Genomic DNA, 55497 nt, shown 5'->3' with positions numbered 1-55497 from the left:
CGCTCTCGAGCTACATTTCGTGAGGCCCGAAAAGGTCCGGACATTGATCGCTTCGCTGGTCGGCGGGCTTCTCTTGCTGCTTGGACCTGTTCGCGCGGGCGAGCTGGAAGACCATGGCCCGACCATGGCGGGCTTCTCGCTCGTGACGCGATCAGAAAACGCGTCGGTTCCGGAATCTACTGTCATTCTTCGGTACGAGGGGCCGATCGACCACCCGATGGCCGACGACCTCCAGGCGATTTCGCAGGAGCTCGGCGAGAGCATCGAAAGGGTGATCCTCGAACTCGACAGCGTCGGAGGCGAACTGAACGAGGCGAGCAAGGTGATTGACGTTCTGGCGGACATGCGGGCCCGTGTGACGCTCAAGACGCTCGTTCGCCAGGGCAGGCGATGCCTCTCGGCATGCGTGCTCGTCTTCATGCAGGCCGAGACCCGGGTCGCGGGCGGCGCAAGTGCTTGGATGTTCCATGGGGCGTGCCCGCCCGGCACTAACGTGCCCTCCCTGACGCTCACCGCGCGCTTCACGACCCTCCTGCGCGACGCCGGTGTCGACCCGCAGTTCATCCGCTTCCTCGTGCAGGAGGGCTGCCTCGACCGTCCGGGCGGGTACTGGGCGAGCGGCTACGAGCTGTTTCACGTTCACAAGGCGAACATCATCACCCGGCTGCTCGATCCGTGGGAGCCTCTCTCCCCTTCCCGCGGCGTCAGAGATCCGCAGATCCAGCCCCGCTAGCGGGCCGCTCGCCGCCGGCTCCGCCCCCTCACTCCCCCGCCATCTCCACCCTATCCCCCACGCGCACCGTCCCGCCTTCGACCACTTCCGCGTACACCCCGAAATCCTGGTGGCCGAAATTCTGGTCGAGGAGGCGGGGGATCTGCATGTCGCGGGCGCCGGTCTGCGGGTCGACATTCACCGCCGCACAACGCTGGATCGGCTCGATCACCTTCAGCCGCGCCTCGCCTATGCCGATCTCCTGCCCGACGAGGACGAACTCCGCCCACGGCTTCAAGCCCTCGATCAGGAGGTTCGCCCGGAACCGGTCGGGATCGACCGGCGCATGCGTCACCCGCTCGAGATCAGTCAGGCTCGCCTGGTTGATGATCGAGACGACCTTCGCCGGCACGTCGGAGAAGCTGAAATCCTCGGCCCGCAGGATCTTCGGCGCGCCGCGCAACTCGCCCGCCATGTAGCCCGCGAAGAACTGCTCGAGGATCTGCCGGCCCAGCGGGTCGTCGAGCCGGCCGCCGGCCACGCGCTTGCCGTGCCGGAAGATCGTCAGCGTCCGCGTCTCTTCCTCGAAGCGCGTCTGAAGCGCCGCCAGCCGCTCGTTCTTCATCAGCATCAGGAACTTGATCTTCGGCAGGTGCTCCGGCGCCTCGGGGTCGAAGCCCGAGCGGCCGTTCTCGATCGCCCAGCCGCGGTCGTGGGCGATCGTCTCGCCCGGCGTCAGCTCGGTTTGATCCAGCGCATCGGGGCCGAGCCCCTTCACGGGGTAACGTCGGATCCGGGTCAGGCGTCCAAGGGTCAAGGTCCGTGTCTCCGGTCGTCGAGGAAGGTGGTGCCCTCCCCTTTTGTGGCGCAAGGGCAACACCATATGAAGCGGGAAGACGGGCGTCCGCCACGCCTCAGGCAGCGGAACGCACGGCCACCTTTAGGGCGTTCCCGCCGGCGCCGCCACCAGGGCCGCGGGAACCGTGCCGAGAATGAGGGAACGAGATGAATTTCGAAAGCTACACCGAACGCGCGCGCGGCTTCGTCCAGTCCGCGCAGTCGCTGGCGCTGCGTGAGGGCCACCAGCAGTTCGCGCCCGAGCACCTTCTGAAGGTCCTGCTCGACGACGGCGAGGGCCTCGCCGCGGGGCTGATCCAGAAGGCGGGCGGCCGGCCGCAGGACGCCCTGCAGGCGACCGAGCTCGCGCTCCAGAAGATGCCGAAGGTCGAGGGCGGCAGCGGCCAGCTCTACCTCAGCCCGCAGCTCGCCCGCGTCTTCTCCACCGCCGAGGAGGCCGGCAAGAAGGCGGGCGATTCCTTCGTCACCGTCGAGCGCCTGCTCTTGGCGCTTTCGATGGAGAAGGGCGCGCCGACCGCGAAGATCCTGTCTGATGCCGGCGCCACGCCCGGCGGCCTCAACAAGGCGATCGAGGAGCTCAGGAAGGGCCGCACCGCCGATTCCGCCTCCGCCGAGGAGAGCTACGACGCGCTCAACAAATATGCCCGCGACCTCACCGAAGCCGCCCGCGAGGGCAAGCTCGACCCCGTGATCGGCCGCGACGAGGAGATCCGCCGCACGATCCAGGTCCTGTCGCGGCGCACGAAGAACAACCCCGTGCTGATCGGCGAGCCGGGCGTCGGCAAGACCGCGATCGTCGAGGGCCTCGCGCTCCGCATCATCAACGGCGACGTGCCCGAAAGCCTCAAAGAGAAGCGCCTCCTCGCCCTCGACATGGGCGCGCTGATCGCCGGCGCGAAATATCGCGGCGAGTTCGAGGAGCGGCTGAAGGCCGTGCTCTCCGAGGTCACGAGCGCGAACGGCGAGATCATCCTGTTCATCGACGAGATGCACACGCTCGTCGGCGCCGGCAAGGCCGACGGGGCGATGGACGCGTCCAACCTCCTGAAGCCCGCGCTCGCCCGCGGCGAATTGCACTGCGTCGGCGCCACCACGCTCGACGAGTACCGCAAGCATGTCGAGAAGGACGCGGCCCTCGCCCGCAGATTCCAGCCCGTCTTCGTGTCGGAGCCGACGGTCGAGGACACGGTGTCGATCCTGCGCGGCCTGAAGGAGCGCTACGAGCAGCACCACAAGGTCCGCATCGCCGACAACGCGCTCGTCGCCGCCGCGACGCTCTCGAACCGCTACATCACCGACCGCTTCCTGCCCGACAAGGCGATCGACCTCGTCGACGAGGCGGCCTCCCGCCTGCGCATGCAGGTGGACTCCAAGCCCGAGGAGCTCGACGAGCTCGACCGCCGCGTCATCCAGCTGAAGATCGAGCGCGAGGCGCTCCTGAAGGAGACCGACCAGGCCTCGAAGGACAGGCTTTCGCGCCTCGAGCGCGAGCTCGCCGACCTCGAGGAGAAGTCCTCCGCCCTCACCCAGCGCTGGATGCGCGAGAAGGAGAAGCTCGGCTCCGCCGCCGACATCAAGAAGAAGCTCGACGAGGCCCGCAACGAGCTCGCCCAGGCGCAGCGCTCGGGGCAATACCAGAGGGCGGGCGAGCTCGCCTACGGCATCATCCCCGAGCTTCAGAAGACGCTGGAAGAGCTCGAGGCCGCCGGCGACACCGCGGCAAGCGGCGAGCTGATGGTCGAGGAGGCCGTCACGGCGAACCACGTCGCGCAGGTCGTCTCGCGCTGGACGGGCGTGCCCGTCGACCGCATGCTCGAGGGCGAGCGCGAGAAGCTCCTGCGCATGGAGGATGCGCTGGCTCGTAGCGTCGTCGGCCAGGAGGAGGCGGTCCACGCCGTCTCCACCGCCGTGCGGCGCGCCCGCGCCGGCCTGCAGGATCCGAACCGGCCGATCGGCTCGTTCATGTTCCTCGGCCCCACCGGCGTCGGCAAGACGGAGCTCACGAAGGCGCTCGCGCGCTTCCTCTTCGACGACGAGTCCGCGATGGTGCGCATCGACATGTCGGAATACATGGAGAAGCACTCCGTCGCCCGGCTCATCGGCGCGCCTCCGGGCTATGTCGGCTACGAGGAGGGCGGCGCGCTGACGGAGGCGGTCCGCCGCCGGCCCTACCAGGTCATCCTGTTCGACGAGATCGAGAAGGCGCATCCGGACGTCTTCAACGTCCTCCTGCAGGTGCTCGACGACGGCCGCCTGACGGACGGCCAGGGCCGCACGGTCGACTTCCGCAACACGCTGATCGTGATGACGTCCAATCTCGGCTCGGAATATCTCGTGAACCAGGCCGAGGGCGAGGACACCGACATCGTCAAGGCCCGCGTCATGGACGTCGTCCGCTCGAGCTTCCGGCCGGAGTTCCTGAACCGGCTCGACGAGATCATCCTGTTCCACAGGCTGAAGCGCGAGCAGATGGCGGCGATCGTCGACATCCAGATGGAGCGCCTCCGGCGCCTCCTCTCCGATCGCAAGATCGAGCTGGTGCTCACCGACGACGCCCGCGAATGGCTCGCCAACCGCGGCTACGACCCGGCCTACGGCGCGCGCCCCCTGAAGCGCGTGATCCAGAAGGAGGTGCAGGATCCGCTCGCCGAGAAGATCCTCTCGGGCGAGATCCTCGACGGCACGAAGGTCGAGGCGACCCCGGAGGGGGATCGGCTGGCCTTCGCGCAGGTCACGACGGTCGAGGCCGACGAGGCGGCGTGAGGGCGGCTAGGCCGCTAAGCTGTGGCGCTGGCGGCGTCGGGCCGCCGGGCCGGATGGAGACGACAAGAGCCCGCGCGGGGGGACCGCGCGGGATTCATTCGCAAGTGGAGAGGCCGCGCCGCTGGCCGATGCGCGAGATCGTCGATGCCATCTTCTACGTGCTGCGCTCGGGGTGCCCCTGGCACATGGTGCCGGACTGTTTCCCGCCGGCGAGCACGGTCTATCGCTGGTTCATGCGGCTGCGTGAGGAGGGTGTCTTCGCGACGATGAACCACCACCTCATGATGCGCGACCGCGAGCGGACCGGCCGTGAATGCCATCGGGCTACGGATCCCGGCCTGCGCCGGGATGAGCGGCAAGCGGGGGTCCCTGCCACGCGCCCCTTCGGTCTCCCACCCGACCCATCGCGCTGCCGCAGGGGAAACGCTGGACGCGGGGGCACGCCGGCCCTAATCTTCTTCTTCAGCAGCAGCAGGTGCGGCTGCCCTGGAGGACGACCTCGTTGGAGCGCGACCGCGCGGGGTTTGACGTCGTGAAGGCCTGCCGGCGCGGCCTGGCAGCCTGCCTCGCGCTCTTCTTCGTCCTCGGCGCGCTGCAGGCCGGCGCGCCGCTGTCGAGCCTCCTGCGCGTCACGATCTCAGGTGCGCCCGAGCTCGCCCTCGCCGCGCCCGAGGCCCAGCCCGCGACGCGGACGGCCGAACTGCGCGCCGCGAGCCCGGCCAGCGGCCCCCGTTCCCCCGACGCCACCCCCGCCCTGCCCGCCGAGGCCGGCGGGGCGGCGTCCGCCGGGCGCTTCGCCTTCGCGCCGCCCGGCCACCTCCGCGCCGCGAAGCGCCCGCCCGCCGGCAGCGCGAACGCCCGCGCGCCCCCTCTCCCGCTCTCGAAGACCGCGCGCCTTCACGCCCGGCCGTCCGGCGAGGCCGCCTGACCGGACGTGCCGGCGGCACCGACTTCGTCTTCATCCGACTTCAATCGCGATTCGAGAGCGAGACCAGACCCATGACGATCGAGAACGACACCCACGAGACTCAGTCCGACACGCCCGCCTGGAAGATGTGGGCCGGCGCAGGCGCCTTCATCGCTGCGCTCTACGCGATCGGCTACATCCTGAACTGAACGCGACGCGAGGTCCGGGCGGAGGGGCTTCGAGCCCGCCGCCCGGGCCCGCGCATTCCCTCGATGTGCTCTCCCGGAGTGCCTCAGACGCCCGCCCGCTCGACGCCGATCCGGCGGTACCACGCCTCCACGAACGCATAGGCCGCGAAGGCGATGAGGCCGAGCGCGACCATCAGGAGGAGGAGCCAGCCGAAGGGCAGGTCCTGGATCCACTGCAGCGCCTCGTCGAGCCCAGGCGCGTCGTTGGCGTCGTAGATGCCGCCGCCGTAGAAGGCGAGGATGCCGATCACGATGAAGGTCACGCCGCGCGCGATGAGCCCGAAGGCGCAGACCGGCCTGATGCGCCGCAGCGTCTCGGCGTCCGCCATCATGTAGCGCTCGTAGCTGGCCTTCCACCCCTTCACGATATGGGCGATGCCGATGCCGACCGGCACGAGGGCGATGCCGAGCGCCACCCAGCGCCCCCAGTCGCGGCCGAACAGCCAGGAGAGCCAGCCCGCCGTCGGGTCGCCGCCTCCCCCGCCGCTGCCGCCGCCGATGCTGACGCTGAAGATCAGGCTCGCCGCGAAGACCGCGAGCGCGAGGTGGATGATCGCGCTGCCCAGCATGCCGGCGCGGATCACGAGCCCCTTGCCGCCCGTCCCGAGCCCGTCGGGGTCGCCGAAGGCCTGGATCAGCCGCCAGATCGCGAAGAAGACGAGGCCGAGCGCCACGATGCCGAGGAGCACGCCGCCGAGCGGCTGGTTCAGGATCTCGCGCAGCGCCCCTTGCGTGTCCTCCGCCGCGCCCGAGCCGATCGCCGCGAGCACCGCCATGGTGCCCACGACGAGATAGACGACGCCGCGCGCGGCATAGCCCCCGCGGGCGCTCCAGTTGAGCGATCGTGATACGTCCATCGCGGAACCTCAGCCTCCCTCGGGATCTTCCGGTGAACGCCGCCTTCGATCGCCCGGTTCCTGCCACACACGCCACTCGAGCCAGATGAACGAGACAACGCCCCCCGCCGCCACCGTCACTTCCCACCCCCTCGAGACCGCGCTCCTCATCGCGGGCCTCGTCGTCGCCATCCTCCTCCTGCGGGCGATCCTCTGGCGCCTCCTCCGCTTCATGCGGGTGGGCTGGCGGCACGGGCCCGCCTATCTGCGCCGCGGCGTCGTTCTCGTGCGCGGCGACAGGGTCGAGCGCTGGTTCGAGGAGCGCTTCCCCCGCGCCTCGCGCGTCCTCACGGCCCGCACCGACCCCACGGTCTTCACCGGCCTGCCGCTGACGCTCATGGTGCTCGCAGCCGTCTATGCCGCTTTCCTGTTCGCGGGCCTCGTCGAGGAGGTCCTCGAATCGGAGGAGATTCGCATGGCGGACGACGTGCTCATGAATTACGTCGCGCTCTGGCGGACGGAGATCCTCGTTGAATCCTTCACCTGGATCACGGCGCTCGGCGACCTCGAGACGCTCGCGGCCGTCGCGTTCGTCGCCTCCGCCTTCCTGTGGGCGCATGGGCCCCACCGCTACATCGCGCCGATCTGGCTGACAGTCGTCGGTTCGCAGGTCACGACCTATTTCGGCAAGTTCCTGATCGCGAGGCCGCGGCCGGACTTCGTCCTGGAGGTCACCGCCTCCTCCCCCTCCTTTCCGAGCGGCCACACGACGGGCGCCATGGCGGTCTACGGGATCATCGCCTATGCCGTCATGCGCGACGTCGCCTCGCCCCGGGCTCGCTTCGACATCGCGTTCGGCACCGCGGTGCTGATCGCGATGATCTCCTTCAGCCGCATCTTCCTCAGCGTCCACTTCCCGAGCGACGTCGCCGCGGGCCTCCTCGTCGGGCTCTTCTGGCTCCTGGCGGGCATCGCCCTCGCGGAAGCAAGGCGCGCGCATGACTGAGACGGGCAGGCATCTGTTCGGCCCAAGCGAGTTGCGCGCGCCCGAATCCGTATTGTCTTCCGCAGCTTCACCCTCTACCGATCATCCTGTTGTAGACATTCGCATTCTCCGGGGGGTTATGAATGCGTCACACCCGTATCCTGGGCCTTGCCATCACGGCTGGCCTCCTCGCCGCGTGCCAGGCCGACCCGTCGGCGACCGCCTACCGGCCAGCGCCGGCGCCGGCGGCACCGCCGGTCGTCATGCCGGCACCGGCCGCGGCGGCACCGATCTCGCGCGGCTCCTCCGACACGAGGTCCTCGACCTGGACGAGCGCCGACGGCAGCCGGTCCGTCACGCGCTCCACCACGAGATCTTCCAACGTGTCCTTCGACCCGGGCGCCATGTTCGCCGCGCTCGGCGGGGCGGCGGCCGCGCCCGCGACGAACGCCGCGACACCGGCCACTTACGCCGGCACCTGGCAGATGAGCGACCCGAGCGGGCGAGCCTGCACGATCGATCTCAAGAACACATCCGTCGGCGGTACGTATCAGGCTTGGAGCAGCATGTGCTCCGGCGAGTTGTTCGGCATCCAGAAGTGGCAGCTTCGGGGTTACGACGTCGTGCTGCTCGACCTCATGGGCAAGCCCAAGGCGACGCTGCGCGCGACGCAGCCGAACCGGCTCGACGGCACGGTCGCCGCCTCGGGCGAACGCGTCTCGATGTGGCGCTAGCCGGCGCCCTGAGCATCCGGTTCCGGGCGCCTTGCCCGTAAGGGCAGGCGCCTGTAGGGTTGCGCCCATTCGGCATATCAGCATCAGGGGCGTCGGCAGACATGCGCGCGAAGATCCTCATTGCAGTGGCAACCGCCATCGTTCTCGCCGGTTGCAGCAGCAACGCGTCGCGCATCTCGCCGCTGCCCTCCGCGCCGAGCGGACAGGTCGCGGCGCAGCAATTGCCTCCGCCGCCGAGCTACCCGCAGCAATCGCCGGGAGGGATGCAGCAGACCCCGGCGCCGCAGGGTCAGGACCTGCCGCCCCCGCCCGGCGCCCAAGACGGGGCGCAGGACTTCGCGGCGTTGCCCTCGGCGTCCTCTCCGGCTCCGTCCGGCCCGCCGACCAAGGAGAGCGTGCTCGGCCAGTGGAGCATCGCAGCCTCGGGCGAGACGTGCCAGATCGTCGTGTCGCTCACCGGCTGGCAGGGCGGTCACCGCGCCTCGACGCGAGGCTGCCAGTCGCCGGAGCTCAAGAGCATCGGCGCGTGGAACGTCGAGGGGAACTACGTCGCCCTGAAGGACAATGACGGCAACACGCTCGGCCGCCTCGCGCAGTCGGGCAACGGCTATCAGGGTCGTCTCGACCTCGCCGGCGCGGTGTCGATGACGCGCTGACGCAGCCGCAGGATGAACCGGGTGGGGCTCGCCGCAGTTTCTTGCTTCGCAGTCGCAGCACCATGCTGCGACGCCTGACAGCGGAGCACGGGACGTCATGCGCACCCCACAGAACCTGGCCGTCGAGATGACGACGCTCTGGATGTCGTCGATGCTGGTCGCCAACGCGCGGCTGGCTCAGATGTGGCTGCCGGCCTCCCCCGCGGCGCGGGCGGAGGTGTGGAACGATCTCTTCCTCGAGAAGGCGGAGGCGGTCGGCAGGGTTCAACTCGCCGCCATCACCGCCACTGTCGCCGGGCTCGGCGCCCTCGCCGTGGCCGAGGCGAGCCTCGTGCCCGTGACGCGGAAGGTCGAGAGCAATCTGCGCGCCATCACCGGGGTCAAGCGAGCCGGATCCCGGAGCGGCAGGCGGTGAGCGACGTTCGCTCGCGCTACGACGCACGCGTCGCCGCGGGCGATATCGAGCACGATACGATACAGGCAGACCTCGCCGACCGGCTCGACCGGCTGGCAGACCAGCTCGCCGACAAGCGCCTCGCGACGAAGAGCTCGAGCCTCGGCTGGCTGTTCGCCCGCAAGGCACCCCCGACGCCGAAGGGCCTCTATATCTGGGGTGGGGTGGGGCGCGGCAAGACGATGCTCGTCGACCTGTTCTTCGGCGCCGTGCCGGTGCGGCGGAAGCGGCGGACCCATTTCGCCGACTTCATGGGCGACGTGCACGAGCGGGTGCACGAGATGCGCAAGCGCCTCAAGGCCGGCGAGGTGAAGGGCGACGACCCGATCCGCCCGGTCGCGAACATCATCGCCGAGGAGACCCGCCTCCTCTGTCTCGACGAGTTCCATGTCGACGACATCGCGGACGCGATGGTGCTCGGCCGGCTCTTCACGGCGCTCTTCGAGCGCGGCCTCGTCCTGGTCGCGACCTCGAACACCGAACCCTCGGAGCTCTATCGCAACGGCCTCAACCGTCAGCTCTTCCTGCCGTTCCTCGAGCTCCTGCAGCAGAACGTCGAAGTCTACCACCTCGACGCGCCGACGGATTACCGGGTGCTCGAGCGCGAGGAGGCGAATGTCTGGTTCGCGCCTGCCGACGACCAGGCGCGCAAGGCGCTCGACCACGCCTGGTGCAATCTCACCGGCACGCGGCGCGGGACCCCGACGGAGATCCGGGCGAAGGGACGTGTCCTGCACGTGCCGGAGGCCGCGGCCGGCGCCGCGCGCTTCTCATTCCGCGACCTCTGCGAGAAGCCGCTCTCGTCGGGTGACTATCTGCGGATCGCACGCCGCTTCCACACGGTCTTCCTCGACGACATTCCGGTGCTGCCGCCGGAGAAGCGCAACGAAGCGCGTCGCTTCGTGCTCCTGATCGACACGCTCTACGACGAGGCGACGCGCCTCCTCGCCTCGGCCGAAGCACCGCCCCCCGAGCTCCATCCCGAGGGGCAGATCGCACCGGAATTCCAGCGCACGAGTTCCCGCCTCATCGAGATGGGAACCAGCGCATATCTCGAGCGCGCGCACGAGCGCCGCCACTCGAAAAATACCTCTTCCGTGGTCGACCACATACCAGATGCGTCACTTGAACGCGGCGCATATTCAGGCTAGTCACGGATCCGATCTCGTCCACCACCCCGACATTCGGGATCACCAAGGGAAACGTCACCATGGCGCGTAACAAGATTGCTTTGATCGGCGCGGGGCAGATCGGCGGCACGCTCGCCCATCTCGCCGGACTCAAGGAATTGGGCGACATCGTCCTCTTCGACATCGCGGAGGGGACGCCGCAGGGCAAGGCGCTCGACATCGCGCAGTCCTCGGCGGTGGAAGGCTTCGACGCGAAGCTGAAGGGCACCCAGTCCTATGCCGACATCGAGGGCGCCGACGTGGTGATCGTGACGGCGGGCGTGCCGCGCAAGCCCGGCATGAGCCGCGACGATCTTCTCGAGATCAATCTCAAGGTGATGAACCAGGTCGGAGCCGGCATCGCGAAATACGCGCCGGACGCCTTCGTCATCTGCATCACGAACCCGCTCGACGCGATGGTGTGGGCCCTGCAGCAGGCGTCGGGCCTGCCGAGCCGCAAGGTCGTCGGCATGGCGGGCGTGCTCGATTCCTCCCGTTTCCGGCATTTCCTCGCGGAGGAATTCGACGTCTCGATCGAGGACGTCACGGCCTTCGTGCTCGGCGGCCACGGCGACACGATGGTCCCGCTGACCCGCTACTCCACGGTCGCGGGCATCCCCCTGCCTGACCTCGTCAAGATGAAGTGGACGACCCAGGAGAAGCTCGACCAGATCGTCCAGCGCACCCGCGACGGCGGCGCCGAGATCGTCGGCCTCCTGAAGACCGGATCGGCCTTCTACGCACCCGCGGCCTCCGCGATCGAGATGGCCGACAGCTACCTCAAGGACAAGAAGCGCGTTCTGCCCGCCGCCGCGCCGCTCAACGGCGAGTACGGCCTCAAGGACATCTATGTCGGCGTGCCAATCGTCATCGGCGCGAACGGTGTCGAACGCGTCATCGAGATCGAACTCGACCAGAGCGAGAAGGCGATGTTCGACAAGTCGGTGGAGTCGGTGAAGGGCCTCGTCGAGGCGTGCCGGCGCATCGCACCCGACCTCGGAAAGAACAAGTAAAGGGGGTAACGCCAAGTGAACATACACGAATACCAGGCGAAGGCCGTGCTCAAGGAGTATGGCGCGCCGGTAGCCGCAGGTGTCGCGATCACCGATGCCGGTGAGGCGGAGAGCGCCGCCCGGCAGCTGCCCGGACCGGTCTACGTCGTCAAGAGCCAGATCCACGCCGGCGGCCGCGGCAAGGGCAAGTTCAAGGAGCTCGGCCCCGACGCGAAGGGCGGCGTGCGCGTCGTCAAGTCGATCGAGGACGTCGTCTCCAACGCGAAGGAGATGCTCGGCAACACGCTCGTCACGAAGCAGACGGGCGCCGCCGGCAAGCAGGTGAACCGCCTATACATCGAGGACGGCGCCGCGATCGCCCGCGAGCTCTACCTCTCGCTCCTCGTCGACCGCACTGTCGGCCGCGTCGCCTTCGTCGCCTCGACCGAAGGCGGCATGGACATCGAGACGGTGGCCGCGGAGACGCCCGAGAAGATCCACACCATCCCGATCGACCCAGAGACGGGCGTGACGGATGCCGACGGCAACAGGCTGGCCGAGGCGCTGAAGCTCGACGAGCCGGCCAAGGCCGAGATGGTCGCCCTCGCGAAGACCCTCTACAAGGCCTACACCGAGAAGGACATGAGCCTTCTCGAGATCAACCCGCTGATCGTCCTCGACGACGGCCACATCCGCGTCCTCGACGCGAAGGTCTCCTTCGACAACAACGCCCTCTTCCGCCATCCCGACATCGTGGAGCTCCGCGACACGACGGAGGAGGACGAGAAGGAGATCGAGGCCTCGAAGCACGACCTCGCCTACATCGCCCTCGACGGCGACATCGGCTGCATGGTCAACGGCGCAGGCCTGGCCATGGCGACGATGGACATCATCAAGCTCTACGGGGCCTCGCCGGCGAACTTCCTCGACGTCGGCGGCGGCGCGTCCAAGGAGAAGGTGACGGCCGCGTTCAAGATCATCACGGCCGATCCGAACGTGAAGGGCATCCTCGTCAACATCTTCGGCGGCATCATGCGCTGCGACGTCATCGCCGAGGGCGTGGTCGCCGCGGTGAAGGAGGTCGGCCTCAAGGTGCCGCTCGTCGTGCGCCTCGAAGGCACGAATGTCGACCTCGGCAAGAAGATCATCAACGAGAGCGGCCTCGACGTGGTAGCGGCCGACGATCTCGACGACGCCGCCCAGAAGATCGTCGCCGCCGTGAAGGGAGCCTGAACACGATGTCCGTTCTGATCGACAGGAACACGAAGGTCATCGTCCAGGGCCTCACCGGCAAGACGGGAACCTTCCACACCGAGCAGGCGCTCGCCTATCACGGCACGCAGATGGTCGCCGGCGTCCATCCGAAGAAGGGTGGCGAGAGCTGGCAGGGCAAGGACGGCCAGTCGCTGCCGATCTTCGCCACCGTGGGCGAGGCCAAGGAAGCCACGGGCGCCAACGCTTCCGTGATCTACGTGCCGCCGGCAGGCGCCGGCGCCGCGATCGAGGAGGCGATCGACGCCGAGATCCCGTTCATCGTCTGCATCACGGAAGGCGTTCCGGTGATGGACATGGTCCGGGTGAAGGCGAAGCTCGAGAAGTCGAAGTCGCGCCTGCTTGGCCCGAACTGCCCCGGCATCCTGACGCCGGATGAGTGCAAGATCGGCATCATGCCGGGCCAGATCTTCAAGAAGGGCTCGGTCGGCGTCGTCTCGCGCTCCGGCACGCTGACCTACGAGGCGGTCTTCCAGACCTCGAATGCCGGCCTCGGCCAGACGACCGCCGTCGGCATCGGCGGCGACCCGGTGAAGGGCACCGAGTTCATCGACGTGCTCGAGCTCTTCCTCGCCGATCCCGCCACCGAGTCGATCATCATGATCGGCGAGATCGGCGGCTCGGCCGAGGAGGATGCCGCGCAGTTCCTCGCAGACGAGAGGAAGAAGGGCCGCTGGAAGCCGACGGCCGGCTTCATCGCGGGCCGCACGGCCCCTCCCGGGCGCACCATGGGCCATGCCGGCGCGGTGATCTCCGGCGGCAAGGGCGGCGCCGAGGACAAGATCGCGGCGATGGAAGGGGCCGGCATCAAGGTGTCGCCCTCCCCGGCCGCGCTCGGCAAGACGCTGCTCGAGGTGCTGAAGGGCTGACGCCCGCCCTCGCGGTCCGCGACCGCACGATCTCGTGAAAGGGCGCCCTCCGGGGCGCCCTTTTTCAATGACCAGGGGTCATCGCATCATGCGCGGCGCGCATTTCTTTCATGCAGCGAAACGGTGCGGCTTCCCGACGCGGCGGCAATCTGTAAAAGGTCGCCCTGCGACATCCGATCGCCCGCCGAACGTGCCCGGAAAGGATACCGTTCGGGTTGAAAGGGTTTCGCAACTGGGCCACATCTAAATTCCGTCCCATTGTTGTCCCGTATGACGTCGCCAGCGACGACCACCAGAGGAAGAGGGCGCCCGGCGCCCTTTCGCATTCAGCATGGCTAGGCAAGAGGCGAACCAGGCTTTCGCGTCCACATCGTTCCTGTACGGTGCGAACGCGAGCTGGATCGAGGAGCTTTACGCGCGGTTCCAGGAGGATCCTCGCTCGGTCGACGAGCAGTGGCAGGCCTTCTTCAGTGAGCTGAAGGACGACAAGGATGCGGTGATCAAGGAGGCGCGGGGCGCCTCGTGGGACCGTCCGGACTGGCCGATCCCGATGAACGGCGAGCTCGTCTCCGCCCTCGACACGAACTGGCCGGCGTCCGAGAAGCGCATCGAGGAGAAGGTCGGGGCAGAGGCCCGCAAGCGCGGCGTCGAGATGTCCCGGGAGGAGATGCTCAGGACGACGCGCGACTCCGTCCGGGCCCTCATGATGATCCGCGCCTACCGGATCCGCGGCCATCTCGCCGCCGACCTCGACCCGCTGGGTCTGACGCCGCCCACCGAGCATCCCGAGCTCGACCCGGCGAGCTACGGCTTCACGGAAGCCGATTTCGACCGCAAGATCTTCCTCGACAACGTGCTCGGCCTCGAGTTCGCCACCGTCCCCGAGATGCTGGCGATCCTGAAGCGCACCTACTGCAACACGATCGGCGTCGAGTTCATGCACATCTCCGATCCCGCCGAGAAGGCGTGGATCCAGGAGCGCATCGAGGGGCCCGACAAGGAGGTGTCCTTCACCCTCGAGGGCAAGAAGGCGATCCTCAACAAGCTCGTCGAGGCGGAAGGCTTCGAGAAGTTCCTCGACGTGAAGTACACCGGCACGAAGCGCTTCGGCCTCGACGGCGCCGAGGGCATCGTCCCCGCGCTCGAGCAGGTGATCAAGCGCGGCGGCCAGCTCGGCGTGCGGGAGATCGTCTTCGGCATGGCCCACCGCGGCCGCCTGAACGTTCTGGCCCAGGTCATGGGCAAGCCGCACCGCGCGATCTTCCACGAGTTCAAGGGCGGCGCCGCCAACCCCGACGACGTCGAGGGCTCGGGCGATGTGAAGTACCATCTCGGTGCGTCCTCCGACCGCTCCTTCGACGACAACAACGTGCACCTGTCGCTCACGCCAAACCCGTCGCACCTCGAGATCGTGGATCCCGTGGTGCTCGGAAAGGTCCGCGCGAAGCAGGACCAGCACGACGATGCGCCCGAGCGCACGAAGGTCGTGCCCGTCCTGATCCACGGCGATGCCGCCTTCGCCGGCCAGGGCGTGGTCGCGGAGTGTTTCGGCCTCTCGGGCCTCAAGGGTCACCGGACGGGCGGGTCGATCCACTTCATCATCAACAACCAGATCGGCTTCACGACGAATCCGCGCCTCGCCCGCTCCTCGCCCTACCCGTCGGACGTCGCGAAGATGATCGGCGCGCCGATCCTGCACGTGAACGGCGACGACCCGGAGGCGGTGGTCTTCTGCGCGAAGATCGCCACGGAGTTCCGCCAGACCTTCCACAAGCCGGTCGTCATCGACATGTTCTGCTACCGGCGCTTCGGGCACAACGAGGGCGACGAGCCCTCCTTCACCCAGCCCATGATGTACCGGAAGATCCGGCAGCATCCGACGACGCTCGAGATCTACGCCTCGAAGCTGGTCGAGGAAGGCGTCGTCACGCAGGACGAGGTCGACACGCTCAAGAGCGAGTGGCGCCAGACGATCGACGCGGAGTTCGAGGCGGGGGGAGCTACAAGCCGAACAAGGCCGACTGGCTCGACGGCAAGTGGTCGGGCATCAAGGCTGCCACCGACGACGGCCCGCGCCGGGGCCAGACGGGCGTGGACATCGACCGCCTGAAGGAGATCGGCCTCAAGCTCACCGAGACGCCGGACGGCTTCACCACGCACCGCACCATCAAGCGCCTGCTCGACAATCGCCGCAAGATGATCGAGACCGGCGAAGGCATCGACTGGGCCATGGGCGAGGCCCTCGCCTTCGGCACGCTCCTGCGCGAGAACCTCCGCGTCCGCCTGTGCGGGCAGGACGTCGAGCGCGGCACGTTCTCGCAGCGCCATTCGGTGCTCTACGACCAGGAGAACGAGGACCGGTTCATCCCGCTCAACAGCCTCTCCGAGGACCAGGCGAAATACGAGGTCATCAACTCGATGCTCTCGGAGGCCGCGGTCCTGGGCTTCGAGTACGGCTACTCCCTCAGCGAGCCGAACGCGCTCGTGCTCTGGGAGGCGCAGTTCGGCGACTTCGCCAACGGCGCCCAGGTGGTGATCGACCAGTTCATCTCGTCCGGCGAGCGCAAGTGGCTGCGCATGTCCGGCCTCGTGATGCTCCTGCCGCACGGTTACGAGGGTCAGGGGCCCGAGCACTCCTCGGCACGTCTCGAGCGCTACCTGCAGATGTGCGCCGAGGACAATATGCAGGTCGCCAACTGCACGACGCCGGCGAACTACTTCCACATCCTGCGGCGCCAGCTCCGGCGCGACTTCCGCAAGCCGCTCATCCTGATGACGCCGAAGTCGCTGCTCCGTCACAAGCGGGCGGTCTCGAAGCTCGAGGATTTCGGCCCCGAGTCCTGCTTCCACCGCCTGCTCTGGGACGACGAGGAGAACCAGCGGGGCGGCAGGCTCGTTTCGGACGACAAGATCCGCCGCGTCGTGATGTGCTCCGGCAAGGTCTACTACGACCTGTTCGAGGAGCGGGAGAAGCGCAGGGTCGACGACGTCTACCTCCTGCGGGTCGAACAGCTCTATCCCGTGCCGGCGAAGGCGCTGGTCGCGGAGCTCGCCCGCTTCAAGAACGCCGAGATGGTGTGGTGCCAGGAGGAGCCCCGCAACATGGGCTCCTGGAGCTTCATCGAGCCGAATATCGAGTGGGCCTTGACGCAGATCGACGCCAGGCACAAACGTCCCCGCTATGCCGGCCGGCCCGCCTCGGCGGCGACCGCGACCGGCCTGATGTCGAAGCATCTCTCGCAGCTCGAGGCGCTGCTCGACGACGCCCTCTGCGAGTAACGAGCCCGTTCCGCCCCAAGAAGCCTCCGAGGACAACATCTAATGGCTACCGAGATCCGCGTTCCGACCCTTGGCGAGTCGGTGACTGAGGCCACCGTCGGCCAGTGGTTCAAGAAGGCGGGAGACACTGTCGCCGTCGATGAGCCGCTGCTCGAGCTCGAGACGGACAAGGTGACGATCGAGGTTCCCGCGCCTGCCGCCGGCACCCTCGCCGAGATCAGCGTGCAGGACGGCGAGACGGTGGAGCCGGGCGCCCTCCTCGGCTCGATCTCCGAGGGCGGTGCGGCCGCGAAGGCCAAGGATGCGCCGAAGGAGGAGAAGGCCGAGGCGAAGCCCGCTCCGAAGCAGGAGGCACCCCGGCAGGAGGCGAAGGGCGACATGCCCCCTGCCCCGTCCGCTCGCAAGTTGATGGAGGAGAAGGGGATCGACGCAGGCGAGGTCGACGGGTCGGGCAAGCGCGGCCAGGTTCTCAAGGAAGACGTTCTGAAGGCGATCGAGCAGGTGCCGAGCGCGCCGGTGTCGGCGCGGGCTCCGTCGGGCGGCGCCGACGAGGCGCGCGAGGAGCGGGTCAAGATGACCCGCCTGCGCCAGACGATCGCGAAGCGCCTGAAGGACGCGCAGAACACCGCGGCGATGCTGACGACATTCAACGACGTCGACATGACGGCCGTGATGGAGCTCCGCAAGAGCTACCGCGACCTGTTCGAGAAGAAGCACGGCGTCCGGCTCGGCTTCATGGGCTTTTTCGTGAAGGCCTGCGTGCAGGCGCTGAAGGAGATCCCCGAGGTCAACGCCGAGATCGACGGCACCGACCTCGTCTACAAGAACTACTGCCATGTCGGCATCGCGGTCGGCACCGATCGCGGCCTCGTCGTGCCGGTGGTGCGCGACGCCGACAGGATGAGCCTCGCCGAGGTCGAGAAGACCATCAACGAGTTCGGCCGCCGCGCCCGCGACGGCAAGCTCGCCATGGAAGACATGCAGGGCGGCACGTTCACGATCACCAATGGCGGCGTCTACGGGTCGATGCTCTCGACGCCGATCCTCAACGCGCCGCAGTCGGGCATTCTCGGCATGCACCGCATCGAGGAGCGCCCCGTCGCACGCAACGGCCAGGTCGTCATCCGCCCGATGATGTATCTCGCCCTCAGCTACGACCACCGCATCGTCGACGGCAAGGACGCGGTCACGTTCCTCGTCCGCGTGAAGGAATCGCTCGAGGATCCCCAGCGGCTCGTCCTCGATCTCTAGAGTACCGACAGGCGGCGCCAGGCAACTGGCGCCGCTTCTGCTTGTCCCCTCGGTCCGTGGCCGGGAAGCCGCCCGCCGCCCTTCGCCGGTCGCGCGCGTGAAGCGGCTTTCAGGGCTCGGATCGGCGGGACGGCGCGAAAGAACCGTCAGAACACGAAACACGCTTCAGCCCGACCCGAAGAGGACTTCTCCATGGCTTCCTACGACGTCATCGTCATCGGCTCCGGACCCGGCGGCTATGTCTGCGCCATCCGCGCGGCGCAGCTCGGCCTGAAGACGGCGGTCGTGGAGAAGATGAAGACCTTCGGCGGCACCTGCCTCAATGTCGGCTGCATTCCGTCGAAGGCCCTGCTCGCGGCGTCCGAGCTCTTCGAGGAAGTTTCGCATCTCGACGGCTTCGGCATCGAGGTCGGCAAGCCGACGGTCAATCTCGAGAAGATGCTCGGCCACAAGAGCGAGACGGTCGACGCGAACGTCCAGGGCGTCGCCTATCTCTTCAAGAAGAACAAGATCACCTCGCACCAGGGCACCGGCAGGATCGTCGGCAAGGGCAAGGTCGAGGTCACGGACGAGAACGGCAAGACCGAGACGATCGAGGGCAAGAACATCGTCGTCGCGACGGGCTCGGACGTCGCCCGCCTGCCCGGCATCGAGATCGACGAGGAGCGGATCGTCTCCTCGACCGGCGCCCTGTCGCTCAACAAGGTGCCGAAGAAGCTGCTCGTCGTCGGGGCCGGCGTCATCGGGCTCGAGCTCGGCTCGGTCTGGCGGCGGCTCGGCGCCGAGGTGATGGTCGTGGAGTTCCTCGACCGGATCCTGCCCGGCATGGACAACGAGGTCGCCAAGCAGTTCCAGCGCCTTTTGCAGAAGCAGGGCATCGCGTTCAAGCTCGGCTCGAAGGTCACCGGCGTCGAGACGAAGGGCGAGACCCTCAAGGCGAGCGTCGAGCCGGCGAAGGGCGGCGACGCCGAGACGATCGAGGCTGACGTCGTGCTCGTGTCGATCGGCCGCGTGCCCTACACCGAGGGCCTCGGCCTGAAGGAGGCCGGCGTCGAGACGGACGAGCGCGGCCGGGTTAAGACCGACGGCCACTACCGCACGAATGTCGACGGCATCTGGGCGATCGGCGACGTGATCACGGGGCCGATGCTCGCCCACAAGGCGGAGGACGAGGGTGTCGCCGTCGCCGAGATCATCGCCGGCCAGGCGGGCCATGTGAACTACGACGCGATCCCGAACATCATCTACACGATGCCGGAGGTCGCCTCTATCGGGAAGACCGAGGAGCAGCTGAAGGACGCGGGTGTCGAGTACAACGTGGGCAAGTTCCCGTTCTCCGCGAGCGGCCGCGCCCGCGCGATGCGCGCGACCGACGGCTTCGTGAAGGTCCTCGCCGACAAGAAGACCGACCGCGTCCTCGGCGCCCACATCGTCGGGCCCTCGGCGGGCGAGCTCATCCAGGAGTTCGCGGTGCTGATCGAGTTCGGCGGCTCGGCCGAGGATCTCGCGCGCACCTGCCACGGCCACCCGACCCTGTCCGAGGCCGTCAGGGAAGCCGCGCTCGGCGTCGCCAAGCGCTCCATCCACATCTGAGGATGACCGACCGCCCCGTCAGACCCGCCTGACGCTGCTGACGGGGCAGCCCTCCTTCGCGAGGATCCTCTCGACGACCGTCCCTGCCGGCTCGATCACCGTGTCCATGTGGTGGCCGTTCGCGTGCAGCAGCCGGCCGTCGCCGAGCGCGATCGCCACGTGCCCCTTCCAGAAGACGAGATCGCCGCGCCGCCACCCGTCCGTCGGGACAGGCTCGACCGGCGCCCCGAGCGTCCTCTCCTGCATGTCGCTGTCGCGCGGGCAGGAGAGACCGCACGCCCCCATCGCCATCTGCACGAGCGCCGAGCAGTCGAGCCCGAGGCTCGTCCGGCCGCCCCAGTAATAGGGCGTGCCGACGAAGCGCTCCGCCACGGCAACCCAGTCGCAGAGCGGATCGTCGAGCGCACGCAGGTGGCGGGCGAACACGAAACCGGCTGGGATGCGCGCGAAGTCGCCCTCGAGGTCCAGCACCGCGACCTCGGAATTCAGGCTCACGAGCATGAGCGGCGGCATCTTCAGGTCCGGGCCGGGATAGACCCAGGTCCTCAGGGCCGCCACGCGGTGGGTCGGCGCCGGGCCCGGCGTCTCGAGCGCGCCCGCCGGGCACCAGCCGACATAGCCGTCGCTCTCCGACTGCACCCACGCCCACCCTTCGGGCGTCTCCTCGAACAGCTTCACCCGCTCCCCGTGCAGAAGCTCGGTGTCCTGCCGGCTGTCCGGACGGGGCTCGCGGCGGAGAGAGGCGCTGGCCGCGCTTACCACCTTCGCCACCGGGTCGAGATAGCGTGGCCGGTCGACCTCTCCGGCGAGCGCGCGGTCGGCGGCGTCGGGCCGGATCGCATGGAGCCTCGGATCGAGCGCGGTCATCGGGACACCTGCCTTGCCTTGTCGGAGATCATGATGCCGAGCCTCTCGAGAAAGAGCGCGCCTTCCACGGTGCGCTGAACGAATACGTTGCGCCGGTCGGCGGTGTCCCGGCGACGGCTGACGAGCCCCTTCGCTCCCAGCGAATCGAGGGCGCGCGTGATGACGGGCTTCGTGACGCCGAGCTTCGCCGCGAGCCCCCTCACCGTGTGCGGCGGGGGCTCGAGATAGACGGTCAGCAGCACGGCGACCTGGCGGACCGACAGATCGTCCTCGCCACCGAGGACGAGAGCGAGCGCCACCTCGTGCCAGAGGCGGACCGCCTGGGCCGGCCGTATCGTGATCGCCATGGCGTTATGGGTCTCGGGACACGAAAATTCGTCACTTCCTTAGCGGAGCGCCGGCGCCACCGCCACCAAAACCTCAAATTCTGCTCTTCCTGAGCAACGAGAACACGGTGCGTATGGCCTGCGCCTCGCCACCCTCCGGGCAGACGGGGTTCTGCGTCGGGTTCCAGCCGTAGATGTCGAAGTGCGCCCACTGGGTGCGGGGCGACACGAAGCGCGACAGGAACAGGGCCGCGGTGATCGAGCCGGCGAAGCCGCCCTGTCCGGTGTTGTCGGTGTCGGCGACCTTGCTCTTGAGCATGCGCTCGTAAGGCGTCCACAGCGGCAGGCGCCAGATGGGATCGCCCGCCTCCTGGGCCTCACCCATCAGCGCCGCGGCGAGACCGTCGTGGCGGGTGAAGAACGGCGGGATGTCGGGCCCGAGGGCCACGCGGGCGGCGCCCGTCAGCGTCGCGAAGTCGAGGAGCAGCCCCGGCTCTTCCTCCTCCGCGAGCGTCAGCGCGTCGGCCAGGATAAGGCGCCCCTCGGCGTCGGTGTTGCCGACCTCGACCGTGATGCCGGCGCGGCTCCGGAGCACGTCTCCGGGACGGAAGGCGTTGCCGGAGATGGCGTTCTCGACGGCGGGTATGAGGACCCGCAGGCGCAGGTTGAGGCCTGTCGCCATGATCATGTGCGCGAGGCCGAGGGCGGCCGCGGCGCCACCCATGTCCTTCTTCATCAGGAGCATGCCGGCATGCGGCTTGATGTCGAGCCCGCCCGTGTCGAAGCAGACGCCCTTGCCGACGATGGTGACGGCACGCGCGTCCGGATCCCCCCACCGCAGGTCGATGAGGCGGGGCGCCCGCGTGCTCGCCCGTCCCACGGCGTGGACCATCGGCAGGTTCGCCTCGAGGAGCGCCTCCCCCGTCACCACCTCCACGGCGGCACCGTGACGTGCCGCGAGGTCGCGCGCCGCCGTTTCGAGCTCTTCGGGGCCCATGTCGCTCGAGGGGGTGTTGATCAGGTCACGCGCGAGGAAGACGCCGTCGGCGATCGCCATGACGTCCTTCGGCTCCACCCCCTCCGGCACGTGCAGCCGCACGTCCTTGCGCGTCACGCGCCTGTACCGGTCGAACACGTAGCCGCCGAGAACGAAGGCGAGCGCAGACAGCTCCGCGTGATCGCCCACATTCTCGAGCCTATAGCGGCCGGCGGGAAGTTCCGTCGCCAAACGGCCGGCGAAAAAGGCGCGCTCGCTTCCCTCGCTGGTCCCGGTCCCCAGAAGCGCGCAGACCGGACGCCCGTCGCCCCCCGGCAGCAGCGCGACGCGCCCGGCCGACGGTTCGTAGCCGATGGCGTCGAGATAGGCGGCGGCGACCCGGTCCAGGCCGCTCGTGGCCGCTTCGAGCTCGCCCTTCCCGACCAGACGGACAGGCAGGGCATCCTCACACTGCTCGCGCGGCAGCAGACTGGCTTCCACGGCGCTTTCCTCTCCACGATTGCTGCTTAACGCACCGTTAGGGTTAACGGGCTATTGCTGGATCGAGCCCTGCGACGCGCTGCGCCGGCTCGATACAGGGGAGCATATATCAAACCATGAGGATTTCCGCCTTCCTCCGCATCGCTGCCACCTCGGCAGCGCTCGGCCTGGCGCTCGCGGGCTGCAACAGCAAGGAGCTCCACACGGGCTCGATCGGAAAATCCGCGGCCGCGACGGCTGGTGCGGCGACCGCCTCCACGGCGCAGGCGGAAGACCTGTCGCGGCGCTACCGCAAGGACCAGAAAAACGCCGGCCTCGCCGTCGCCTTCGCCTCCTCGCTGCAATCCATGGGACGCAACAGCGACGCGCTGCGCGTGCTCGAGAACACGATGCAGCACAAGCCGAACGACGGCCCCCTCCTCTCCGCCTACGGCCGCGCCGTCCTGCGCGAGGGGCGGCCGAGCGACGCCCTGCCTGCGCTCGAAAAGGCGGAGCAGGCCGGCGAGCGCTCGAGCGCCCTCTACTCGGCGCGCGGCGCGGCTCTCGACCAGCTCGGCCGGCAAGACGAGGCGCGTGCGAACTACCAGCGGGCGCTGGCGCTGAAGCCGGACGACCCCGGGACGCTCGCCAATCTCGGCCTCTCCTACGCGCTCTCCCGCGACCTGAAGGAGGCGGAGGCCGTCCTGCGCAAGGCTGCGGCACAGCCGGCCGCCACGCAGCAGGTGCGCCAGAACCTCGCGCTCGTGCTCGGCCTGCAGGGCCGCTTCAAGGAGGCCGAAGAGCTCGCGCGGCAGGACCTCGCCCCGGCCCAGGCCAAGGCGAACACCGACTTTCTCAGGCAGATGGTCAGCCAGCCCGACAACTGGAAGCAGCTCAAGGCGCTCGACGGCTGAGCACGCCCCGCGCGGGCTGGTCGTCGCTCTCCACGTTCGGCATCTCCAGCCGGGCACTCGCCGCCGGCTCGCCGACGAGGACGGGCCGCAGGTTGCGCGCCCGCTTCGGCTTGATCGGGATCGCCGCCTGGACCTGCTTCGTCGCCTCGACCATCACGAGCCCCGGCGGCATCGCCAACCATGCGCCGAGCCGCTCGAGGACGCCGAGCGACCGGATCAGGAACCGGTGGCGGAAGGGGGGGAGCCACAGAGCCTCCTGCCAGCGCGCCGGCGTGAACTGCGTCTCGCGCAGGAGCCTCACGAGCTGCGAGCGGCTGTAGGGGTGGCCGTAGCCGAAGGGCGTGTGCTCGAAGCGCGACCACAGGCCGCGGCGGTAGGGTACGGCGACGATCAGGCGGCCGCCGCCGGCCAGCACCCGCCGCGCCTCGTGGAGAAGCTCCGAGGCACTGTCGCTCATCTCCAGGCAGTGGACCATGATCAGGAGGTCGACCGTTCCGTCACCCATCGGCAGGCGTGTCTCGTCGACGAGCGCCGCGCGGCATTTGCGGTCGCTCGGCCACCGCACCACGCCCTGGCGGGCCGGCATGAAGGCCAGCACCCGCTCGGCCCGGTCCCGCAGCAGGCCGAGATAGGGCGTCGCATAGCCGAGGCCGACGACGACGCCCGCATCGCGGGCCGGCAGCAGGTGCTCCATGCGCTGCTGCACCAGGCGCCGCGCGATCTGGCCCAGCATCGTTCCGTAGAACTCGCGCAGATCGATGATGTCCACGTGCATTCGCCGGCACTTCTCCCAGGACCTGTCCGCCTTGACGCTGGTCAGTGGCGGACCAAGTGAGCCATATAGCTCCCATCATCATAACAGGAGGTTCAGCACGCGATGGCCCGTCTCGACATCAGAATGTTTCCCTGTCTGAGCGACAATTATGGCGTGCTGATCAAGGAGCTCGACTCCGGCGCCGCGGCGGCGATCGACGCGCCCGACGGCACGGCCGTGATCGAGGCCGCGGAGGCGGCCGGCTGGGACCTCACGCATATCCTCGTCACCCACAGCCACGCCGATCACGTGCAGGGCATCGAGGCGGTGAAGGCGCGGTTCGGCTGCCGCGTCGTCGGCCCGAAGGGCGAGGCCGACAGCATTCCCGGCATCGACGACACCGTGGCCCACGGCGACCGCTACGCGTTCGGCGGGCTGACGGCGGAGATCATCGAGACCCCCGGCCACACCACGGCGCCGGCCACCTGGTACTTTCCGGAAGCCGACGTCGTCTTCACCGGCGACACGCTCTTCGCGCTCGGCTGCGGGCGGGTCTTCACCGGGTCCATGGAGGACATGTGGGAGTCGCTTCAGAAGCTCGCACGTCTCCCGAAGGAGACGCTCGTCTATTGCGGCCATGAGTACACCGTCGCGAACGCGAAGTTCGCGCTCACGATCGAGCCCCACAACCACCATCTGCAGGCGCGGGCCGACGAGGCGAACCGGAAGCGCTCGGAGGGAGAGCCGACCCTGCCCACGACGATCGGGGGAGAGCTCCTCGCCAACCCGTTCATGCGCGCCGACCGGCCGGAGGTCGCGGACGCCGTCGGGATGACGGGCGCCGACCCGGCGAAGGTCTTCGCCGAGATCCGCAGGCGGAAGGACGCGTTCTGACATGTCGGGCGATATGAACATGCTGACGGCGGGCGAGGTCGTCGAGATGCTCGGCCTCGACCCCCACCCCGAAGGCGGCCATTTCCGCGAGACCTTCAGGGACGGCACCGGCCACGACGGCCGCGCCCGCTCGACCGCGATCTACTACCTCCTCGCGGAGGGCGAGTTCTCGCACTGGCACAGGGTCGACGCCGTCGAGATCTGGCACTATCACGCCGGCGCGCCGCTGGAGCTCAAGACCTCCGCCGACGGCGAGACGGAGGGGGTCCATCTCCTCGGTCCCGACCTCGTGGCGGGCGAACGGCCGCAGCTCGTCATTCCGAAGGACGGGTGGCAGAGAGCCCGAACACTGGGGCGATGGACGCTCGTCGGCTGCACCGTGGCGCCGGGCTTCGAGTTCGACGGGTTCGAGATGGCTCCGCCCGACTGGCGCCCCGGGGCGTGAGGTCAGACGATCAGGAAGGTCATGTAGCCGGCATAGGCGGCGAGAAGGACGCCGCCTTCCGTGCGGCTCAGCCCCCGGCCCGTGAAGGCCATCAGGGCCATCACCGCCATCACGCCGATCACGAACGGTATGTCGAAGGCGAGCAGCTCCGGTGACACCTGCAGCGGATGTGTCATGGCCGTCACGCCGGCGATGCCGAGCAGGTTGAAGACGTTCGATCCGACGACGTTGCCGTAAGCGATCTCCGGCTGCTTGCGGATCGCCGCGCTGATCGATGTCGCGAGCTCCGGCAGCGACGTGCCGATGGCGACGATCGTCAGGCCGATCAGCGTGTCGGAGACCCCGAAGGTCTCCGCGAGTTCGATCGCCCCCGTGACGAGCAGTTGCCCGCCCAGCACCACGCCGGCAAGGCCCCCGAGCAGGAAACCGGCCTCCTTCAGTTTCGGTCCGAGGCCCGGCTCGGGCGTCGGCTGGTCGTCGCCTTCCGCAGGCTCGCCCCGCTCCACCTTCCGCTTCTCGGAGCGCCAGACATAGACGAGGTAGCCGGCGAGGGCGAGGACGAGGATCGTCCCCTCGACCCGGCCGATCACCCCGCCGAGCGCGAGCCCCGCGAGAAGGACGCCCGACCCGACCATCAGGAGCCCGTCGCGTATCGCCGTGCGCCCGTCGCAGATCATGGGGGTCACGACGACGGTCAGGCCGAGGATCAGCAGCACGTTCGCGATGTTCGAGCCGACCACGTTGCCGAGCGCGATGCCGGGCGCGCCGGACAGCGCGGCACTGATGCTCGTCGCGAGCTCGGGCGCCGAGGTTCCGAAGCCGACGACCGTCAGCCCGACGACGAGCGGCGTCACGCCGAGGCGCAGGGCAAGGAGCACCGCCCCCCGGACCAGCGCCTCGCCTCCGACGAACAGGAGGACGAGGCCGGCGACGATCAGGAGGTACATGGTCATGGGGCGGCTGTTCCGTGGAAGTGTGCGGGGCAAGATGCCATATGGGTCCCGCTTCCGTGGACCGCCACCGCCTGAACCGGGAAATCCGCCGCGGCCGTGCCCGAGTCAGCCGGGAGAGGCGCCGGCCGCCGCCGGCACCGGCACGTTGTCGATGAGCCGCGTCTCGCCGAGCCACACGGCGGCGAGGAGCTGGCCGGGACGGTCGGCCCGCTGCAAGGGCGCGAGGTCGTCGGCGGCGCGCAGCTCGAAATACTCGACCTCGCGAAAGCCTGCGTTCGCGAGTTGCGACCGCTCGTCGGCGATGACGGGGCCGGGATCCTCCCCGTCCGCGATCCTGCGCGCCGCCCTGTGCAGCGCCGCCGCCAGCCGGGGCGCCACCTCGCGCTCCCTCGCCGACAGCCTCACGTTCCGGGACGAGAGCGCGAGGCCGTCCGGCTCGCGGATCGTCGGGCAGCCGACGATCTCGATGGGTATGTCGAGATCGCGCGCCATGCGCCTGATCACGTGGAGCTGCTGGAAATCCTTCTCGCCGAAGACGGCGATGTCCGTCTGCGACTGCAGGAAGAGCTTCGCGACCACCGTCGCGACCCCGTCGAAATGACCGGGGCGGTAGGCGCCGCAAAGTCCCTCGCTGACGCCGCTCACCGAGACGGTCGTGGCGAAGCCCGGGGGATAGATCTCTTCGGCACCGGGGGCGTAGAGCAGGTCGACGTCGAGCGGCGCGAGCTTCGCCCGGTCCTCCTCCTCCGTCCGCGGATAGGCGTCGAGGTCGCTCCGGCTGTTGAACTGCTTCGGGTTCACGAACAGGGTCACCACGACCCGCTCCGCCCTGCTGCGGGCGGCGCGCACGAGGCTCAGGTGACCGTCGTGCAGCGCTCCCATCGTCGGCACGAGGGCCACGCGCTCCCCGCGCCCGTGCCACGCCGCCACGCGCTCCCTCAGGGCGGCGACGTCGCGAACCGTCTCGAGGCTCACTCTCAGCCGCCTCCGCCCGCCGACCTGGGCGCGGGATCGACCGCCTTCGGCACGTCGCCGAAGACATGCTCGGCGGCAGGGAAGCGGCGTTCCCTGACCTCGCGGGCGAAGGCCTCGATCGCCTCGCCCGCGACCTGCCCGAGCTCGGCGTAGCGCTTCACGAATTTCGGCCGGAAATCGGTGAACATGCCGAGCATGTCGTCGATGACGAGAACCTGGCCGTCGCAGGACGCCGAGGCGCCGATGCCGATCGTCGGGATGGCGATCTCCTCGGTGATCCGGCGGGCGAGCGGATCCGTCATCTTCTCGAGCACGACGGAGAACGCGCCAGCCTCGGCCACCGCGACGGCGTCGCGATAGACACGCTCGGCGTCCGCGCCGCGCCCCTGCACCTTGTAGCCGCCGAAGGCGTTCACCGCCTGCGGCGTCAGCCCGACATGGGCCATCACCGGCACGCCGCGGGCGGTGAGGAAGCGGATCGTCTCGGCCATCGCCTCGCCGCCCTCGAGCTTCACCGCGCCGCAGCCGGTCTCGGCCATCACGCGGGCGGCGTTGCGGAACGCCTGCTCGGGTCCCTCCTCGTACGTGCCGAACGGCATGTCGATGACGAGGAGCGCCCGCTCCACGCCGCGCCGCACGGCCTGCCCGTGCATGATCATCATGTCGAGCGTGACGCCCAGCGTCGACGGCAGGCCGTGCATCACCATGCCGACGCTGTCCCCCACCAGCACCACCTCGCAATGCGGGTCGACCAACTTGGCGACGGGCGTCGTGTAGGCGGTCAGCGACACGATCGGCGTGCCGCCCTTCCGTGCCGCGATGTCTGGAGGCGTGATCGCCCTAGCCTCGGCCGAGACGCTCATGCTCGATACTCCTCAAGAGATCCGTGCGCCGCGTCGGGCGCCGCACGGGATGTGCGACGGCTCGCGCCGCGACGCAAGGGCGGCACGTGCCGGGAAGGCCTGCCTCCGCCGTCGCCGCGGACGCGCGTCAGGCGAGGTACTGGCCGCCATTGGCGCTGAGCGTCGAGCCGGTGATGAAGCCAGCCTCGTCGGAGACGAGGAAGACGACGCATCTCGCGATCTCCTCCGGCTCGCCGAGGCGTCCCACGGGAATCTGCGGGATGATCTGCTTGTCGAGCACGTCCTGCGGCACCGCGCGCACCATCTCGGTGCCGATATAGCCGGGGCAGATCGCGTTGACGGTGATGCCCTTGCGGGCGCCCTCCTGCGCGAGCGCCTTCGTGAAGCCGATCTCGCCGGCCTTCGCGGCGGAGTAGTTGACCTGGCCCATCTGGCCCTTCTGGCCGTTGATCGAGGAGATGTTCACGATGCGGCCGAAGCCGCGCTCGCGCATGCCCTCCCAGACCGGGCGGCACATGTTGAAGAGCGAGCCGAGATTGGTGTCGATGACCGCCTTCCAGTTGTCGTGGCTCATCTTGTGGAACATGCCGTCGCGCGTGATGCCGGCGTTGTTCACGAGGATCTCGACCGGTCCGAGCTTCCCTTCCACCTCGGCGATGCCGGCCGCGCAGGCCTGCGGGTCCGCGACATCCCACTGGAAGACGGGAACGCCCGTCTCCTCCGCGAAGGCGTTCGCCTTCTCGGTGTTGCCGGCATAGCTCGCCGCGACGGCGTAGCCCGCAGCCTTCAGCGCCTTCGAGATCGCCGCGCCGATCCCGCGCGTTCCTCCCGTCACGAGTGCCACACGCCCCATTGGTCGTTCCCTTCCTTCGTGCGTTGTTCCTGAAACGGCCGCGCCGGGGTGCCCGGCGAGGCCGCCGCGGCCGGCCCTTCTGGCGTGGCGGCCGCGGCTGGTCGAGTGCTTGGCGCCTACCGCTCCACGCAGAGGGCGACGCCCATGCCGCCGCCGATGCAGAGCGTGGCGAGGCCCTTCTTCGCGTCGCGGCGGCCCATCTCGTAAAGGAGCGTCGTCAGCACGCGGGCGCCCGATGCGCCGATCGGGTGACCGATCGCGATCGCGCCGCCGTTCACGTTGACGATGTCGGGGTTGAGACCGAGCTCCTTGTTGACGGCGCAGGCCTGCGCCGCGAAGGCCTCGTTCGCCTCGACGAGGTCGAGGTCGTCGACCGACCACCCCGCCCGTTCGAGTGCCTTGCGCGAGGCGGGGATCGGGCCGGTGCCCATGATCGCGGGATCGACACCGGCGGTGGCCCAGGAGGCGATGCGGCCGAGCGGGGTGAGACCGCGCCGGCTGGCCTCATCGGCCGTCATCAGCACGACGGCGGCGGCGCCGTCATTGATGCCCGACGCGTTGCCGGCGGTGACGGTGCCTTCCTTGTCGAAGGCCGGCCGCAGCCCCTGCAGGCTCTCGGCCGTCACGCCCTCGCGGATGTACTCGTCCTGCTCGACCACCGTGTCGCCCTTGCGGCCCTTGACCGTCACGGCGGCGATCTCGTCCTTGAAGCGTCCCTCGCGCCGCGCGGCTTCGGCCTTGTTCTGCGACCGGGCAGCGAACTCGTCCTGCTGCTCGCGGGTGATCTGCCACTGTCTCGCGACGTTCTCGGCGGTGTTGCCCATGTGGTAGCCGTTGAAGGCATCCCACAGGCCGTCCTTGATCATCGTGTCGATCATCTTGAAGTCGCCCATCTTCTGCCCGTTGCGCAGGTGGGCGCAGTGCGGCGCCTGGCTCATCGATTCCTGGCCGCCGGCGATGACGATGCCCGCCGACCCGTCGCGGATCTGCTGCATGCCGAGTGCCACCGCGCGGAGCCCCGAGCCGCAGAGCTGGTTCATGCCCCAGGCCGGCGTCTCGACCGGAATGCCCGCCGCGATCGAAGCCTGCCGCGCGGGGTTCTGCCCCTGCCCGGCGGTGAGGATCTGGCCGAGAATGACCTCGTCCACCTCACCCGCCTCGATGCCGGCGCGCTGCATTGCCGCCGTCATCGCCGCGGTGCCCAAATAGGATGCAGCCACGCTCGACAGCGAGCCGTTGAACGAGCCGACCGGCGTGCGCGCGGCGCCCACGATGACGACGTCGGAATTGGCGCTCATGATCGATACCTCCTGTCCGAACGCAGGTGCAGCGTTCGCCTCTGCTCTTGTGTCACGAGCCGGTTCTGCCCGGAAAACCAAGGCCTCGTGCGTCGCCCGGAACTATACAACGAGGTGCCGGGGGCGCGTCACCCCCAAGAAAGATGCTGGACGGTGGCGCCGCAGCATGACAGCGTGACAAACGGATTGTCCGGCACGCGAAAAAGACCATAAGCTGGGCAGGGAGAGGGTGACCTGGCGGCGCGAGAAGACCGTCCGGTCTTCGGGAGGAGCGGCGAGCCATGACACGACACGCGCAGCAGCCCACGATCATCAAGAAATACGCCAACCGGCGGCTCTACAACACGGGAACGAGCACCTACGTCACGCTCGACGACCTCGCGAAGATGGTGAAGGAGGAGGAGGACTTCATCGTCATCGACGCGAAGACGCAGGACGACATCACGCGGTCGGTCCTCACGCAGATCATCGTGGAGCAGGAGAGCCGCGGCGGACACCTGCTGCCGACGAACTTCCTGCGCCAGCTCATCCGGTTCTACGGCGACTCGATGCAGACGCTCGTGCCGAGCTATCTCGACTTCTCCATGAACTCGCTCACCCGTGACCAGGAAAAGTTCCGCGAGCAGATGGCGAAGACCTTCGGCGCCACCGCGATGGGCGCGATGGAGAACCAGGTGCGCTCGAACATGGCGATGTTCGAGCGGGCGTTCCGCATGTTCACGCCGTTCGCGAACGAGGCCGAGCAGGCCACGCGCGAGCGTGAGACCCGGGAGCGACCGCAGCCGAGCGAATCCGACTTCGACACGCTGCGCAAGCAGATGGCCGAGATGCAGAGCCGGCTCGACCAGCTCGCCAAGAAGGACTGAAGCGCGAGTTGACGGAGGCGGCGGGCATGGCGGACGAGTGGAAGCTGCCGTGGACCGCCCATTGCCGCTGCCGCGCCGTCACGATGACGATCTCCGCCCCGCCGCTTCTCTTCATGGCATGCCATTGCCGCGGCTGCCAGAGGATGACGGCGAGCGCCTTCTCCTGCTCCATGGCCATCCCGAATAGTGGGTTCGGAGTGGATGGCCCGCCGCCCGCGACCCGCGCCTCCGAGGACGGGTCGCCCTGCACCCACCATTTCTGCCCCGAGTGCCACAGCTGGATCTTCACGAGCTTCCCGGAGGAGGCCGGTTTCACCAACGTGCGGGCCACCATGCTGGACGACCCCTCGTGGTTCGCGCCTTTCGTCGAGACGCAGACTGCGGAGAAGCTGCGCTTCGCGGAAACGGGCGCACCGATCAGCTACGAGCGCTTCCCCGCGATCGAGGACTATCCCGGCCTGATCGAGCGCTTCCAGTCCGAGGGCGCGAGGCCCGCCTGATGCCTTCCGGCGGGCACGGCCGGAGCGCGATCTTCACGTGGCGACCGCGGTGTCCTTCGGCATCTCGTAGAGCTTCGGCTTCCCGATGAGGTAGCCCTGGAGGTGCTCGACGCCCGCCTCCTGAAGGATGCGGGCCTGTTCCTCCGTCGTCACCCGTTCGGCCACCGTGCCGAGGCCCAGATGGCGGGCGAGCGCGACGAGCGTCCGCACGAAGAACAGCGTGTCCTCGCTCGTCGTGATCGTGTCCACGAACGATCCGTCTATCTTCACGACATCCGCGCCGAGCGACCTCAGGTTCCGGAACGAGGTGTGCCCGGCGCCGAAATCGTCGATCGCGACCTTGCAGCCCAGGTCCTTCAGCGCCCGGACGAAATCCGCCGCTCGGTCGAGATCCTCGATCGCGACCGTCTCGGTCACCTCGACCATCAGGCGGCGGGCGATGTCCCGGTCGGAGCGGAGATGGCAGGCGAGCCGCGCGAACCACGAGACGTCGAGAACACTCGCGGCCGAGACGTTGAGGGACAGGCTGAGGCCCGGATCGTCGCCGAGCGCGGCGAGCGTCAGGTCCATCATGCGCTGGTCGATAAGCCGGATGATGCCGAGGCGCTCGGCCGATTCGATGAACTCGGCCGCGTTCAGGATCCGGCCGTCGGGCATGCGCAGCCGGCACAGCACCTCGTGATGGACGACCGCCCTCGTCCCGGTCGAGGCGATCGGCTGCAGCGCGAAGACGAGCCGGTTCGCATTCAGCGCCTCGATGACCTCGGCGGAGACCTCCGCGTTGCGGCGCCGCGCGACGTCCGCCCCCGGTGACGGCTCGTAGAGGCACAGGCCGCCTTTCGTGTGGTCGCGCGCCTCGCCGAGCGCCTGCATCGCGTGGGCGAGCGCCTCGTCGGCCGTGCGCCCGTAACGGGGCAGGACGACGCCGCCGATGGAGATCGTGGCGCCGACCGAGCCCGACCGCGTGGGAATCGGCTCCGAGGCGACGGCGTCGGAAAAGCGCGCGGCGGCGATGCGGAGATCGGATTCGCTGCACGAGTTGAGGAGCACGCCGATCTTGTTGCCGGAGAGGCGCCCCATCTGGTCGCCGCGGCGGACCTGGCGCGCGATCCGCTTCGCGGCGCCCGCGATCACGTCCTCCCCCGCCTCGTAGCCGTAGGCGTCGTTGAACATGCCGAGATGGTCGACCGCGACGACTGCGAGCGCGCAGCTCACGCGGACCCGCTGCGCGGCCTCGATGCTGGCGGCGACCAGTTCCAGGAAGCGCCGCCGCATCAGAGCGCCGGTGTGCAGGTCGTACTCGCTCGAGGCGACCGCGTCCCCTGCGGCCGGCACGACGCGCACGATGCCCTGGGCGACGGCCGGCCGGCCGTCGGGGCCGGCAAACCAGCGCCCGAAATCCTCGATGATCGGGCCCGGGTCGCGGTCTCCGCCCGCCATGCGGTAGACCACCTGGTAGGGCACGCCCGGGCCGGGATCGCGCGCGCCCGACTGCATCACCACGTCGTAGCGCCCCGGCGGGCCGGAGGGGTCGAGAAGCCGGACGAAGCGGCGGCCGCTGTCGATGGCCTCGATCGAGGGGATGCGGAACAGCCGGGCGGCGTTGGCGCTCCAGCGCAGCTCGTCGCTCGCGACGTTCCAGTGATAGACGGCGCACTGGACCGAATCGAGAATGTCTAGCGTGCCGCCCGTGCGGGTCGGCGGCTCGGGTCGGTCGGCCGCATCGGCGCCCTGATGCATGCTTGGGGTCCGGCTTGAGAAGATGGGTCGCTCGTTCTGCGCCCGTCCAGTCTGCGGCCCGGCCCCTTAACAAACCGCCAAGTGGGCGAACGATCGCGGCTCCATCACGTTGTCAACAGGCCGCGGCCCCGCTGTCGCGGGACCGAGCGCGACTCGTGGCATCATCCTTGCGCATTTCTGAAGGAAGGATGCACACCTGTATCGGGATGGGACATGAGGATCGAGCCGAGCAGACACGCCTTCGACGCGAGCGCACCGACCGACAAGGCGGGGCGCCGGCGGGACGGCGAGCCGGCGCGGGAGCGCAAGGTCGAGGCGGCGGTGCCGGTCGCTCCGGCGCAGGAGCGCCCGACGCACCAGCCGCGCGGCGCGTATGCGCCCCTCATCGCCCAGCTCATCGCGACCCGCCTCGAAATGCCACAGACCCGCGCCCGCCGCAGGGCTGCGCCCGAGGTGGCCACCGGTGCCTACGGCGCCTGCGGCGCGGCGCCGGCTGCGGTCGAACCCGCCGGGCGCTTCAGGCGGAGTGTCTGAGGCGGCCTCCCGCCCTCAGAGCTCGCTCGTGCCGACGGAGAAGTCCCGCCTGGCCGCACGGATCGTGATCGAGAAGCCCGCGACGACGTCGACGAAGGAAATCACCGTCATCAGGAAGAAGGTCGAGGTCGCCGCGCGGTCCACGAGCAGGAACTCGACGATGCAGATCACGAAGACGATCGTCGACAGGATGTGCTCGAGCACCGAGCTGTGACTCGCCCTGCTCGACTTCAGGATCTCGATGAACAGGACGAACAGCGTGCACAGGAGGAACACGTCGTGTGCCGTCATCGTCCAGACCGCCCCCGACATCATCGGCAGCGACGTCACCTCCGCGTTCCATTGCGCGCCGAAGACGATCGCGAGGATGTTGTAGGCGATGAGCGGCAGGAGCATCAGCGGGATCGAGCCCATGGGCGGCGGCCTCTTCAGGTGAAGTGTCTCGTCTCGGGAACGAGTGCGCCGCACTATGCCCTCGCGGGCGGTCGCGGCAAAGCTCGTCGACGGGTGGAGCCGTGACGGCGCCAACGAAAAAGGCCGGCGATGGCCGGCCTTTCCTAAAGAAGCGCGAAGGGAAGCCGCGGCTTACGCGTCGTCCTGCGGCTTCAGGATCTGGCGGCCGCGATACATGCCGCTCTTCAGATCGACGTGGTGCGGGCGGCGCAGCTCGCCCGAATCCTTGTCCTCGACATAGGCGGGCTTCTTCAGCGCATCGGCGGAGCGACGGAAGCCCCGCTTCATCGGCGACGTTTTCCGCTTGGGTACGGCCATGATTATCTCCTGACAACAGCTGCTCGCCGGCGCGGCGCGCGAGCCGTTCAAACAGCGCTCTCTCGCGATCGACGAAATTCAGGCGCGGGTTATACAGAATTGTCACGCCGGACGGAAGCCCGTCGCGGCGATTCCGCGCCCTATTTCAGACAGCCGACATAGGAGCCCGCCTGACGCGCCCGGCGCTCGATGATTCCCGCGAGGCGGCGCAGCTGAGCGCTGGGTTGGGCGGGGTTGCGCAGCCGCGGATTCGGCAGCGTGACCGCGAGAAGCGCGCCTTCGGAGGCGGTCAGGTTGGCGGCAGGCTTGCCGAACCAGTGCTGCGCCGCCGCTTCCGCTCCGAAAACGCCCGGCCCCCACTCGACGATGTTGAGATATATCTCCATCGTCCGCCGCTTCTCCCAGACCGTATCGAGGTAGTAGGCGATCGGTATCTCGAGACCCTTTCGAAGATAGGATCGCGACGGCCAGAGGAACATGTTCTTGGCGACCTGCATCGGGATCGTGCTGGCGCCGCGGGGGCGGTCGGCGTTTCTGTCGAGAACCTCCTGAACGGCGGCCCAGTCGACACCCTGGTGGGCACAGAACTGCCCGTCCTCCGACATCATCACCGCATTGACGAGGTTCGGAGAGATCTCCTCGAGAGGCACCCAGCGGCGGGTCGTGTCGATCCGGTTCAGCTCCTGCCAGGCCTGCAGCGTCGACCAGGGCGGATTCGCCACGGCATAGAGCGGCACGAGAAGGATCGGCAGGCACGCAACGGCAATCGCGAGCAGCAGGAGTCTGGAAACAAGCCAGCCGACGCCCCTCCTCCGCCTCCGCCGCGGGCGCTCCACCTGTTCATCAACCATCCGCCGCTCCGCCGGGCCGCTGCATTCACCCATGCTTGCCATGCCGGGCGCCACTGCGCCACTCTCCCGGCCGCCGCCCGCTCGGGCGCCCGGTCCTGCCCCCGCGATGCTGGAGAGACATCTTGCCCGCCGATTTCGAAGCCGAGTTGAAGAAGATCGCCTCGAGGGTCGATTCCGAGCTCGAGGCACTGCTTCGACCGGAGGGAGCACAGCACTCGCGGCTATCCGACGCCATGCACTACGCCGTGATGGGCGGGGGCAAGCGTCTGCGTCCCTACCTCGTCGTCGCCTCGGCCGAGCTCTTCGGCGTGCCCGCCGCGAGCGCGATGCGCACGGCGGCGGCGCTCGAATGCCTGCACACCTACAGCCTCGTCCACGACGACCTGCCCGCCATGGATGACGACGATCTCCGCCGCGGCAGGCCGACGGCCCACCGGGCCTATGACGAAGCAACGGCGATCCTCGCCGGAGACGCGCTCCTGACGCTCGCCTTCGAGATCCTGAGCGAGCCGCCGACCCATCGCGATCCGGCCGTGCGGGCCTATCTCGTCTCGCGTCTGGCCCGCGCCGCGGGCGCGCAGGGCATGGCCGAGGGACAGATGCGCGACCTCCTCGCTGAGGGGAAATCGCTCTCGGAGGAAGAGGTTCTGGACCTGCAGGGCCTGAAGACGGGCGCGCTCTTCTCCTTCGCGGCGGAGGCGGGCGCTATCCTCGCCCTCGCGCCTGCCGACGACCACATCCGCCTCGCCCGTTTCGGCGCCACCCTGGGGCTCGCCTTCCAGATCGCCGACGACCTTCTCGACGAGGAGGCGAGCGAGGAGGAGCTCGGCAAGGCCACCGCGAAGGACCGCGCCAAGGGCAAGGCGACCCTCCCGGCGCTCCTCGGCATCGCCGAGGCGCGGTCGCGGCTCGATGCCGCCGTTTCCGCCGCCCGCGATCTGATCGAGCCCTACGGGGACCGGGCCCGCAAGCTCTCCGCCGCCCTCGATTTCACTGCCAACAGGAAGAAGTGAGCTGGTAGACGATGACAGTTGAGCTCCACTTCCACGGCGCGTCGCGCACCGTCACCGGCTCCTGCTTCCAGCTCCGCACGGACCGGGCACGAATTCTCGTCGACTGCGGCATGTTCCAGGGCCCGAAGACCGAGAAGGAGTTGAACTACCGTCCGTTCCCCTTCGGCCCCGGAAGCGTCGACGCCCTCCTCCTCACCCACGCGCACATCGACCACAGCGGGCTCGTGCCGAAGCTCGTGAAGGCGGGCTTCGAGGGCCGCATCTTCGCGACGCGGGCAACCCGCGACCTCTGTTCCGTCATGCTGCCCGACTCAGGCTTCATCCAGGAAATGGAGGTCGAGCAGCTCAACCGTCGCAACGCGCGCCGCGGCCGGGCCGAGGTCGAGCCGATCTACACCGCCGCCGACGCCGATCAGGCGATGCTCCAGTTCACGCCCGTCGCATACGAAGCCTGGACGGAGGTGGCCGACGGTATCCGCGCCCGCTACTGGAACGCCGGCCACCTCCTCGGCTCCGCGTCCATCGAGGTCGAGGTCGCTGCCGGCGCCAAGCCCCTCCGCATCCTCTTCTCCGGCGACATCGGCCCGGACCACAAGCTCCTGCAGTTCGACCCGGAGGCGCCGGCCGGGTGGGACTACGTCGTGTGCGAATCGACCTATGGCGACGAGGAGCGCCACGATGCGTCGCCCGAGCGGCGACGGCGGCTCCTGAAGGAGGAGGTCGAGGGGGCCGAGAGGCGGGGCGGTGCCCTCGTCATCCCCTCCTTCGCAGTGGAGCGGACGCAGGAGCTCCTGACCGACCTCGTCGAGCTCATGGAGCGGGGCGAGGTCAGGCGCGCGCCGATCTTCATCGATTCCCCCCTCGCGACGAAGGCGAGCGCGATCTTCGAGAGCCACGCCTCCGAGATCGAGGACGGGCCCCTTCTCCGCCGGGCGATGTCGGCCGAGAATGTCCGCTTCACCGAGAGCGTGGAGCAGAGCAAAGGCATCGACCGGCTCACCGGGTTCCACATCGTGATCGCGGCGAGCGGCATGTGCGAGGCCGGCCGCATCCGCCACCACCTGAAAGCCCGGCTGTGGCGGCGCGAGGCGACGGTCCTCATCGTCGGCTACCAGGCGCAGGGCACGCTCGGCCGGATCCTGCAGGAGGGGGCGAAGCGCGTGCGCATCATGGGCGAGGAGATCGAGGTCCGCGCCCAGATCCGCACGCTCGACGTCTATTCGGGCCACGCGGACGGCCCGCAACTCCGGCGGTGGATCGAAAAGCGTCTGCCGATCCGCCACGGGCTCTTCCTCGTCCACGGCGAGGAGGAGGCACTGTCGGGTCTGAAGGGGCGCGCCGCGCAGCTGATGCCGGAGGAACACGTCGTCGTCCCCGCGCTTGACGACGTGTTCGGACTCACTCGCGACGGCCTGCGGGTGCCGGATCGGCAGGGCAAGCGCCGCATCCTGCCGACCCAGACCGCGCAGCTCGACTGGCACAACGACCTCTCGAAGCTCCTCCTCGACATCGGCGAGACGATGGACCACGCCGCCGACGATCGCGCGCGGGGGGTGATCATCCGCCGGCTTCGCCGGGCGCTCGAGGAGACCGAGACCGAGACCGGAAACGGCCCCGCCTGAGTGCCTGCCGCCGAGGCCGCACGAGCTCATCCTTTAGAGCGGTTCTCGTTGTCTCCCATTCATCAACGTGGCGCGGCGGCGACATCATTGCGGCCTCCGTGCGTCCGAGATTCTTCTCTAGAATCCGCAGGTTAAAAAGATTTCTGACTGTTCGCCCCCGGTTCTCTAGCGATCTCGACCGCGGGCCCGGGCTGCGTCCGAAAGCGACCGGAACGGACATAGGGACCTCCCGTTCTGCTCCCCGACCGGCGGGACCGACACGACGGCCGCGGGTCAGGAAGCAGAGACTGAAAGGAGACTAACGATGAAGTTTCACCACATCGCCGCTCCGGCGTTCGCTGCACTCCTGATGGCTTCGACCGCCATGCCTTCGCAGGCACAGGACACCGAGATCCCGCGCGAGGGCACCTCGTCGAGCTCGACGGTTGGGGCCGGCGGCACGACGGCTGGCGACGGCTCGACCTCCACCACGCTCGGCACCGGCGGCAGCGCCTCGGGCTCGGGGGACGGTGGCGCGGGCAGCGCCTCGACCCTCGGCGTCGGCGGCACGACGGCCGGCGACGGCTCGACCTCCACCACGCTCGGCACCGGCGGCAGCGCCTCGGGCTCGGGGGACGGTGGCGCGGGCAGCGCCTCGACCCTCGGCGTCGGCGGCACGACGGCCGGCGACGGATCGACCTCCACCACCCTCGGCACGGGCGGCAGCGCGTCCGGCTCCGGCGACGGGGACGCGGGCAGCGCCTCGACCCTCGGCGTCGGCGGCACGACGGCTGGCGACGGGTCGACCTCCACCACCCTCGGCACGGGCGGCAGCGCGTCCGGCTCCGGCGATGCCGGCGCGGGCAGTGCCTCGACCCTCGGCGCCGGCGGCACGACGGCCGGCGACGGCTCCTCGGCCTCGAGTGTCGGGACGGGCGCTTCGTCGGCCGGCTCGATGAACTCGAAGGGCGAAGAGGCGCCCGGCCGCTCTGCCGAGGCTCCCGGCCAGAAGAAGAAGCACGACAGCAACTGATTGCTGATTCACGCACCGCGGGCGGCCCGCTTCGGCGGGCCGCCCAGGTCCCCGAAAGGAGCTCAAACCATGCGGGCACATACGAGAATTGCAGTCGCTTCCGTCGCGTTCGCCATGTTCGCCATGCCCGCGCACGCCGACGACGAGGTGAAGCGCGACGAGAACGGCTGCCGGATCGTCGAAAGCGACGAGGCGGGCCATGGCGCGGCGGCCGTTTCGGGCTCCGGTGGCGCGGCCGCCACGAGCGGCGCCACGGCGGGCTCTGGCCAGGCCTCAGGCGTCACCGTCCAGTCCGGCGGCTCGGGAGCCGGCGCCTCCTCGTCCGTCAGCGTCTCTTCGTCGGCGGGCAACGGGGCAGCGGTCGCCACGAGCAGCGGAGATGGCGACTGCGTGGTCGTGGTGCCGCGCGGCGAGAAGGAGTAGTCCGATGAAGAAGCCAGTTCTCTATGCCGCGATCATCCTCGGTCTCGGCGCCTCTCCGGCCTTCGCGGAGGATGCAGCGAGCGGAACGGTCGGAAGCGGCGGCAGCGCCGCGGCCGGCGGCACCTCCGCCTCGACGCTCGGCCTCGGCGGCACCGTCCGCGACGAGGACGGCAGCACCGCCTCCTCGATCGGCACCGGCGGATCGGCCGCCACCACCGACGGCAAGGCGCAGAGCCGCTCGAAGCTCAACGAGAACCCCAACATGCTGATGGGACAGTCGAAGTCCCAGGCGATGGACAAGGGCACGTTCTCCAAGTCCAAGACGAAGACGAAGGTTCGTCACGGCGAGGAGCTCGAAAGCACCACCCGCACGATGTCGCACGTCCCCGGCGAGAAGCCGGAGATGTCGACCACGACCTCCGAGGCGGAGCTCGACTGACCGTCGGGGCGCCCCGCCCTCGACAGGCTGGGCGCCCGCCCTCCCCCGCACCCGGGCGCATGGCTCGTATGCGCAGCACGCTGGCGACGCCGGCGATTCTCGATCTATCCTGCCGCCCCCGCGCTTTCTCCCGAAGACGCGGGGAGAAGCGCCCGCAGCGGCGCGACGATGGGTGGAAGACGCGGGTCCGGGCGCGACCGGCGAAGGCAGGGACCAGTCAGTGGCGGAGTTGAGTGCGGCGGGCCGGCTGGACGGCCAGAAGAGCATCTGGGTCGTCGGTTTCGCGCACGGCACGACGCACTGGATCCTGGCGACGTTCTTCGTCGTCCTGCCATACGTGGCGCAGGACCTCTCGCTCAGCTACTCGCAGGCCGGCCTTCTCGTCTCGACCTACTACGCCTCCTCCTTCGCGGCGAATTTCGTCAGCGGCGCCGCCGTCGACATGACCGGGCGGAAGATCCTGTTCCTGCTCCTGGCGGTGCTCGCCGGCGCCGGCGCGGTCATCGGCTTCGCCCTGTCGACGAGCTTCCTCGTCCTGTGCCTGATGATGGCGATCATCGGCACGACGAACAGCTTCTGGCATCCGCCCGCCATCTCCTTCCTCTCGCAGGAATTCCCGGCCCGGCGCGGCTATGCCCTGTCGATCCACGCCTTCTTCGCGAGCGGTGCGGACGCCTTCGCGCCGCTCGTCGCGGGCGTGATCATCGCGGCGGCCGCGTGGCAGGACGCGATCGGCTCGACGGCCGTTCCCTCGCTCGCCGCGGCCGCCATCCTCCTGCTGCTCATGCCTCACGACCGCCCGGCCGCCGACGGAACACCGCGCGGCCTCGGCGGCGCCCACTACCGCGCGGGGCTGATGAGCCTCCTGCGCGACAGGGCGGTCGTCGGCCTCTGCGTCATGGCGGGCTTCCGGGCGATGTCGCAGGCGGGGCTTCTCCTGTTCCTGCCGCTCTACCTCGCCAACGACCTCGGCGTGAGCCCGGTGACGCTCGGCGCTGCGCTGATGGCGATGCAGCTCGGCGGCATGCTCGCCGGTCCCTTCGCCGGCATCGCGTCGGACCGCATCGGGCGGCGCCCGGTGGTGATGGCCGGGCTCACCCTGTCGACGCTGATCGTCCTCGCCATCACCGTCATCGGCCACACCGGGGTGTTCGTCGCCGGCATCTCGGTCCTGGGCTTCGCGCTCTTCGCCGTGCGTCCCGTCATCCACAGCTGGATGATGGACCTCGTGCCGCCGCAGCTCGGCGCCTCGGGCACGAGCCTCATGTTCGGCGCGCAGTCCGTCCTGTCGACGCTGACGCCCACCGGTCGGCGGCTTCATCGCCGACCGGTGGGGCATCGTCCACGTCTTCTATTTCCTCGCCGCCACCATGCTCGTCGCGAACCTCACCGTCCTCCTCCTGCCGAAGCGGGAGGCGCGGGCCGCCTGAACCGGCCCGTTCTTCACTGGCCGCTGAGATATCTGCGGTTCACCCAACCCTGATACCCGCCGACCCGCACCTTCTGCCAGCCGTTCGTGGCATAGGGCAGAAAGGCGATGCCGCAGCGGCGGCGGTCGAGCCTGGTCAGCACGCGCGACTGAGACGACGGCCATGCGCGCAGGTTCAAGACGTCCCCCGGAGCCACGCCCGTGACGCAGTAGCGCGCGGGCGAGACCATCGCGATATAGTGCCGGTGCACCCAGCCGAGGGAATGGCCGTCCTCGACGCGGCACCACTCGCCGCGGCAGCCGCCGGTCACCAGGATGCCGCAGGCGTCGTGGCGCAGGCGGGCGAGGATCGCCGCGCGGGCATGCGGACCGTCACGCAGGTTCAGCCTGTCGTCCGAGCGCACGTTGACGACGCAATGCTCCTCGCCCGGCACGACAGGCTCCGCCACGGCCGGACCTCCGAGGCCGAGGGCCACCGCCAGAACCAGAATGAAGCTCGCGATCCACCTCGACATCGCCGCCTCCCCAGGGTTGTTCGAACGGCCGGGAGGATAGAAGAACAAGGCTGAACGCCGGCTGTACGCACCGGCGGTCGCGGCAGAGGGGGTACGGCGCAAGCGCACGACCTTGTGATGCTGCCGCCCGGCCCTTCCTTTGCTTCAATACGCGTGCCGTAGCGGCACCCTCAAGCCCGGCTGCGGCGCCAGGGAGGAAGCTATGAAACATGTCTTGGCTGTCGCCGTCACACTCGCCTTCGCCACGCCGGCCTTTGCGAGCCAGTGCCCCTCGCTGATGAGCGAGATCGACGAGAAGGTCGACACCGCCCAGCTCACGGAGGAGGAGCGCGCGCAGGTGATGGAACTGCGCCAGCAGGGCGAGGCGGCTCACGAGGCGGGCGATCATGCCGCCTCGGAAGAGGCGCTGAACCAGGCGCTCGCGATCCTCGCCGAGTAGCTCGAAACGAGCGGCCGGGGCTTCAGGGTCGGATGACGACCACCGTGTTCTGAAGCCCCTCCCGGAGCGCCAGCTCGAAGAAGACCCTCGCGTGCTGCGTGTCGAGGCGCACGCAGCCGGCCGATGCCGGCTGGCCGAGGCGATAGACGGCATCGGTGCCGTGCACCGCGTAGTCGCCGTTGAAGAACACCGCGTAGGGCATCGGCGCGTTGTCGTAGAGGCTCGACCGGTGGTGGCGCGAGAGCCACTGCGCGCGCCAGGCCCCGGTCGGCGTGATCTTGCCCGTTCGCGCGGTCGAGACGGGCCAGTGGCCGATCGCTTCGCCGTTGTGGAAGAGCGTCATCGTCTGGGTCGCGAGAGTGACGGCGGCCACGACGGCGGCGTCCTCGGGCGCGACCGCCATCGGCAGCACGCCCGTCGAGAGCGCCGCGAGCATCGGCCGCGGCCGCTTCGGGCTCCAGAGGCCGATCTCCGCCTCGCGCGCCTCGGCCTCCTTCTCCGCATAGCGCTCGCCGTCGGCCCTCGCCCAACCCTGCGCGACCAGCCACTCCGCGATATCGGCTCCCGCGACGGTGCAGGTGGCCACCGCCTCCTCGCCCTCCTCGCCTCCCGCGGAGACGTCGCACTGAAGCGCCCTGCGGCGCACGAAGCGCTGCAGCGCCGTCCGCGCCATCGCGCCGCAGGGCCAGAGATCGCCGTCGGAGCCGCATTCCAGGTCACCCGTGGTCGGCGCGATGCCCTGGAGTCGCAGCGGCCGGTCGCCGCCGTCGACCACGCCGGCGGCGGGGAAGGAGGCGAGGTGAAGCGTGAGGGTGTCGGCCGCGGGCTCCGCCGGGGCGGCGCCGGGGACGAGACAGGCGGCCAGAAGCAGGCAGACGAGCGTCGCGAGGAAGCGGCCGCGCATGCGCCGCGCCACCAGTCTCCGGAACATCCGGCCCGCGATGCCAACCATCCCGCGCAAGCCTACTCCGCCGCCTCGCCCCTGCCCTTGCCGTATCGACCCTCGATATAGTCCCAGACGAGCTTCTTGAAGTCGTCGGCGATCGCCGGCCCGCGCAGCGTCAGGGCCTTCTTGCCGTCGATGAAGACGGGCGCGGCGGGGCTTTCGCCCGTGCCGGGCAGCGAGATGCCGATATCGGCATGCTTCGATTCCCCCGGCCCGTTCACGATGCAGCCCATCACCGCGACGTTCAGCCCCTCGATGCCGGGGTATTTCTCGCGCCACACCGGCATCTCGGTGCGGATGAACTCCTGGATGTCCTGCGCCAGTTCCTGGAAGACGGTCGACGTCGTGCGGCCGCAGCCGGGACAGGCGGCGACGACCGGCACGAACTGCCGCAAGCCCATCGTCTGGAGCAGTTCCTGCGCGACCTGCACCTCCTTCGTTCGGTCGCCGCCGGGCTCGGGCGTCAGCGAGATGCGGATCGTGTCGCCGATCCCCTCCTGCAGCACGATGGCGAGCGCGGCCGACGAGGCGACGATGCCCTTCGAGCCCATGCCGGCCTCGGTGAGGCCGAGATGGAGCGCGAGATCCGACCGCCTCGCGAGCATGCGGTAGACGGAGACGAGGTCCTGCACCTGGCTCACCTTGGCCGACAGGATGATCCTGTCCTTGCCGAGCCCGATCTCCTGCGCCCGCTCGGCCGAGAGGAGTGCCGACTGGACGATCGCCTCGTGGGTGACGGCGCGGGCCGAGAGGGGCGAGCCTTGCGCCGCGTTCTCGTCCATCAGCTTCGTCAGGAGCTCCTGGTCGAGCGAGCCCCAGTTCACGCCGATTCGCACCGCCTTGTCGTGCTTCAGCGCGAGCTCGATCAGCGTGCCGAACTGACGGTCGCGCTTCTCGCGGAAGCCCACGTTGCCGGGGTTGATGCGGTACTTCGCCAGCGCCTCGGCACAGGCCGGATGATCGGTCAGCAGCTTGTGGCCGATATAGTGGAAGTCGCCGACGAGCGGCACGTCGACGCCCCTGATCATCAGCCGGTCACGGATATAAGGCACGGCGGCGGCGGCCTCGTCTCGGTCGACCGTGATGCGCACGATCTCCGAACCGGCGCGGGCGAGCGCGATCACCTGCTCGACGGTCTTCTCGATGTCGGCGGTGTCGGTGTTCGTCATCGACTGGACGACGACCGGCGCGTCCCCGCCGACTTTGACGCCCCCGACGGGCACGGCGTGGCTGAAGCGGCGCGGGCGGGGCCCGTGTTCCTCGGTCGGCGTCATGGGAGTTCGCACGGTCCTCTCGTTCGGCGGGCGGCCGGGGTCAGGCGTCGCGGCAGTTGCCGCACAGTCCCTCGATCTCGATCACGCTCGATTCGGCCTCGAATCTATGCCTCTCGCAGACGCGGGCAACCGGCTGCGACAGCTCGTCGGCCGCGACTTCGGCGACGACGCCGCAGCGGCGGCAGATGAGGAAGGCGGCGGTTCCGTGCTCCTGGGTGCCGGTCATGCAGGCGACGAAGGCGTTCCGGCTCTCGATCCGGTGGGCGAGCCCCTGCGACACCAGGAAGTCGAGCGCGCGGTACACCGTCACCGGCGCGGGCCGCTGGCCGCCTTCCGCGAGCGCGTCGACGATCTCGTAGGCGCCGACGGGCTGGTGGCCCCGCGCGAGCACGTCGAGGACCTTCGCGCGGCTGTCGGTCAGCCGGGCGCCCCGGCTGCGGCACAGCCGGTCGGCGCGCTTCAAGACGTCCGCCGCGCAGGCGCGATGGTCGTGGTCGGGCTTCGGAAATCCGGTCATTCGTCCCGCTCGGCGTGGCGGCAGCGCCGCCTGTGGGTGGTCGGTCGAGAGAACCTAATATAAGCGTGCGCTGCGGCGAAATCATAACGCCCGCACCGCGTGCCCGTATTGCGGCGCCAGGCGGCCGGCGCCATTCTCCCGGCAGACCTACCGGCTCCCCACCTTCCCGCCAGATCCAGGAGAAGCGACGATGTCCCTTCACGGCAAGACCGCCCTCGTCACCGGCTCGACGAGCGGCATCGGCCTCGCCATCGCGCGCCGGCTCGCGCAGGCGGGCGCGGACGTGTTCCTGAACGGGGTCGGCGACGAGGCGCAGAACCGGGCGCTCGCCCGGGATCTCGGCTCCGAGTTCGGCGTCAGGAGCGAGTTCTCCCCCGCCGACATGTCGCGGCCGGACGAGATCGAGGCGATGTGCCGGCAGGCTCTCGACGCCTTCGGCCGGATCGACATCCTCGTCAACAATGCCGGCATCCAGCATGTCGCCGCGGTCGAGGAGTTCCCGCCGGAGAAATGGGACCAGATCCTCGCGATCAACCTGTCCTCGTCGTTCCACACGATCCGCCACCTCCTGCCCGGCATGAAGGCGGCCGGCTGGGGCCGCATCGTCAACACGGCGAGCGCCCACGCGCTCTTCGCCTCGCCCTACAAGTCCGCCTATGTCGCGGCCAAGCACGGCATCGCCGGGCTGACGAAGACGGTGGCGCTCGAGGTCGCGCAGATGCACATCACCGTGAACGCGATCGCGCCAGGCTATGTCTGGACGCCGCTCGTCGAGCGCCAGGTGCCCGACACCGCCAGGGCGCGCGGCATCACCGAGGAGGAGGTAAAGCGCGACGTGATCCTCGCGGCGCAGCCGACGAAGGAGTTCGTCACCGTCGAGCAGGTCGCCTCGCTCGCCCACTACCTCTGCTCCGACGACGCGAAGTCGATCACCGGCACGGTCATCTCGATGGATGGCGGCTGGTCGGCGCAGTGACCGGCCCGGTGGACGACGGCGCGCTTGCACCTAAGTCACCGAGCGGCACCCGATCGGAGACATCGTCCTCATGGCCAAGCTTGAAGTTACCGTCGCCGACATCACCACGCTCGAGGTCGACGCGATCGTGAACGCCGCGAACGCCTCGCTCCTCGGCGGCGGCGGTGTCGACGGCGCGATCCACCGGGCGGCCGGCCCGGGCCTTCTCGAGGAGTGCCGGGCGATCGGCGGCTGCCCGACCGGCGAGGTTCGGGTCACGGGCGGCCACGGGCTGAAGGCGCGGCACGTCATCCACGCCGTCGGACCCGTCTGGCACGGCGGCGACAGGGACGAGGAGCGGCTCCTCGCCTCCTGCTACGTTCAGGCGCTGAAGGCGGCCGAGGAGATCGCGGCACGCTCCATCGCCTTCCCGGCGATCTCGACCGGGATCTACGGCTTCCCGGCGGCGCGCGCGGCGGGCATCGCCGTGGAGACGGTGCACGAGGCGCACGGCGCCCTCACGAGCGTGGAGCAGGTGATCTTCTGCTGCTTCTCCGACGAGGCGGCGCGCTATCACCGGAAGGCGATCGAGCTCGTGAGAGCCGGCTGAGGCGGCTACGCGAGCCGCCTGGCGTGGAGGTCGGGCGGCAGCCCTGCCCGGCGCCGCTCCAGCGCGCCGGCCTCCATCAGGCCGCTCAGCGTGTCGGTCCGCTCGACGACGGACGCCGCGTTGACCGCCGCGTCGGCGATCGCGTCCTCCGCGTCGGCTCCCGCGGCGAGACGCGCGCCGAGCGTCGCGACGAAGGCATCGCCCGCCCCCGCCGTCCCCGCCGGCACGACCGGCACCGTCGGCATGTGGTAGAGCCGCCCCTCGACGCTCAGATAGGCGCCCTCGGTGCCGTCCGTCACCGCGACGTTCCTGACGCCCCGCTCGTGCAGCGCGTCGCAATATTCGGCGAGCCCCATGTCGAAGCCCGGCGTGACGAGCCCGCGCCTGGCGAGCGCCGGCCAGTCGGCCTGCGGGGACCGCGGCTTCTTGCCCCCGTTCGCCAGCGCCGGCACGAGGCTTTCCGCCTCGACGCGGTTGAGGTTCAAAAGGTCGATCCCGGCGAGCGAGGCGAGGAAGCTCTCGCGCCGCGAGGTGAGCTGCCGGATGCCGGGATTGGCCGACACGAACGCGCCCCCCGCCTTCGCCCGCTCGACCACGGCCGGAAACTGGTCGGCCGAGCGGTTGGAGAGCCCCGAGACGTGGACGAGGTCGAGCCCCTCGAACTTCTTGGCCGCCACGTCCTCGTCCTCGATCAGCGTGTTCGCGCCGCGGAAGGTGAAGGCGGTGGCGTTGCGGTCGTGCGACGCGATCATCACGGTGATGCCCGTCGCCGCCTTGTCGGTCACGACGACGTTGCGCCCGTCGATACCGTGCGCCGCCAGCACCTCCCGGATGACGTTCGCGTTCGGGTCGCGGCCGATCTTCACGACCGGCGCCACCTCGTAGCCGAGGCGACGCAAACAGACGCCCGCGTTAACCGCGCCGCCGCCCGGATGGATCTGGATCGACTCCGCCTCGATCTTGCGCCCCTGCTCGAGGAGCAGGAAGGAGGCGAAGGCGTTCGACATCGTCACCCGCTCGATGTCGTGGTTGGCGACGACCGTGATGATGTCGACGGTGGCGGATCCCACGGTGGCTGCGCGCATGCCCTGTCCTTCGTCTGCCTTCAGCGTCTTCGCGCGGACACTATCGGCCGTGGGGCCTTAATTTCCAGTTCGAGGTGCCGGAAGCGGAACCCGCGCGTCAGGCGGCGAGGTCCCGCGCGAGCTCGTGGGCGGCATGCAGGTCGGCGACGAAGGCGTCGTACTCGCGCCGCTTCGCCGCCTCGTCCGGCAGGCGCAGGAGGAAGGACGGGTGCACCGTCACGAAGCCCTGCCGCTCCTTGCCGTCGAGCCCGACATAGCCCATCGGCCCGCGCACCTTCGTGACGGAGACGGTCTTGCCCGCGAGCGCCAGAGCGGCGGTGGCGCCGAGCGCGATCGTCAGCCGCGGGTGTACGAGGTCGAGCTCCTTCATCAGCCACCAGCGATAGTGCTTCACCTCGCCGGCCGTCGGCTTCTTGTGGATCCGCCGCTTGCCGCGCTGCTCGAACTTGAAGTGCTTCACCGCATTGGTCACGTAGGCCTCGGCGCGCGGGATGCCGGCATCGTCCAGCGCGCGCGTCAGGAGCTTGCCGGCCGGCCCGACGAAGGGCCTGCCCTCGATGTCCTCCTGGTCGCCCGGTTGCTCGCCCACGAAGGCGAGCTCCGAGCCGATCCGGCCCTCGCCCAGCACGGCCCGCGTCGCCCCCGGCACGAGCGGCTCGCTCGCCAGGATGATGCGATTGAGGTCTTCCAGCGTCTTCGGTTCCTGATCGGTCATGGCTCTCAACGCCCTCGTCGGTGGCCGCTTGCGCGGCTCGGCAGGCTGCGCGGCGACCATCGCGGCCACGCGCTGCGGCGCCGCCGCCAGCATGGAAGGAATGAGCGAGGTCTCCGGCATGTTTCGCCAGTACTTCTTCGGCATCTCGTTCAGCATCGCGCGGGTGTTCGCCCGGGCGGGGTTGAAGGTGCTGGCATAGTAGGTTGCCCAGCCCTCCTCGAAGCCGTCGACATCCGGCGCGTCCTCCGGCCGGCCGCCGGGCCCGACGATCAGGCGCTCGCCATTCCAGTGGGCGCTGGCCTCGGGCGTGTGGATCGACCAGTCGAAGCCGGAGAAGCGGTCGCGGAAGAAGGGTGCCGCGGCCTCCAGAATATGGTGCTCCGGCTCGAACCAGGCGACGAAGCGCTCGCGCTCGCCGACCCTCTCCGCCTCGCGGAAGCGCAGGAAGGCGTGCATCTTGTGGATGTCGCGCCGCACGCCCTTCGCCATTCGCTCGAGCCGGTGCACGAGCGGGTCGCTTCCCACCTCGAGAAGCCGCCGCTCGCCATGCGTCACCCGCCAGACGAGCCGATAGATGAGCGCGTAGCGCTCGGGATCGGCGTGGCACACGACGAGGCGGACGAGATCTGCGACGGCGCGCGGCAGGCTGAGCGTCGGCGCCTCCTCCTCTGACGCAGGTGCTCCGAACAGGCCGGCCTCCTCGCCCGCCTCGAAGACCGCCTCGTCGGGCGGCACGCCCTCCGCCACGAGTCCCCTGACGGAGTGGCGGAAGCCGTCGAGGTCCGCCCCCGGCGAAAGCCGCACCCGCCGCATCAGGCAAACAGCTCCATCTGTGTCGGCTGGGGCACGAGCCGCGCCTTGAGGTCGGCGCGGTCGAGGAGCCGCGTCGGCCTGTGGTCCGGCACGACCAGGAAGGGCCGCGCCCGCTTCAGCCCCGGCGTCAGCCGCGCCAGATCGTCGAGCCGCAGCGTGGCGTGCCGGCGCGCGCGAATGATCTTGTCGACGGCCCGCGTGCCGAGGCCCGGCACGCGCAGCAGCATCTCCCGGTCGGCCCGGTTGACGTCGACGGGGAAGCGCTCCCGGTGTTTGAGAGCCCAGGCGAGCTTCGGGTCGATCGAGAGGTCGAGCATGCCGCCCTCGCCGCCCGCGACGATCTCCTCGACCGCGAAGCCGTAGTAGCGAAAAAGCCAGTCCGCCTGGTAGAGCCGGTTCTCGCGCCGGAGCGGCGGCGCCTTCAGCGGCAGGACGGCGCTCGCCTCGGGGATCGGGCTGAAGGCCGAGTAGTAGACGCGCTTCAGGCGAAAGCCGTCATAGAGCGAGGCGCTCGTCTTAAGCACGTCGGCGTCGCGCGTGTCGTCGGCGCCGACGATCATCTGCGTCGACTGCCCCGCCGGCGAGAAGCGCCGCTTCTCTTCCTTCGCCTCGTCGATCCGCTCGCGCATCTGGCCCATCGCGCCGCGAATGGTGGCGGCGTTCTTCTCCGGCGCCAGCATCTTCAGCGATCCCGGCGTCGGCAGCTCAACGTTGATCGACAGGCGGTCTGCCCAGATGCCCGCCTGCTCGACGAGCCACGGGCTCGCCTCGGGGATCGTCTTCAGGTGGATGTAGCCGCGAAAGCCGTGCTCGCGCCTCAGCTTCTTCGCGACCTCGATCAGGAGCTCCATCGTGTGGTCTGGCGTCCTGACGATGCCGGACGACAGGAACAGCCCTTCGATGTAGTTGCGCTTGTAGAAATTGACCGTCAGCGAGACGACCTCGTCGACCGTAAAGCGCGCCCGCTCGACATTCGAGGAGCGCCGGTTCACGCAATAGGCGCAGTCGTAGAGGCAGTAGTTCGTCAGCAGGATCTTCAGAAGCGACACGCAGCGCCCGTCGGGGGTATAGGCGTGGCAGATCCCCGCTCCCGTCGTCGAGCCGAGGCCGCCCTTCTCCGCCTTGCGCTTCGGCGCCCCCGAAGAGGCGCAGGATGCGTCGTATTTCGCCGCGTCCGCCAGGACGCGCAGCTTGCGCGCGAGCTTCTCGTCCAAGTCGGCCTCGCCCTTCTGTTCTTTATTCGTTCTATAGATAGAGCAGGCGGAGGCGGCGGGAAAGTGGCGGGCCGGCAACTACGCGTTCGGCACGTTCTCCTCGAGCTCCTTGAGCCAGGCCCTCGCATTGCCGTCCGATGGCGCCCGCCAGTCGCCGCGCGGCGAGAGCGAGCCGCCGGCGGCGACCTTCGGCCCGTTCGGCATCGCCGAGCGCTTGAACTGGGCGAAGCCGAAATAGCGCTCGAGGAAGACCTTGAGCCAGCGCTTGATGGTCGCGAGGTCGTACGCGTTGCGGCGCTCCTGCGGGAAGCCCGGTGGCCATTCGCCCACATCCGTGTCGGCCCAGGCGTGGCGCGCGAGGAAGGCGATCTTCGACGGCTTGAAGCCGTAGCGCAGCGTGTAGAACAGGTTGAAGTCCTGGAGCTCGTAGGGCCCGATCTTCGCCTCCGTCGACTGTGGCTTCTCGCCTTCCTCCACCGGCACGAGCTCCGGCGAGATCTCCATCGAGAGCACCGCCTCGAGGGTCCGGCCGACCTGCTCGTCGAACTGGCCGGAGGAGACGACCCAGCGGATGAGATGCTGGATGAGGGTCTTCGGGACGCCGGCGTTGACGTTGTAGTGGGCCATCTGGTCGCCCACGCCGTAGGTGCACCAGCCGAGCGCGAGCTCGGAGAGGTCGCCCGTGCCGAGCACGAGGCCGCGGTGGTGGTTCGCGAGCCGGAAGAGATAATCGGTCCTGAGGCCCGCCTGCACGTTCTCGAAGGTCGTGTCGTAGACCTCCTCGCCCCGCGCGAAGGGATGCTCGAGGTCGGCGAGCATCTGCCGCGCCGCCGGCCGGATGTCGAGCTCGTGCGCGCTCACGCCGAGCGTCTCCATCAGCCGGTGCGCATTCGCCTTCGTCTCGCCGCTCGTCGCGAAGCCCGGCATCGTGTAGGCGAGGATGTTCGTGCGCGGCAGGCCGAGACGATCGAAGGCCTTCGCCGCGACGATCAGCGCGTGCGTCGAATCGAGCCCGCCCGACACGCCGATCACGATGCGCTCGCTGCCGATCGCCCGCATGCGCTGCTCGAGGCCCGAGACCTGGATGTTGTAGGCCTCGTAGCAGTCGAGCGCGAGCCGCTCCGGATCGGCGGGGACGAAGGGGAAGCGATCGATCTCGCGCGCGAGCCCGAGGTCCTCGCCCGGCGGCTCGACGGAGAACTCCACCCGCCGGAAGGACAGTGCGTCGACGCCGTAGCGGCGGCGGCAGTCGTCGAACGTGCCCATCCGCGCGCGCTCCTGGCGCAGGAGGTCGATATCGACATCGGCCACCGCCAGCCGGTCGCCGTCGGGAAAGCGGTCGGTGCAGGTCAGGAGCGTGCCGTTCTCGATGATGTCTGCCTGGCCGTCCCAGGCGACGTCCGTCGTCGATTCCCCCATGCCGGCCGCGGCGTAGAGATAGGCCGACAGGCAGCGCACCGACTGTGACGCGCAGAGCATGCGCCGCGTCTCGGCCTTGCCGATCGTGATGTTCGAGGCGGAGAGGTTGGCGATCACCGTCGCGCCCGCCATCGCGGCGAAGGAGGACGGCGGCACCGGCGCCCAGAAATCCTCGCAGATCTCCAGATGCAGCTCGAGCCCCCGCACGTCGTCCGCCGCGAAGATGAGGTCGGGGCCGAAGGGGGCGTGCTGCCCGGCAACCAGGATCTCCTCGCCCTCCGTCCCGTCGCCCGAGGCGAAATGGCGCTTCTCGTAGAACTCCCGGTAGTTCGGGAGGAAGATCTTCGGCACGACGCCGAGGATGGCGCCCCGATGGATCGCCACCGCGCAGTTGTAGATCCGCGAGCCGTGGCGCAGCGGCGCGCCCACCACGATCATCGGCATGAGCTCGACCGATTCCTCCGCGATCGCCGCGATCGCGGTCTCGACCCCGTAGAGGAGCGTGTCCTGCAGATGCAGGTCCTCGATCGAATAGGCCGAGATGCAGAGCTCGGGGAAGGTGACGAGCGCCGCGCTGCGCTCGTGCGCCTGGCGGGCGAGCCCGACGACCGTCGCGGCGTTGCGGTCGGGGTCGGCGAGCGCCGAGCGCATCGTCGCCACCGCGACGCGCGCGAAGCCGTGACGGTAGAGGGAATGGAACGGCAGGTCGTTCATCGTGTCGCCCCCGGCGGGTGGTCTGGGTTGCTGCGATCCTGAGCCTAACGCGCGAGCGGCCGATGAGGTCGCCCCTCTCCGGCAGCCCTCAGATGCGCACGAAGCGCGACTGCTTCGTCAACTCGTCGAGCGCGTGCAGCTCCGTCAGCAGCGGCCCCACCCACTCGAGCGGCAGCATGTTCGGCCCGTCCGAGGGCGCTGCGTCCGGGTTGTCGTGCGCCTCGAAGAAGAGGCCCGCCACGCCCACCGCCACCGCGGCGCGCGCGAGGATCGGCGCGAAGCGGCGGTCGCCCCCGGACGAGCCGCCCAGGCCGCCGGGCTGCTGCACGGAATGGGTGGCGTCGAAGACGACGGGGTAGCCCGTCCTCGCCATCTCCGGCAGGCCGCGGAAATCGGTGACGAGTGTGTTGTAGCCGAAGCTCGCGCCGCGCTCGCAGAGCGTGATCTGGTCGTTGCCGGATTCGGCGATCTTCGCGGCGACGTTCTTCATGTCCCAGGGCGCGAGGAACTGGCCCTTCTTCACGTTGATCGGCTTGCCAGTCTCCGCGGCGGCGATCAGCAGGTCCGTCTGCCGGCAGAGGAAGGCGGGGATCTGGATCATGTCCAGCACCTCGCCGGCCGCCCGCGCCTGCTCCTCGGTGTGGATGTCGGAGAGGATCGGCACGCCGAGCTCGGCGCGGATGTCGGCGAGGATCCGCAGGCCCTCCTCGATGCCGACGCCTCGCCTGCCCGACAAAGACGAGCGGTTCGCCTTGTCGTAGGAGGCCTTGAAGATGAAGGGCGTGCCGGTCTCCGCCGCGATCGCCTTCAGGCGCTCGGCGATCCGCATCGCGTGGTCGCGGCTCTCGATCTGGCAGGGCCCGCAGATCAGCGAGAAAGGGGCGTCGTTCGAGAAGACGACCTCGCCTCCCGGTCCCGTGACTGACACGCGCTTCTGCTCGCTCATCGCGTTCGCTCCGGCAGGGCGCCGCACGAGGCGGCGCGGCATGAAGGGGTGGCGCGTCCCCGCGCTTCGGGGCTATGCGAGGGAACGCCGCACCGCTCTTTGCGGGCAACGACGCGCAAAGGTCAACACGGGGCCGTCGGAGCCCTTGAGGAAACGAGATGGTCTCCTTCACCCGAGACTTCGAGCCGCGCTACGGCGAGGCCGTCGAAATCGTGCCGGGCGTGCGCCGGATCACCGCCCGCAACCCCGGCCCCTTCACCTTCCGCGGCACGAACACCTATCTCGTCGGCACGCACGAGGTCGTGATGATCGATCCGGGCCCGCTCCTCGACGAGCACCTGGCGGCGATCGACCGAGCCCTCGGCGGCGCGCGCGTCGAGGCCGTCGCCGTGACTCACCGCCACCTGGACCACACGGCAGCCGTCTCGACCGTCGCGGCGGCCCACGACGCGCCGGTCGCGGCCTTCCCCGTCGAGGCGGCCCGGCCGGCGGATGCCGAGCCTGTGAACAGCGTCGATGCTGCCCGCGACCGGGGTCTCGCCGTCGACCTCCCCTTGCGCGACGGGACAGTCCTCAGTGCGGGCGAAGCCTCTTTGGCCGCACTGCACACGCCGGGCCACGCCTCCGACCATCTCTGCCTCGCGCTTCAGGACACCGGCATTCTCTTCTCGGCCGACCACGTGATGGGCTGGTCGACGACCGTCGTCGCCCCGCCGGACGGCCGGATGCGGGACTACATGACCTCCCTCGAGCGCCTCATAGGCCGCGACGAGACGCTCTATCTGCCCGGTCACGGAAATGTGATCGAAGAGCCGCTCCGCCTCGTGCGGGGCCTCCACGCCCATCGGCGGCAGCGCGAGGCCGGCATCCTCGGCCGCCTCGCGGCGGGTGACCGCACGATCTCCGACATCGTCGCCAAGCTCTACCAGGGCATCGACCCGGGCCTGCACAACGCCGCTGCGCTTTCGGTCCAGGCCCATCTCGAAGATCTCGTGGAACGCGGTCTCGTCGACATGGCGACGTCCTCGGGTCGACCTGCGGAGTTTCACCCGATCTGATCTATCGCGCCGAAAATCGGGTTCTTGTTCGCCTATACAAGTATTCTTTCGTATTTGGCACCATAGGCAGATAGTTTGGCGCGAACCCGCCATTCCGCCACAGTTTGTCGAGGATCGGGTCCGCGGCTGGCGGTCGATTCACCCGTTTTTATAGATCCCCCTCGTATCGTCCCCGGCAATCGGACGGGCAGAATTCTCTCACGACGAAATTTGTTCTTCCGGTTTTGAAACCCGCGAAATAAGCGGCCTCACGGTGTGAAGGGACCCCTACGTGAAGAATTTGAGCATCTCGGTGAAGCTGATGGTCGCGTTTGCGGTCATCGTTCTCACCTTCGTCGGCTCGAGCCTTGTCGTCGCCAACAACGTCTGGACGGTGGCCGAGCTCAGCCGGCAGAACGAGACCAGCACGACCCTCAGCCTCCTCGCCGAGGAGATGCTGACGGACATGGTCGAGCAGCAGAACGCGGCGCGCGGCTACATGTCCACGGGAGCCGCCGAGTTCGCCGAGCGCTATGACGCGGAAAAGCCGGCGTTCAACGAGGCCGCTTCTGCGTTCCGCGAAGAGACGACCCAGCCGGAGCAGCGGGAGCGGATCGACAGGCTGGTCGCCGCCGCGGGAGCCTTCACCGCGCTGCAGGATCGGCAGATCGCGCTCTACAAGAATCCCGCGACGCGCGATCAGGCGCAGGCGATGATGCTGACGACCCGCCTGACGGAGTTTCGCGAGATCCACCGGGAGCTCATGGACGCCCAGCTCGCCCTGAAGAGCGAGCGCTCGGCCGGCCAGCAGGCCGCGATCGACAGCTCCGAGATCGCGCTCGTGGCGGGCGGTCTCATCGCCGTGCTCGCCGCGATCGGCTTCGGCTATCTCCTGAGCCACCTGATCGCCAGACCTGTCAAG

Annotated in this window: 55 protein-coding genes and 2 pseudogenes; 32 read left to right on the top strand and 25 right to left on the bottom strand. The window is 69.2% G+C overall.

What is annotated here, in order from left to right:
• Window positions 1-43: 43 nt before the first annotated feature.
• Entirely contained in the window at window positions 44-733 is a 690-nt protein-coding gene (locus tag N177_RS12205; RefSeq protein WP_160170930.1) for an NfeD family protein, read from the top strand.
• Between the two features lie 28 nt (window positions 734-761).
• Here N177_RS12205 and N177_RS12200 read toward each other — a convergent pair whose 3' ends face one another.
• Window positions 762-1529, bottom strand: coding sequence for an MOSC domain-containing protein (locus N177_RS12200; protein WP_040485705.1), 768 nt, complete (start codon window positions 1527-1529; stop codon window positions 762-764).
• Window positions 1530-1717: 188 nt separating this feature from the next.
• On the opposite strand from N177_RS12200, the gene clpB reads away from it, so the two are divergent.
• Genes clpB through N177_RS12190 form a run of 3 tightly spaced genes read left to right on the top strand, consistent with a single transcriptional unit; the run spans window position 1718 to window position 5261 of the window.
• Window positions 1718-4333, top strand: a complete 2616-nt coding sequence (clpB, locus tag N177_RS12195; protein WP_023432648.1) for an ATP-dependent chaperone ClpB — start codon at window positions 1718-1720, stop codon at window positions 4331-4333.
• A gap of 53 nt (window positions 4334-4386) precedes the next feature.
• Window positions 4387-4869, top strand: a complete 483-nt coding sequence (locus tag N177_RS22390; protein ID WP_081718512.1) for a transposase — start codon at window positions 4387-4389, stop codon at window positions 4867-4869.
• Complete coding sequence (locus N177_RS12190) at window positions 4836-5261, top strand: hypothetical protein (RefSeq protein WP_023432646.1); 426 nt, start codon at window positions 4836-4838, stop codon at window positions 5259-5261. Before N177_RS22390 ends, N177_RS12190 begins: the two co-directional genes overlap by 34 nt.
• 271 nt (window positions 5262-5532) lie before the next feature.
• Here the strand turns inward: N177_RS12190 and N177_RS12185 are convergent, their stop codons facing one another.
• On the bottom strand, window positions 5533-6345 hold the full coding sequence (locus tag N177_RS12185) for a DUF1206 domain-containing protein (protein WP_023432644.1): 813 nt from the start codon (window positions 6343-6345) through the stop codon (window positions 5533-5535).
• Between the two features lie 85 nt (window positions 6346-6430).
• On the opposite strand from N177_RS12185, the gene N177_RS12180 reads away from it, so the two are divergent.
• The gene (locus tag N177_RS12180) at window positions 6431-7330 is read left to right on the top strand and encodes a phosphatase PAP2 family protein (protein ID WP_023432643.1); all 900 of its coding nucleotides are present in this window, start codon (window positions 6431-6433) and stop codon (window positions 7328-7330) included.
• 202 nt (window positions 7331-7532) lie between these two features.
• Here the strand turns inward: N177_RS12180 and N177_RS21680 are convergent, their stop codons facing one another.
• The gene (locus tag N177_RS21680) at window positions 7533-7691 is read right to left on the bottom strand and encodes a hypothetical protein (RefSeq protein ID WP_023432642.1); all 159 of its coding nucleotides are present in this window, start codon (window positions 7689-7691) and stop codon (window positions 7533-7535) included.
• Window position 7692: 1 nt separating this feature from the next.
• Between N177_RS21680 and N177_RS21675 the strand changes: the two genes are divergently transcribed.
• From N177_RS21675 to lpdA, 10 genes and pseudogenes are all read left to right on the top strand, one after another.
• Entirely contained in the window at window positions 7693-8043 is a 351-nt protein-coding gene (locus tag N177_RS21675; RefSeq protein WP_023432641.1) for an AprI/Inh family metalloprotease inhibitor, read from the top strand.
• A 101-nt stretch (window positions 8044-8144) separates the two neighbouring features.
• On the top strand, window positions 8145-8699 hold the full coding sequence (locus tag N177_RS12170) for an AprI/Inh family metalloprotease inhibitor (protein ID WP_081718510.1): 555 nt from the start codon (window positions 8145-8147) through the stop codon (window positions 8697-8699).
• A 97-nt stretch (window positions 8700-8796) separates the two neighbouring features.
• Window positions 8797-9114, top strand: a complete 318-nt coding sequence (locus tag N177_RS21670; RefSeq protein WP_023432639.1) for a hypothetical protein — start codon at window positions 8797-8799, stop codon at window positions 9112-9114.
• Entirely contained in the window at window positions 9093-10304 is a 1212-nt protein-coding gene (zapE, locus tag N177_RS12165) for a cell division protein ZapE (RefSeq protein ID WP_051402374.1), read from the top strand. Before N177_RS21670 ends, zapE begins: the two co-directional genes overlap by 22 nt.
• A 59-nt stretch (window positions 10305-10363) precedes the next feature.
• The gene (gene mdh, locus N177_RS12160; protein WP_023432637.1) at window positions 10364-11335 is read left to right on the top strand and encodes a malate dehydrogenase; all 972 of its coding nucleotides are present in this window, start codon (window positions 10364-10366) and stop codon (window positions 11333-11335) included.
• Window positions 11336-11350: 15 nt separating this feature from the next.
• A complete protein-coding gene (sucC, locus tag N177_RS12155) occupies window positions 11351-12547 on the top strand; it encodes an ADP-forming succinate--CoA ligase subunit beta (RefSeq protein ID WP_023432636.1) in 1197 nt (398 codons plus the stop codon).
• Window positions 12548-12552: 5 nt separating this feature from the next.
• Window positions 12553-13455 (top strand): succinate--CoA ligase subunit alpha, encoded by a 903-nt coding sequence (gene sucD / locus N177_RS12150; protein ID WP_023432635.1) that lies wholly within the window; start codon window positions 12553-12555, stop codon window positions 13453-13455.
• A 331-nt stretch (window positions 13456-13786) separates the two neighbouring features.
• Window positions 13787-16734, top strand: a pseudogene (locus tag N177_RS12145) (2-oxoglutarate dehydrogenase E1 component).
• Between the two features lie 42 nt (window positions 16735-16776).
• The gene (gene odhB / locus N177_RS12140; RefSeq protein ID WP_023432631.1) at window positions 16777-17985 is read left to right on the top strand and encodes a 2-oxoglutarate dehydrogenase complex dihydrolipoyllysine-residue succinyltransferase; all 1209 of its coding nucleotides are present in this window, start codon (window positions 16777-16779) and stop codon (window positions 17983-17985) included.
• A 192-nt stretch (window positions 17986-18177) separates the two neighbouring features.
• Window positions 18178-19578 carry a dihydrolipoyl dehydrogenase gene (lpdA, locus tag N177_RS12135; RefSeq protein ID WP_023432630.1) on the top strand — a complete coding sequence of 467 codons (1401 nt, stop codon included), beginning with the start codon at window positions 18178-18180 and terminating at the stop codon, window positions 19576-19578.
• Between the two features lie 18 nt (window positions 19579-19596).
• Here lpdA and N177_RS12130 read toward each other — a convergent pair whose 3' ends face one another.
• The 3 genes from N177_RS12130 to N177_RS12120 form a co-directional block, all read right to left on the bottom strand.
• Entirely contained in the window at window positions 19597-20445 is an 849-nt protein-coding gene (locus N177_RS12130) for a C40 family peptidase (protein WP_023432629.1), read from the bottom strand.
• Complete coding sequence (locus N177_RS12125; protein ID WP_023432628.1) at window positions 20442-20792, bottom strand: MarR family transcriptional regulator; 351 nt, start codon at window positions 20790-20792, stop codon at window positions 20442-20444. Before N177_RS12125 ends, N177_RS12130 begins: the two co-directional genes overlap by 4 nt.
• Before the next feature lie 73 nt (window positions 20793-20865).
• Window positions 20866-22248, bottom strand: coding sequence for a leucyl aminopeptidase family protein (locus N177_RS12120; RefSeq protein ID WP_023432627.1), 1383 nt, complete (start codon window positions 22246-22248; stop codon window positions 20866-20868).
• Window positions 22249-22364: 116 nt separating this feature from the next.
• Between N177_RS12120 and N177_RS12115 the strand changes: the two genes are divergently transcribed.
• Window positions 22365-23141, top strand: coding sequence for a tetratricopeptide repeat protein (locus N177_RS12115; RefSeq protein WP_023432626.1), 777 nt, complete (start codon window positions 22365-22367; stop codon window positions 23139-23141).
• Here N177_RS12115 and N177_RS12110 read toward each other — a convergent pair.
• Window positions 23122-23916 (bottom strand): class I SAM-dependent methyltransferase, encoded by a 795-nt coding sequence (locus tag N177_RS12110; protein ID WP_081718509.1) that lies wholly within the window; start codon window positions 23914-23916, stop codon window positions 23122-23124. The two genes, N177_RS12115 and N177_RS12110, sit on opposite strands and share 20 nt — an antisense overlap.
• Before the next feature lie 102 nt (window positions 23917-24018).
• On the opposite strand from N177_RS12110, the gene gloB reads away from it, so the two are divergent.
• Window positions 24019-24789, top strand: a complete 771-nt coding sequence (gloB, locus tag N177_RS12105) for a hydroxyacylglutathione hydrolase (protein ID WP_023432624.1) — start codon at window positions 24019-24021, stop codon at window positions 24787-24789.
• Window position 24790: 1 nt separating this feature from the next.
• Entirely contained in the window at window positions 24791-25234 is a 444-nt protein-coding gene (locus N177_RS12100; protein ID WP_023432623.1) for a cupin domain-containing protein, read from the top strand.
• A gap of 2 nt (window positions 25235-25236) precedes the next feature.
• Here the strand turns inward: N177_RS12100 and N177_RS12095 are convergent, their stop codons facing one another.
• From N177_RS12095 to N177_RS12075, 5 genes are all read right to left on the bottom strand, one after another.
• Window positions 25237-26187 (bottom strand): calcium/sodium antiporter, encoded by a 951-nt coding sequence (locus N177_RS12095; protein WP_023432622.1) that lies wholly within the window; start codon window positions 26185-26187, stop codon window positions 25237-25239.
• Window positions 26188-26292: 105 nt separating this feature from the next.
• Window positions 26293-27162, bottom strand: coding sequence for a pantoate--beta-alanine ligase (gene panC, locus N177_RS12090; protein ID WP_023432621.1), 870 nt, complete (start codon window positions 27160-27162; stop codon window positions 26293-26295).
• 2 nt (window positions 27163-27164) lie between these two features.
• Window positions 27165-28025, bottom strand: a complete 861-nt coding sequence (gene panB / locus N177_RS12085) for a 3-methyl-2-oxobutanoate hydroxymethyltransferase (RefSeq protein ID WP_023432620.1) — start codon at window positions 28023-28025, stop codon at window positions 27165-27167.
• 127 nt (window positions 28026-28152) lie between these two features.
• The gene (gene phbB / locus N177_RS12080; RefSeq protein ID WP_023432619.1) at window positions 28153-28878 is read right to left on the bottom strand and encodes a beta-ketoacyl-ACP reductase; all 726 of its coding nucleotides are present in this window, start codon (window positions 28876-28878) and stop codon (window positions 28153-28155) included.
• Between the two features lie 116 nt (window positions 28879-28994).
• Window positions 28995-30176 (bottom strand): acetyl-CoA C-acetyltransferase, encoded by a 1182-nt coding sequence (locus tag N177_RS12075; protein ID WP_023432618.1) that lies wholly within the window; start codon window positions 30174-30176, stop codon window positions 28995-28997.
• Window positions 30177-30457: 281 nt separating this feature from the next.
• Here N177_RS12075 and phaR point away from each other — a divergent pair, with 281 nt between their 5' ends.
• Both phaR and N177_RS12065 read left to right on the top strand, forming a co-directional pair.
• Window positions 30458-31042: a polyhydroxyalkanoate synthesis repressor PhaR gene (gene phaR / locus N177_RS12070; RefSeq protein WP_023432616.1), complete on the top strand. Its 585-nt coding sequence runs from the start codon at window positions 30458-30460 to the stop codon at window positions 31040-31042.
• A 26-nt stretch (window positions 31043-31068) separates the two neighbouring features.
• Complete coding sequence (locus N177_RS12065) at window positions 31069-31542, top strand: GFA family protein (protein WP_051402373.1); 474 nt, start codon at window positions 31069-31071, stop codon at window positions 31540-31542.
• A 33-nt stretch (window positions 31543-31575) separates the two neighbouring features.
• On the opposite strand, the gene N177_RS12060 is transcribed toward N177_RS12065, so the two are convergent.
• On the bottom strand, window positions 31576-33282 hold the full coding sequence (locus tag N177_RS12060) for a bifunctional diguanylate cyclase/phosphodiesterase (protein ID WP_023432614.1): 1707 nt from the start codon (window positions 33280-33282) through the stop codon (window positions 31576-31578).
• A gap of 213 nt (window positions 33283-33495) precedes the next feature.
• Here N177_RS12060 and N177_RS12055 point away from each other — a divergent pair, with 213 nt between their 5' ends.
• A complete protein-coding gene (locus N177_RS12055; RefSeq protein ID WP_023432613.1) occupies window positions 33496-33816 on the top strand; it encodes a hypothetical protein in 321 nt (106 codons plus the stop codon).
• Between the two features lie 15 nt (window positions 33817-33831).
• Here the strand turns inward: N177_RS12055 and N177_RS12050 are convergent, their stop codons facing one another.
• The 3 genes from N177_RS12050 to mtgA form a co-directional block, all read right to left on the bottom strand.
• On the bottom strand, window positions 33832-34230 hold the full coding sequence (locus N177_RS12050; protein ID WP_023432612.1) for a hypothetical protein: 399 nt from the start codon (window positions 34228-34230) through the stop codon (window positions 33832-33834).
• Between the two features lie 171 nt (window positions 34231-34401).
• Window positions 34402-34587 carry a 50S ribosomal protein L32 gene (gene rpmF, locus N177_RS12045; RefSeq protein WP_040485704.1) on the bottom strand — a complete coding sequence of 62 codons (186 nt, stop codon included), beginning with the start codon at window positions 34585-34587 and terminating at the stop codon, window positions 34402-34404.
• Window positions 34588-34727: 140 nt separating this feature from the next.
• Window positions 34728-35438 carry a monofunctional biosynthetic peptidoglycan transglycosylase gene (gene mtgA / locus N177_RS12040; protein WP_023432610.1) on the bottom strand — a complete coding sequence of 237 codons (711 nt, stop codon included), beginning with the start codon at window positions 35436-35438 and terminating at the stop codon, window positions 34728-34730.
• Window positions 35439-35560: 122 nt separating this feature from the next.
• On the opposite strand from mtgA, the gene N177_RS12035 reads away from it, so the two are divergent.
• The 6 genes and pseudogenes from N177_RS12035 (at window position 35561) to N177_RS12010 (ending at window position 41430) form a co-directional block, all read left to right on the top strand.
• On the top strand, window positions 35561-36451 hold the full coding sequence (locus N177_RS12035; RefSeq protein WP_023432609.1) for a polyprenyl synthetase family protein: 891 nt from the start codon (window positions 35561-35563) through the stop codon (window positions 36449-36451).
• 11 nt (window positions 36452-36462) lie between these two features.
• On the top strand, window positions 36463-38073 hold the full coding sequence (locus tag N177_RS12030; RefSeq protein ID WP_023432608.1) for an MBL fold metallo-hydrolase RNA specificity domain-containing protein: 1611 nt from the start codon (window positions 36463-36465) through the stop codon (window positions 38071-38073).
• A gap of 304 nt (window positions 38074-38377) precedes the next feature.
• Window positions 38378-38719, top strand: a pseudogene (locus N177_RS22445) (hypothetical protein); the annotation flags it as partial.
• 435 nt (window positions 38720-39154) lie between these two features.
• On the top strand, window positions 39155-39508 hold the full coding sequence (locus N177_RS12020; RefSeq protein ID WP_152527909.1) for a hypothetical protein: 354 nt from the start codon (window positions 39155-39157) through the stop codon (window positions 39506-39508).
• 4 nt (window positions 39509-39512) lie between these two features.
• Window positions 39513-39947, top strand: coding sequence for a hypothetical protein (locus tag N177_RS12015; protein ID WP_023432605.1), 435 nt, complete (start codon window positions 39513-39515; stop codon window positions 39945-39947).
• Between the two features lie 220 nt (window positions 39948-40167).
• The gene (locus tag N177_RS12010; protein WP_023432604.1) at window positions 40168-41430 is read left to right on the top strand and encodes an MFS transporter; all 1263 of its coding nucleotides are present in this window, start codon (window positions 40168-40170) and stop codon (window positions 41428-41430) included.
• Here the strand turns inward: N177_RS12010 and N177_RS12005 are convergent.
• On the bottom strand, window positions 41391-41891 hold the full coding sequence (locus N177_RS12005; RefSeq protein WP_023432603.1) for an SH3 domain-containing protein: 501 nt from the start codon (window positions 41889-41891) through the stop codon (window positions 41391-41393). The genes N177_RS12010 and N177_RS12005 overlap by 40 nt on opposite strands.
• A 202-nt stretch (window positions 41892-42093) precedes the next feature.
• Between N177_RS12005 and N177_RS12000 the strand changes: the two genes are divergently transcribed.
• Window positions 42094-42330 carry a signal peptid-containing protein gene (locus N177_RS12000; protein WP_023432602.1) on the top strand — a complete coding sequence of 79 codons (237 nt, stop codon included), beginning with the start codon at window positions 42094-42096 and terminating at the stop codon, window positions 42328-42330.
• Between the two features lie 22 nt (window positions 42331-42352).
• Here the strand turns inward: N177_RS12000 and N177_RS11995 are convergent, their stop codons facing one another.
• The 3 genes from N177_RS11995 to N177_RS11985 all read right to left on the bottom strand — a co-directional run bounded on the left by N177_RS11995 (window position 42353) and on the right by N177_RS11985 (window position 45067).
• Window positions 42353-42766 (bottom strand): L,D-transpeptidase, encoded by a 414-nt coding sequence (locus tag N177_RS11995; protein ID WP_040485723.1) that lies wholly within the window; start codon window positions 42764-42766, stop codon window positions 42353-42355.
• 527 nt (window positions 42767-43293) lie between these two features.
• Window positions 43294-44550 (bottom strand): flavodoxin-dependent (E)-4-hydroxy-3-methylbut-2-enyl-diphosphate synthase, encoded by a 1257-nt coding sequence (gene ispG / locus N177_RS11990; protein WP_040485702.1) that lies wholly within the window; start codon window positions 44548-44550, stop codon window positions 43294-43296.
• 40 nt (window positions 44551-44590) lie between these two features.
• The gene (locus tag N177_RS11985; RefSeq protein ID WP_023432599.1) at window positions 44591-45067 is read right to left on the bottom strand and encodes a Fur family transcriptional regulator; all 477 of its coding nucleotides are present in this window, start codon (window positions 45065-45067) and stop codon (window positions 44591-44593) included.
• A 190-nt stretch (window positions 45068-45257) separates the two neighbouring features.
• Between N177_RS11985 and N177_RS11980 the strand changes: the two genes are divergently transcribed.
• A complete protein-coding gene (locus N177_RS11980) occupies window positions 45258-46043 on the top strand; it encodes a 3-hydroxybutyrate dehydrogenase (RefSeq protein ID WP_023432598.1) in 786 nt (261 codons plus the stop codon).
• A gap of 70 nt (window positions 46044-46113) precedes the next feature.
• Window positions 46114-46632 carry an O-acetyl-ADP-ribose deacetylase gene (locus N177_RS11975; RefSeq protein WP_023432597.1) on the top strand — a complete coding sequence of 173 codons (519 nt, stop codon included), beginning with the start codon at window positions 46114-46116 and terminating at the stop codon, window positions 46630-46632.
• Window positions 46633-46637: 5 nt separating this feature from the next.
• Here the strand turns inward: N177_RS11975 and N177_RS11970 are convergent, their stop codons facing one another.
• From N177_RS11970 to kdsA, 5 genes are all read right to left on the bottom strand, one after another.
• Window positions 46638-47717 carry a carbohydrate kinase family protein gene (locus tag N177_RS11970; protein WP_023432596.1) on the bottom strand — a complete coding sequence of 360 codons (1080 nt, stop codon included), beginning with the start codon at window positions 47715-47717 and terminating at the stop codon, window positions 46638-46640.
• A gap of 97 nt (window positions 47718-47814) precedes the next feature.
• The gene (locus N177_RS11965) at window positions 47815-49245 is read right to left on the bottom strand and encodes a UdgX family uracil-DNA binding protein (protein ID WP_023432595.1); all 1431 of its coding nucleotides are present in this window, start codon (window positions 49243-49245) and stop codon (window positions 47815-47817) included.
• Window positions 49245-50459 (bottom strand): putative DNA modification/repair radical SAM protein, encoded by a 1215-nt coding sequence (locus N177_RS11960; protein ID WP_023432594.1) that lies wholly within the window; start codon window positions 50457-50459, stop codon window positions 49245-49247. The genes N177_RS11965 and N177_RS11960 overlap by 1 nt, the downstream gene beginning before the upstream one ends.
• A 78-nt stretch (window positions 50460-50537) precedes the next feature.
• Window positions 50538-52592, bottom strand: coding sequence for an NAD(+) synthase (locus N177_RS11955; protein ID WP_023432593.1), 2055 nt, complete (start codon window positions 52590-52592; stop codon window positions 50538-50540).
• 88 nt (window positions 52593-52680) lie between these two features.
• Complete coding sequence (gene kdsA / locus N177_RS11950) at window positions 52681-53538, bottom strand: 3-deoxy-8-phosphooctulonate synthase (RefSeq protein WP_040485722.1); 858 nt, start codon at window positions 53536-53538, stop codon at window positions 52681-52683.
• Between the two features lie 158 nt (window positions 53539-53696).
• Here kdsA and N177_RS11945 point away from each other — a divergent pair, with 158 nt between their 5' ends.
• Both N177_RS11945 and N177_RS11940 read left to right on the top strand, forming a co-directional pair.
• Window positions 53697-54596, top strand: coding sequence for an MBL fold metallo-hydrolase (locus N177_RS11945; protein ID WP_023432591.1), 900 nt, complete (start codon window positions 53697-53699; stop codon window positions 54594-54596).
• A 271-nt stretch (window positions 54597-54867) separates the two neighbouring features.
• The coding region (locus N177_RS11940; RefSeq protein ID WP_040485701.1) for a CHASE3 domain-containing protein at window positions 54868-55497 on the top strand (630 nt) is incomplete at its 3' end.

It is taken from the genome of Lutibaculum baratangense AMV1, from assembly GCF_000496075.1.
Taxonomy (GTDB): domain Bacteria; phylum Pseudomonadota; class Alphaproteobacteria; order Rhizobiales; family Tepidamorphaceae; genus Lutibaculum; species Lutibaculum baratangense.
This window is presented reverse-complemented; position numbering and strand designations above follow the sequence as displayed.

Excerpts from the sequence above, each read along its gene's own strand:
- clpB (WP_023432648.1), top strand. The coding sequence starts at position 1,718 with ATGAATTTCGAAAGCTACACCGAACGCGCGCGCGGCTTCGTCCAGTCC.
- N177_RS22390 (WP_081718512.1), top strand. The coding sequence starts at position 4,387 with ATGGAGACGACAAGAGCCCGCGCGGGGGGACCGCGCGGGATTCATTCG.
- N177_RS12185 (WP_023432644.1), bottom strand. The coding sequence starts at position 6,345 with ATGGACGTATCACGATCGCTCAACTGGAGCGCCCGCGGGGGCTATGCC.
- N177_RS12180 (WP_023432643.1), top strand. The coding sequence starts at position 6,431 with ATGAACGAGACAACGCCCCCCGCCGCCACCGTCACTTCCCACCCCCTC.
- N177_RS12170 (WP_081718510.1), top strand. The coding sequence starts at position 8,145 with ATGCGCGCGAAGATCCTCATTGCAGTGGCAACCGCCATCGTTCTCGCC.
- N177_RS21670 (WP_023432639.1), top strand. The coding sequence starts at position 8,797 with ATGCGCACCCCACAGAACCTGGCCGTCGAGATGACGACGCTCTGGATG.
- mdh (WP_023432637.1), top strand. The coding sequence starts at position 10,364 with ATGGCGCGTAACAAGATTGCTTTGATCGGCGCGGGGCAGATCGGCGGC.
- sucD (WP_023432635.1), top strand. The coding sequence starts at position 12,553 with ATGTCCGTTCTGATCGACAGGAACACGAAGGTCATCGTCCAGGGCCTC.
- odhB (WP_023432631.1), top strand. The coding sequence starts at position 16,777 with ATGGCTACCGAGATCCGCGTTCCGACCCTTGGCGAGTCGGTGACTGAG.
- lpdA (WP_023432630.1), top strand. The coding sequence starts at position 18,178 with ATGGCTTCCTACGACGTCATCGTCATCGGCTCCGGACCCGGCGGCTAT.
- N177_RS12130 (WP_023432629.1), bottom strand. The coding sequence starts at position 20,445 with ATGACCGCGCTCGATCCGAGGCTCCATGCGATCCGGCCCGACGCCGCC.
- N177_RS12125 (WP_023432628.1), bottom strand. The coding sequence starts at position 20,792 with ATGGCGATCACGATACGGCCGGCCCAGGCGGTCCGCCTCTGGCACGAG.
- N177_RS12115 (WP_023432626.1), top strand. The coding sequence starts at position 22,365 with ATGAGGATTTCCGCCTTCCTCCGCATCGCTGCCACCTCGGCAGCGCTC.
- N177_RS12110 (WP_081718509.1), bottom strand. The coding sequence starts at position 23,916 with ATGCACGTGGACATCATCGATCTGCGCGAGTTCTACGGAACGATGCTG.
- gloB (WP_023432624.1), top strand. The coding sequence starts at position 24,019 with ATGGCCCGTCTCGACATCAGAATGTTTCCCTGTCTGAGCGACAATTAT.
- N177_RS12100 (WP_023432623.1), top strand. The coding sequence starts at position 24,791 with ATGTCGGGCGATATGAACATGCTGACGGCGGGCGAGGTCGTCGAGATG.
- N177_RS12095 (WP_023432622.1), bottom strand. The coding sequence starts at position 26,187 with ATGACCATGTACCTCCTGATCGTCGCCGGCCTCGTCCTCCTGTTCGTC.
- panB (WP_023432620.1), bottom strand. The coding sequence starts at position 28,025 with ATGAGCGTCTCGGCCGAGGCTAGGGCGATCACGCCTCCAGACATCGCG.
- phbB (WP_023432619.1), bottom strand. The coding sequence starts at position 28,878 with ATGGGGCGTGTGGCACTCGTGACGGGAGGAACGCGCGGGATCGGCGCG.
- N177_RS12075 (WP_023432618.1), bottom strand. The coding sequence starts at position 30,176 with ATGAGCGCCAATTCCGACGTCGTCATCGTGGGCGCCGCGCGCACGCCG.
- phaR (WP_023432616.1), top strand. The coding sequence starts at position 30,458 with ATGACACGACACGCGCAGCAGCCCACGATCATCAAGAAATACGCCAAC.
- N177_RS12065 (WP_051402373.1), top strand. The coding sequence starts at position 31,069 with ATGGCGGACGAGTGGAAGCTGCCGTGGACCGCCCATTGCCGCTGCCGC.
- N177_RS12060 (WP_023432614.1), bottom strand. The coding sequence starts at position 33,282 with ATGCATCAGGGCGCCGATGCGGCCGACCGACCCGAGCCGCCGACCCGC.
- N177_RS12055 (WP_023432613.1), top strand. The coding sequence starts at position 33,496 with ATGAGGATCGAGCCGAGCAGACACGCCTTCGACGCGAGCGCACCGACC.
- N177_RS12050 (WP_023432612.1), bottom strand. The coding sequence starts at position 34,230 with ATGGGCTCGATCCCGCTGATGCTCCTGCCGCTCATCGCCTACAACATC.
- rpmF (WP_040485704.1), bottom strand. The coding sequence starts at position 34,587 with ATGGCCGTACCCAAGCGGAAAACGTCGCCGATGAAGCGGGGCTTCCGT.
- mtgA (WP_023432610.1), bottom strand. The coding sequence starts at position 35,438 with ATGGTTGATGAACAGGTGGAGCGCCCGCGGCGGAGGCGGAGGAGGGGC.
- N177_RS12030 (WP_023432608.1), top strand. The coding sequence starts at position 36,463 with ATGACAGTTGAGCTCCACTTCCACGGCGCGTCGCGCACCGTCACCGGC.
- N177_RS12020 (WP_152527909.1), top strand. The coding sequence starts at position 39,155 with ATGCGGGCACATACGAGAATTGCAGTCGCTTCCGTCGCGTTCGCCATG.
- N177_RS12015 (WP_023432605.1), top strand. The coding sequence starts at position 39,513 with ATGAAGAAGCCAGTTCTCTATGCCGCGATCATCCTCGGTCTCGGCGCC.
- N177_RS12005 (WP_023432603.1), bottom strand. The coding sequence starts at position 41,891 with ATGTCGAGGTGGATCGCGAGCTTCATTCTGGTTCTGGCGGTGGCCCTC.
- N177_RS12000 (WP_023432602.1), top strand. The coding sequence starts at position 42,094 with ATGAAACATGTCTTGGCTGTCGCCGTCACACTCGCCTTCGCCACGCCG.
- N177_RS11995 (WP_040485723.1), bottom strand. The coding sequence starts at position 42,766 with ATGCTCGCGGCGCTCTCGACGGGCGTGCTGCCGATGGCGGTCGCGCCC.
- ispG (WP_040485702.1), bottom strand. The coding sequence starts at position 44,550 with ATGACGCCGACCGAGGAACACGGGCCCCGCCCGCGCCGCTTCAGCCAC.
- N177_RS11985 (WP_023432599.1), bottom strand. The coding sequence starts at position 45,067 with ATGACCGGATTTCCGAAGCCCGACCACGACCATCGCGCCTGCGCGGCG.
- N177_RS11980 (WP_023432598.1), top strand. The coding sequence starts at position 45,258 with ATGTCCCTTCACGGCAAGACCGCCCTCGTCACCGGCTCGACGAGCGGC.
- N177_RS11975 (WP_023432597.1), top strand. The coding sequence starts at position 46,114 with ATGGCCAAGCTTGAAGTTACCGTCGCCGACATCACCACGCTCGAGGTC.
- N177_RS11970 (WP_023432596.1), bottom strand. The coding sequence starts at position 47,717 with ATGCGCGCAGCCACCGTGGGATCCGCCACCGTCGACATCATCACGGTC.
- N177_RS11965 (WP_023432595.1), bottom strand. The coding sequence starts at position 49,245 with ATGCGGCGGGTGCGGCTTTCGCCGGGGGCGGACCTCGACGGCTTCCGC.
- N177_RS11955 (WP_023432593.1), bottom strand. The coding sequence starts at position 52,592 with ATGAACGACCTGCCGTTCCATTCCCTCTACCGTCACGGCTTCGCGCGC.
- kdsA (WP_040485722.1), bottom strand. The coding sequence starts at position 53,538 with ATGAGCGAGCAGAAGCGCGTGTCAGTCACGGGACCGGGAGGCGAGGTC.
- N177_RS11945 (WP_023432591.1), top strand. The coding sequence starts at position 53,697 with ATGGTCTCCTTCACCCGAGACTTCGAGCCGCGCTACGGCGAGGCCGTC.